The 44982-nt window shown below is 62.7% G+C and carries 41 protein-coding genes; 24 read left to right on the top strand and 17 right to left on the bottom strand.

Going from position 1 to position 44982, the window contains the following annotated elements:
• Positions 1-186: 186 nt before the first annotated feature.
• Complete coding sequence (locus ACTJJN_RS14485; RefSeq protein ID WP_221100859.1) at positions 187-1140, bottom strand: DMT family transporter; 954 nt, start codon at positions 1138-1140, stop codon at positions 187-189.
• Positions 1141-1331: 191 nt separating this feature from the next.
• Complete coding sequence (pap, locus tag ACTJJN_RS14480; protein ID WP_014754195.1) at positions 1332-2825, bottom strand: polyphosphate:AMP phosphotransferase; 1494 nt, start codon at positions 2823-2825, stop codon at positions 1332-1334.
• Positions 2826-2961: 136 nt separating this feature from the next.
• Between pap and mnmC the strand changes: the two genes are divergently transcribed.
• The 5 genes from mnmC to ACTJJN_RS14455 all read left to right on the top strand — a co-directional run bounded on the left by mnmC (position 2962) and on the right by ACTJJN_RS14455 (position 10263).
• Positions 2962-4926 carry a bifunctional tRNA (5-methylaminomethyl-2-thiouridine)(34)-methyltransferase MnmD/FAD-dependent 5-carboxymethylaminomethyl-2-thiouridine(34) oxidoreductase MnmC gene (gene mnmC / locus ACTJJN_RS14475; RefSeq protein ID WP_012053398.1) on the top strand — a complete coding sequence of 655 codons (1965 nt, stop codon included), beginning with the start codon at positions 2962-2964 and terminating at the stop codon, positions 4924-4926.
• A gap of 130 nt (positions 4927-5056) precedes the next feature.
• Entirely contained in the window at positions 5057-6844 is a 1788-nt protein-coding gene (locus ACTJJN_RS14470) for an N-acetylglutaminylglutamine amidotransferase (protein ID WP_108078304.1), read from the top strand.
• 3 nt (positions 6845-6847) lie between these two features.
• Complete coding sequence (ngg, locus tag ACTJJN_RS14465; RefSeq protein ID WP_440781352.1) at positions 6848-8593, top strand: N-acetylglutaminylglutamine synthetase; 1746 nt, start codon at positions 6848-6850, stop codon at positions 8591-8593.
• Positions 8594-8767: 174 nt separating this feature from the next.
• Positions 8768-9952: an osmoprotectant NAGGN system M42 family peptidase gene (locus tag ACTJJN_RS14460; protein ID WP_003252630.1), complete on the top strand. Its 1185-nt coding sequence runs from the start codon at positions 8768-8770 to the stop codon at positions 9950-9952.
• An 83-nt stretch (positions 9953-10035) separates the two neighbouring features.
• A complete protein-coding gene (locus tag ACTJJN_RS14455) occupies positions 10036-10263 on the top strand; it encodes a YheU family protein (RefSeq protein ID WP_004575803.1) in 228 nt (75 codons plus the stop codon).
• A 14-nt stretch (positions 10264-10277) separates the two neighbouring features.
• Here ACTJJN_RS14455 and csrA read toward each other — a convergent pair whose 3' ends face one another.
• Both csrA and ACTJJN_RS14445 read right to left on the bottom strand, forming a co-directional pair.
• Positions 10278-10457 (bottom strand): carbon storage regulator CsrA, encoded by a 180-nt coding sequence (gene csrA, locus ACTJJN_RS14450; protein WP_004575804.1) that lies wholly within the window; start codon positions 10455-10457, stop codon positions 10278-10280.
• A 120-nt stretch (positions 10458-10577) separates the two neighbouring features.
• Positions 10578-11387, bottom strand: a complete 810-nt coding sequence (locus tag ACTJJN_RS14445) for an SDR family oxidoreductase (RefSeq protein WP_004575805.1) — start codon at positions 11385-11387, stop codon at positions 10578-10580.
• Positions 11388-11593: 206 nt separating this feature from the next.
• Between ACTJJN_RS14445 and ACTJJN_RS14440 the strand changes: the two genes are divergently transcribed.
• Positions 11594-11746: a DUF3309 family protein gene (locus ACTJJN_RS14440; RefSeq protein ID WP_003252624.1), complete on the top strand. Its 153-nt coding sequence runs from the start codon at positions 11594-11596 to the stop codon at positions 11744-11746.
• A gap of 73 nt (positions 11747-11819) precedes the next feature.
• Here the strand turns inward: ACTJJN_RS14440 and ACTJJN_RS14435 are convergent, their stop codons facing one another.
• From ACTJJN_RS14435 to ACTJJN_RS14400, 8 genes are all read right to left on the bottom strand, one after another.
• Positions 11820-12983 (bottom strand): hypothetical protein, encoded by a 1164-nt coding sequence (locus ACTJJN_RS14435; RefSeq protein WP_440781351.1) that lies wholly within the window; start codon positions 12981-12983, stop codon positions 11820-11822.
• A gap of 11 nt (positions 12984-12994) precedes the next feature.
• Positions 12995-13768, bottom strand: a complete 774-nt coding sequence (locus tag ACTJJN_RS14430; RefSeq protein ID WP_221100855.1) for a molecular chaperone — start codon at positions 13766-13768, stop codon at positions 12995-12997.
• A gap of 54 nt (positions 13769-13822) precedes the next feature.
• Positions 13823-16291 carry a CS1-pili formation C-terminal domain-containing protein gene (locus ACTJJN_RS14425; protein ID WP_012053404.1) on the bottom strand — a complete coding sequence of 823 codons (2469 nt, stop codon included), beginning with the start codon at positions 16289-16291 and terminating at the stop codon, positions 13823-13825.
• A 74-nt stretch (positions 16292-16365) separates the two neighbouring features.
• On the bottom strand, positions 16366-16857 hold the full coding sequence (locus tag ACTJJN_RS14420; RefSeq protein ID WP_004575809.1) for a CS1 type fimbrial major subunit: 492 nt from the start codon (positions 16855-16857) through the stop codon (positions 16366-16368).
• 68 nt (positions 16858-16925) lie between these two features.
• Positions 16926-17411, bottom strand: coding sequence for a hypothetical protein (locus ACTJJN_RS14415; RefSeq protein WP_440781350.1), 486 nt, complete (start codon positions 17409-17411; stop codon positions 16926-16928).
• 153 nt (positions 17412-17564) lie between these two features.
• A complete protein-coding gene (locus ACTJJN_RS14410; protein WP_012053405.1) occupies positions 17565-19229 on the bottom strand; it encodes a cation acetate symporter in 1665 nt (554 codons plus the stop codon).
• Positions 19226-19537 (bottom strand): DUF485 domain-containing protein, encoded by a 312-nt coding sequence (locus tag ACTJJN_RS14405; RefSeq protein WP_003252591.1) that lies wholly within the window; start codon positions 19535-19537, stop codon positions 19226-19228. The genes ACTJJN_RS14410 and ACTJJN_RS14405 overlap by 4 nt, the downstream gene beginning before the upstream one ends.
• Positions 19538-19741: 204 nt before the next feature.
• Positions 19742-20602: a glycine betaine ABC transporter substrate-binding protein gene (locus ACTJJN_RS14400; protein ID WP_003252589.1), complete on the bottom strand. Its 861-nt coding sequence runs from the start codon at positions 20600-20602 to the stop codon at positions 19742-19744.
• Positions 20603-20799: 197 nt separating this feature from the next.
• On the opposite strand from ACTJJN_RS14400, the gene ACTJJN_RS14395 reads away from it, so the two are divergent.
• Positions 20800-22365, top strand: coding sequence for a glycoside hydrolase family 17 protein (locus ACTJJN_RS14395; protein WP_014754202.1), 1566 nt, complete (start codon positions 20800-20802; stop codon positions 22363-22365).
• A gap of 75 nt (positions 22366-22440) precedes the next feature.
• Here ACTJJN_RS14395 and ACTJJN_RS14390 read toward each other — a convergent pair whose 3' ends face one another.
• On the bottom strand, positions 22441-22806 hold the full coding sequence (locus tag ACTJJN_RS14390; protein ID WP_012053407.1) for a hypothetical protein: 366 nt from the start codon (positions 22804-22806) through the stop codon (positions 22441-22443).
• Positions 22807-22996: 190 nt separating this feature from the next.
• Here ACTJJN_RS14390 and ACTJJN_RS14385 point away from each other — a divergent pair, with 190 nt between their 5' ends.
• Positions 22997-24295 carry a serine protein kinase PrkA gene (locus ACTJJN_RS14385; protein ID WP_012053408.1) on the top strand — a complete coding sequence of 433 codons (1299 nt, stop codon included), beginning with the start codon at positions 22997-22999 and terminating at the stop codon, positions 24293-24295.
• A gap of 73 nt (positions 24296-24368) precedes the next feature.
• The gene (locus ACTJJN_RS14380) at positions 24369-25115 is read left to right on the top strand and encodes an MlaA family lipoprotein (RefSeq protein WP_042162639.1); all 747 of its coding nucleotides are present in this window, start codon (positions 24369-24371) and stop codon (positions 25113-25115) included.
• 87 nt (positions 25116-25202) lie between these two features.
• Here the strand turns inward: ACTJJN_RS14380 and ACTJJN_RS14375 are convergent, their stop codons facing one another.
• Both ACTJJN_RS14375 and ACTJJN_RS14370 read right to left on the bottom strand, forming a co-directional pair.
• The gene (locus tag ACTJJN_RS14375; protein ID WP_012053410.1) at positions 25203-26351 is read right to left on the bottom strand and encodes a patatin-like phospholipase family protein; all 1149 of its coding nucleotides are present in this window, start codon (positions 26349-26351) and stop codon (positions 25203-25205) included.
• Between the two features lie 145 nt (positions 26352-26496).
• Positions 26497-27432: a lipid A biosynthesis lauroyl acyltransferase gene (locus ACTJJN_RS14370; protein ID WP_012053411.1), complete on the bottom strand. Its 936-nt coding sequence runs from the start codon at positions 27430-27432 to the stop codon at positions 26497-26499.
• Between the two features lie 111 nt (positions 27433-27543).
• Here ACTJJN_RS14370 and minC point away from each other — a divergent pair, with 111 nt between their 5' ends.
• The 7 genes from minC (at position 27544) to ACTJJN_RS14335 (ending at position 34212) form a co-directional block, all read left to right on the top strand.
• Positions 27544-28311: a septum site-determining protein MinC gene (gene minC, locus ACTJJN_RS14365; protein WP_012053412.1), complete on the top strand. Its 768-nt coding sequence runs from the start codon at positions 27544-27546 to the stop codon at positions 28309-28311.
• Between the two features lie 109 nt (positions 28312-28420).
• Positions 28421-29233 (top strand): septum site-determining protein MinD, encoded by an 813-nt coding sequence (gene minD / locus ACTJJN_RS14360; protein ID WP_003252574.1) that lies wholly within the window; start codon positions 28421-28423, stop codon positions 29231-29233.
• A gap of 3 nt (positions 29234-29236) precedes the next feature.
• Positions 29237-29491 (top strand): cell division topological specificity factor MinE, encoded by a 255-nt coding sequence (gene minE / locus ACTJJN_RS14355; RefSeq protein ID WP_003252572.1) that lies wholly within the window; start codon positions 29237-29239, stop codon positions 29489-29491.
• 130 nt (positions 29492-29621) lie between these two features.
• A complete protein-coding gene (locus tag ACTJJN_RS14350) occupies positions 29622-30257 on the top strand; it encodes an RluA family pseudouridine synthase (protein WP_003252569.1) in 636 nt (211 codons plus the stop codon).
• Between the two features lie 168 nt (positions 30258-30425).
• Positions 30426-31715, top strand: a complete 1290-nt coding sequence (locus ACTJJN_RS14345; RefSeq protein ID WP_012053413.1) for a M18 family aminopeptidase — start codon at positions 30426-30428, stop codon at positions 31713-31715.
• A gap of 137 nt (positions 31716-31852) precedes the next feature.
• Positions 31853-32020 carry a hypothetical protein gene (locus ACTJJN_RS14340; protein ID WP_003252566.1) on the top strand — a complete coding sequence of 56 codons (168 nt, stop codon included), beginning with the start codon at positions 31853-31855 and terminating at the stop codon, positions 32018-32020.
• Between the two features lie 44 nt (positions 32021-32064).
• A complete protein-coding gene (locus ACTJJN_RS14335; protein ID WP_012053414.1) occupies positions 32065-34212 on the top strand; it encodes a mechanosensitive ion channel family protein in 2148 nt (715 codons plus the stop codon).
• Between the two features lie 31 nt (positions 34213-34243).
• Here ACTJJN_RS14335 and ACTJJN_RS14330 read toward each other — a convergent pair whose 3' ends face one another.
• Positions 34244-34957 carry a UTRA domain-containing protein gene (locus ACTJJN_RS14330; RefSeq protein WP_003252562.1) on the bottom strand — a complete coding sequence of 238 codons (714 nt, stop codon included), beginning with the start codon at positions 34955-34957 and terminating at the stop codon, positions 34244-34246.
• A 327-nt stretch (positions 34958-35284) separates the two neighbouring features.
• On the opposite strand from ACTJJN_RS14330, the gene ACTJJN_RS14325 reads away from it, so the two are divergent.
• The 6 genes from ACTJJN_RS14325 (at position 35285) to ACTJJN_RS14300 (ending at position 40520) form a co-directional block, all read left to right on the top strand.
• The gene (locus ACTJJN_RS14325) at positions 35285-36349 is read left to right on the top strand and encodes an ABC transporter substrate-binding protein (protein ID WP_012053415.1); all 1065 of its coding nucleotides are present in this window, start codon (positions 35285-35287) and stop codon (positions 36347-36349) included.
• Between the two features lie 85 nt (positions 36350-36434).
• Positions 36435-37241: an alkaline phosphatase family protein gene (locus ACTJJN_RS14320; protein WP_003252558.1), complete on the top strand. Its 807-nt coding sequence runs from the start codon at positions 36435-36437 to the stop codon at positions 37239-37241.
• A gap of 8 nt (positions 37242-37249) precedes the next feature.
• Positions 37250-38077: an ABC transporter permease gene (locus ACTJJN_RS14315; RefSeq protein ID WP_012053417.1), complete on the top strand. Its 828-nt coding sequence runs from the start codon at positions 37250-37252 to the stop codon at positions 38075-38077.
• Positions 38067-38861, top strand: a complete 795-nt coding sequence (locus ACTJJN_RS14310) for an ABC transporter permease (RefSeq protein WP_003252553.1) — start codon at positions 38067-38069, stop codon at positions 38859-38861. The genes ACTJJN_RS14315 and ACTJJN_RS14310 overlap by 11 nt, the downstream gene beginning before the upstream one ends.
• Position 38862: 1 nt before the next feature.
• Entirely contained in the window at positions 38863-39852 is a 990-nt protein-coding gene (locus tag ACTJJN_RS14305) for an ABC transporter ATP-binding protein (RefSeq protein ID WP_003252548.1), read from the top strand.
• Between the two features lie 14 nt (positions 39853-39866).
• On the top strand, positions 39867-40520 hold the full coding sequence (locus ACTJJN_RS14300) for an HAD family hydrolase (protein WP_003252546.1): 654 nt from the start codon (positions 39867-39869) through the stop codon (positions 40518-40520).
• 100 nt (positions 40521-40620) lie between these two features.
• On the opposite strand, the gene ACTJJN_RS14295 is transcribed toward ACTJJN_RS14300, so the two are convergent.
• On the bottom strand, positions 40621-41583 hold the full coding sequence (locus tag ACTJJN_RS14295) for an NAD(P)H-quinone oxidoreductase (protein WP_003252545.1): 963 nt from the start codon (positions 41581-41583) through the stop codon (positions 40621-40623).
• Positions 41584-41722: 139 nt separating this feature from the next.
• On the opposite strand from ACTJJN_RS14295, the gene ACTJJN_RS14290 reads away from it, so the two are divergent.
• A complete protein-coding gene (locus ACTJJN_RS14290; protein ID WP_014754213.1) occupies positions 41723-43804 on the top strand; it encodes a carboxy terminal-processing peptidase in 2082 nt (693 codons plus the stop codon).
• A gap of 117 nt (positions 43805-43921) precedes the next feature.
• Positions 43922-44982, top strand: a 1061-nt coding sequence (locus ACTJJN_RS14285; RefSeq protein WP_440781349.1) for an EAL domain-containing protein, incomplete at its 3' end; no start/stop codon positions are given.

Here is a 44982-nt window from a genome sequence, read left to right as displayed (position 1 = left end):
ATTTCACGCCGGACAGCCGCCTGTTCTAGTGTGGTGTTTTGCAAATACGGCCAATAACTCGCGAGCGATTTTTGCGCTCAAGCAAGGCGTCGCGACGAGTCGTAGCCCAGCTACGGCGAGGAGCGACAACGCCGCATGAGCGCAAAAAGCGCCGCGCGTTATGGTCGTTATTTGTGAAACACCACACTAGGCCAACCGCGCCCGGCGGGCCCGCCAACCCGCCACCAGCGACGGCCCAAGCGCCACCAGCGCCGAACCGAACACCACCGTGACCGCCCCCACATAGCCCAGGGCATTGATGTCCTCGGCATGCACATACTCAGGCCAAACCAACGCCGCCAGCGCCACCGCAACGAAGGTCACCAGCGGGGTCAGCGCCAGCGTGGCACTTACACGTGAGGCCTCCCAGTGCGCCAGTGCTTCGGCAAACGCGCCGTATGCCACCAGGGTATTCAGGCAACAGGCCAGCAGCAGCCAGCCTTGCACCGGGGTCAGTTGCAAGGCCTCCAGCGGGTGCACCCAAGGTGTCAGCAACGCAGCGCAGCTGAGGTAGATCACCATCATCACCTGCTGCGAGTGCCACACGGTCAGCAATTGCTTCTGGCTCAGGGCGTAGAACACCCAGATGCTGGTCGCCAGCAAAATGGTCAACACGCCGGTGGTGTAGGTACCCAGCGAAGTCAGCAGCTCTTCCAGGCGCTGGTTGAAGAACAGGCCAAACCCTGCCAGCAGCACCAACAGGCCCACGCCCTGCCCCACACTGAAGCGCTCGCGGAACACGAACACGCTGGCCACCAGCAACAGCACCGGGCCGATCTGTACCACCAGTTGTGCGGTGCCTGGGCTAAGCAGTTTGAGACCGATCAGGTAGAGCACGTAGTTGCCCATCAGGCCGAGCACGGCCACCAGCACCAGGCCCTTGCCCTTGGGCGCCAGTTTACGCATGGACGGCAAACGCCCCTGAGCCGCCAGCCAGGCGAACAGCAGGCTGCCGGAGACCAGCAGGCGGTACCAGGTGACAGTGATCGGGTCGACCACTTGCAATACCTGCTTGAGCTTGATCGGCAAGATGCCCCAGAGCAGCGCCGTCAGAAGTGCCAGGAACAGCCCATAGCCCCAGCGGCCAGAAGTGGTGTGCATAAAATCCTCGATCAAGCCCGTGGTGGGGGTTGTTGAATTCTACGGGGTTGGAGGACGGGGACGGTGGAGAGTGCCGAGAAAAGAATTCATCAGGTCATTCTTTTGGGGCATGGCTGGGGGGAGGTGTTGCCTGTTCTGGCCCTNAGCGGGTTTACCCGCGAAAGGGCCAGAACAGGCAACATCACCATCGGCTATTTCTTGTGCTTGGCAAACGCCGCCTCAAGCGCCTGGTTGATGGTGCGCACCACCTTCACCCGCGCCCAGCGCTTGTCATTGGCCTCTACCAGCGTCCAAGGGGCAATCTCGCTGCTGGTGCGGTCGACCATGTCGCCCACCGCCTGGGAGTATTCGTCCCACTTGTCGCGGTTGCGCCAGTCATCCTCGGTGATCTTGTAGCGTTTGAACGGAATTTGCTCACGCTCTTCGAAGCGCTCCAGTTGGGTCTGCTGGTCGATCGCCAGCCAGAACTTGACCACCACCACGCCGGCATCCACCAACTGCTCTTCAAAGTCGTTGATCTCGCTGTAGGCACGCATCCAGTCAGCGGGGCTGCAGAAGCCTTCCACCCGCTCCACCAGCACCCGGCCATACCAGGAACGGTCGAAGATGGTGAACTTGCCCCGTGCCGGGATGTGCCGCCAGAACCGCCACAGGTACGGCTGGGCGCGCTCTTCTTCGGTCGGCGCGGCAATCGGCACGATACGGTACTGCCGCGGGTCCAGCGCTGCCGCCACGCGGCGGATGGCGCCCCCCTTGCCGGCGGCGTCGTTACCTTCGAACACCGCCACCAGAGCGTGCCGGCGCATGCGCTTGTCACGCAGCAGGCCGGCCAGACGGGCCTGTTCGGTGATCAACTGTTCCTGATAGTCGGCCTTGTCCAGGCGCAAGGTCATGTCCAGGGCGCCCAGCAGGCTGCGGTCGTCGATGCTGTGGCCCAGCGGGGCCACGTTGCCCTGGTGCTTGCCCTTGGGATTATTGGCCAGCGCGGCTTGCAGGCTTTCCAGCAGAATGCGCCCCACCGCCAGGCTGCGGTAATTCGGGTCTACCCCTTCGATGATGTGCCATGGCGCGTAGTCGCGGCTGGTGCGACGCAGCACGCGCTCACCAAAGCGCACGAAGCGGTCGTAGGTTTGCGACTGCTGCCAATCCAGCGGGCTGATCTTCCAGCTGTGCAGCGGGTCGTCCTTGAGCGATTTCAGCCGTGCCTTCATCTGCTTCTTGGACAGGTGGAACCAGAACTTGATGATCAGCGCACCTTCATCGCACAGCATCTCCTCCAGGCGCTCGGCACCGGTAATGGCCTGATCGAGCACGGCATCCTTGAACACCCCGTGCACCCGTCCCTGCAGCATCTGGCTGTACCAGTTGCCAAAGAACACACCCATCCGCCCCTTGGGTGGCAAGGCCCGCCAATAGCGCCAGGCGGGTGGGCGGGCCAGCTCTTCGTCGGTCTGCTGGTCGAAGGTGAGCACATCGATCATGCGCGGGTCCATCCACTCGTTGAGCAGTTTTACCGTCTCACCCTTGCCGGCGCCTTCAATGCCGTTGATCAGCACGATCACCGGAAACCGCGCCTGCTGCTTGAGTTCGTACTGGGCTTCGAGCAGGGCCTCGCGTAAAGCGGGTACCTCGGCGTCGTAAGCCTCCTTGTCGATGCTGTGGCCGATTTCGGCAGATTCGAACATGCACTGGCTCCTTCAATGGATAAACAAGACTAGCGGATTTCATTTCGGGCTGTGCGGGCCTCTTCACCAGTGAACGCGCTCCCACAGCTCAGCCGGATGGCATAAAATCCCGCCATCCGCTGCAACCGAGCCCACCATGCCCACCCTCCTCCAGCACGCCCAGATCGACTGGGACGACCAGGGCCGCCCCCATTCGCGGCACTATGACGACGTCTATTTCGCAGTCAACGAAGGCATCGAAGAAACCAAGCACGTGTTCCTCGGCCAGACCCGCCTGGCCGAACGTTTTGCCCACCTGGCGCCGCATGCCTGCACGGTGATCGGCGAAACCGGTTTTGGCACAGGCATGAATTTTTTCTGCGCCTGGCAGCTGTTCGACCAGCACGCACACAGCGACGCGCGCCTGCACTTCGTCAGCGTCGAGAAGTACCCCCTCGACCACGCCGACATGGCCCGCGCAGTGCGCCTGTGGCCTGAACTGGCCGCCTATACCGAGCCGCTGCTGGAGCAATACGTGGCGGTGCACCCGGGCTTTCAGCAGTTCACCTTCGCCGGTGGCAGGGTCACCCTGACCCTGTTGATAGGCGATGTGCTGGAACAGCTGCCGCAACTTGATGCGCAGATCGATGTGTGGTTCCTCGACGGCTTCGCCCCCGCCAAGAACCCCGACATGTGGACCCCGGAGCTGTTTGCGCAACTGGCCCGGCTATCGCATCCGGGCACGGTGCTGGGTACCTTCACCACCACCGGCTGGGTACGTCGCAGCCTGGTCGAAGCCGGCTTCGCCATGAAGAAGGTGCCAGGCATCGGCAAGAAGTGGGAGGTGATGAGCGGCGCCTACGTCGGCCCCCTGCCCGGCCCATGCGCGCCTTGGTACGCGCGCCCCGCGGTGACACAGGGGCCGCGCGAGGCGCTGGTGATCGGTGCCGGACTTGCCGGCAGCAGCAGCGCCGCCAGCCTGGCCCGGCGCGGCTGGCAGGTAACCGTGCTGGAGCGCCACGAAGCCCCGGCCCAGGAAGCTTCAGGCAACCCGCAAGGGGTGCTGTACCTCAAGCTGTCTGCCCATGGCACCGCGCTGTCGCAGATGATCCTGTCCGGGTTCGGCTACACCCGGCGTCAGCTGCAGCGCTTGCAGCGTGGCCGTGACTGGGATGCCTGCGGGGTGCTGCAACTGGCCTTCGACAGCAAGGAGGCCGAACGCCAGGGCAAGCTGGCTGCCGCCTTCGACCCCGGCTTGCTGCACTGCCTGGCGCGCGCCGAGGCCGAAGCCATCGCCGGCGTGGCGTTGCCTGGCGGCGGGTTGTTCTACCCCGAAGGTGGCTGGGTGCACCCGCCAGCGCTGTGCCAACAGCAGTTGCAGCACCCTGGTATTCGCGTGGTGACCCACCAGGACGTGCTCGAACTGCGCAAAGTGGATGAGCATTGGCAAGCCTGGGCTGGCGACCAGCTGTTAGCCCGCGCTCCAGTGGTGGTCCTGGCCGGTGCGGCGGATGTGCTGCGCTTCGAACCTTGCGCGCAGTTACCACTCAAGCGCATCCGTGGGCAGATCACCCGCTTGCCGGCCACCGCCAGCAGCCAGGCACTGCGCACCGTGGTGTGCGCGGAAGGCTATGTGGCACCGCCGCGCGAGGGTGAACATACACTGGGCGCCAGTTTTGACTTCCATAGCGAAGACCTTGCACCGACGGTGGCCGAGCACCAGGGCAACCTGGCGCTGCTGGACGAAATTTCCGTCGATCTGGCGCAACGGCTGGCTGTGGCTGAACTGGACCCCGAGCAATTGCAGGGACGTGCTGCGTTCCGTTGCACCAGCCCGGATTACCTGCCGATCGTCGGGCCCATCGCCGACGCGCAGGCGTTTGCCGAAGCCTATGCAGTACTGGGCCGGGATGCGCGGCAAGTACCGGATGTGCCCTGCCCTTGGCTGGGCGGGTTGTATGTGAACAGCGGGCATGGCTCACGCGGGCTGATCACGGCGCCGTTGAGTGGCGAGCTGGTGGCGGCCTGGGTATGTGGCGAACCGCTGCCATTGCCGCGGGCAGTGGCGCAGGCGTGTCATCCGAACCGGTTTGGATTGCGCCGGTTGATCCGGGGGAAATGATTGCATCGGGTTGCCTGCCCGGCCACATATAACCAAACATTCTAAAACTCTCGAAAAGCACATAGGTCAGTTCCTTAAGGTGCCCTAATCCGGGGCATCACCTCCCCAACGGAAAAACCGGTAAGGACTTATGTGCGGATTAGCAGGAGAGTTACGTTTCACCCCCATCGACCAAGCCCCTCGCCCAGCCGACCTGGCTGCGGTAGAGCGCATTACCCATCACCTGGCCCCGCGTGGCCCGGATGCCTGGGGCTTCCATAGCCAAGGCCCGATCGCCCTGGGCCACCGGCGCCTGAAGATCATGGACCTGTCCGACGGCTCGGCGCAGCCGATGGTCGACAATACGCTGGGCCTGTCGCTGGCCTTCAACGGTGCCATCTACAACTTCCCCGAACTGCGCGAGGAATTGCAGGCGCTGGGCTACAGCTTCTGGTCCGACGGCGACACCGAGGTGCTGCTCAAGGGCTACCATGCCTGGGGCGCGGCGCTGCTGCCCAAGCTCAACGGCATGTTTGCCCTGGCCATCTGGGAGCGCGACAACCAGCGCCTGTTCCTGGCCCGCGACCGCCTGGGCGTCAAACCCCTGTACCTGTCGCGCAACGGCGAGCGCCTGCGCTTTGCCTCGACCCTGCCGGCACTGCTCAAGGGCGGCGACATCGACCCGATGCTCGACCCCGTGGCCCTCAACCACTACCTGAACTTCCACGCCGTGGTACCGGCACCGCGCACCCTGCTGGCCAATGTGCAGAAGCTGGAGCCCGGCACCTGGATGCGCATCGACCGCCATGGCGAAGTGGAACGCCAGACCTGGTGGCAGCTGAAGTACGGCCCCAACCCGGACGAGCGTGAACTTGATCTGGAAGGCTGGACCACCCGCGTACTCGACGCCACCCGCGACGCCGTAGCCATCCGCCAGCGGGCAGCCGTCGATGTGGGTGTGTTGCTGTCCGGCGGCGTCGATTCCAGCCTGCTGGTCGGCTTGCTGCGCGAAGTGGGCGTTGACGACCTGTCGACCTTCTCCATCGGCTTTGAAGATGCCGGCGGCGAGCGCGGCGACGAGTTCCAGTATTCGGACCTGATCGCCAAACACTACGGCACCCGTCACCACCAGTTGCGCATTGCCGAACACGAAATCATCGACCAACTGCCGGCCGCCTTCCGCGCCATGAGCGAGCCGATGGTCAGCCACGACTGCATCGCCTTCTACCTGCTGTCGCGGGAAGTGGCCAAACACTGCAAAGGCGTACAGAGCGGCCAGGGTGCCGATGAGCTGTTCGCCGGTTACCACTGGTACCCGCAGGTGGACGGCGCCGACGATGCCTATGCGGCCTACCGTGACGCCTTCTTCGACCGCAGCCACGCCGAATACCGCGACACCGTGCAGGCCCCCTGGCTGCTGGAAACCGACGCTGCCGGCGACTTCGTGCGCGAACACTTCGCGCGCCCCGGCGCACCGGCTGCCGTGGACAAGGCCCTGCGCCTGGACAGCACCGTGATGCTGGTCGACGACCCGGTCAAGCGGGTGGACAACATGACCATGGCCTGGGGCCTGGAGGCACGGACGCCGTTCCTCGATTACCGCCTGGTGGAACTGTCGGCACGCATTCCCGCACGCTTCAAGCTGCCCGACGGCGGCAAGCAGGTGCTCAAGCAGGCAGCGCGACGGGTGATCCCGCATGAGGTGATCGACCGCAAGAAGGGTTACTTCCCGGTACCGGGCCTGAAGCATCTGGAAGGTGCCACCTTGGGCTGGGTACGCGAACTGTTGACCGACCCCAGCCAGGACCGAGGGTTGTTCAACCCGGCCATGCTCGACCGCCTGCTGAGCAACCCACACGGCCAGCTGACGCCATTGCGCGGCTCCAAGCTGTGGCAACTGGCGGCGCTGAACCTGTGGCTGAGCGAACAAGGAATCTGACCGATGAAAGCCCATGAAATCGCTTATGGTCAGCGCCTGCTGCGCGGCCAGGCGCCGTCCTACGAGCGCCTGCAGGCGCGCCTGGCCGGCGACGGCAGCCAGCCCCACGACCAGCCGCGTGCCGTGCACTGCGGCTGGGGCCGGCTGTTGATAGGCCACACCTACCCCGACCCGGCTTCCCTGGCCGAGGATCTGCTCGACGAGCACCCGGGCGAACGCGACATCGCCCTGTACGTGGCCGCACCGCAGCAGGTGCTGGCCCAGGCCCCCCAGCAGCTGTTCCTCGACCCGTCCGACACCCTGCGCCTGTGGTTCACCGACTACCGCCCGGCGCAGCGGGTATTTCGCGGCTTCCGCGTGCGCCGGGCACAGAACCCCGCCGACTGGCAGGCGATCAACACGCTGTACCAGGCGCGCGGGATGCTCCCCGTCGACGCCGCGCTGCTTACCCCCCGGCACTTGGGTGGCCCGGTGTACTGGCTGGCAGAGGACGAAGACAGCGGCGCGATTATCGGCAGCGTCATGGGCCTGAACCACACCAAGGCCTTCGATGACCCCGAGCATGGCAGCAGCCTGTGGTGCCTGGCGGTGGACCCACACTGCACCCGCCCCGGCGTGGGTGAAGTGCTGGTGCGCCACCTGATCGAACACTTCATGAGCCGTGGCCTGGCCTACCTGGACCTGTCAGTGCTGCACGACAACCGCCAGGCCAAGCGCCTTTACCAGAAACTGGGTTTTCGCAACCTGCCCACCTTCGCAGTCAAGCGCAAGAACGGTATCAACGAGCAACTGTTCCTCGGGCCTGGCCCGCAAGCCGACCTCAACCCCTACGCTCGCATCATCGTCGACGAGGCGCTACGCCGGGGCATCGAAGTACAGGTCGATGACGCCGCTGGCGGCCTGTTCACCCTGAGCCTGGGCGGGCGGCGCATTCGCTGCCGGGAATCGCTCAGCGACCTGACCAGTGCCGTGACCATGACCCTGTGCCAGGACAAACGCCTGACCCAGCACGCCCTGCACAACGCCGGGCTGCAGGTGCCCGCGCAACAGCTGGCGGGCAATGCCGATGACAACCTGGCGTTTCTGGAAGAGCATGGCGCGGTGGTGGTCAAGCCGGTCGATGGCGAGCAAGGCCAGGGCGTGGCGGTGAACCTGACCTGCATCGACGACATCACCCGTGCCGTGGCGCATGCCCGCCAGTTCGACAGCCGCGTGCTGCTGGAAAGCTTCCATGCCGGGTTCGACCTGCGCATCGTGGTGATCGGCTACGAGGTGGTGGCCGCGGCCATCCGCCACCCAGCGCAGGTGCTGGGCGACGGTAAGCACAGTGTGCGCCAGTTGATCGAAGCCCAGAGCCGTCGCCGCCAGGCCGCCACCGGTGGCGAAAGCCGCATTCCGCTGGACGACGAAACCGAGCGCACCTTGCGCGCAGCGGGCGTTGGCTATGACGACGTGTTGCCGGCCGGCCAGCGCCTGGCCGTGCGGCGCACGGCCAACCTGCACACCGGCGGCACCCTGGAAGACGTCACCGAACGCCTGCACCCGGTGCTGGCCGATGCTGCCGTGCGGGCGGCACGGGCACTGGAAATTCCGGTGGTTGGGCTGGACTTCATGGTGCGCGATGCCGGGCAGCCGGAGTACGTGATCATCGAGGCCAACGAACGTGCTGGCCTGGCCAACCATGAACCGCAGCCCACGGCCGAGCGCTTTATCGACCTGCTGTTTCCCCATAGCCGGCCGTTGGCCTGACAACTGCTCGGCTTTTTGTGGGAGCGGCCTTGTGTCGCGAATGGGGTGCGAAGCGCCCCTAGGATCTCAGCTTCGCTGCCGACATTGCCGNCCGGGGCCGCTTTGCGGCCCTTTCGCGACACAAGGCCGCTCCCACAAGAACTGCGAAATTTTAACCCGACCGGAGGCCTGGACATGTCCGAACGACTCCCCGAACCCGATCTCGACTACCTCAAACGCGTGCTGCTGGAAATGCTCGCCATCCCCAGCCCCACCGGCTTCACCGACACCATCGTGCGCTACGTGGCCGAGCGCCTTGACGAACTGGGCATCCCCTTCGAGCTGACCCGCCGCGGCACCATCCGCGCCACGCTGAAGGGCCGGCAGACCTCGCCCGACCGCGCCGTCTCTGCCCACCTGGATACCATCGGCGCCAGCGTGCGCCAATTGCAGGACAATGGCCGCCTGGCCTTGGCGCCCGTCGGCTGCTGGTCCAGCCGTTTTGCCGAAGGCAGCCGGGTTAGCGTGTTCACCGATACCGGGGTATTCCGTGGCAGCGTGCTGCCGCTGATGGCCAGCGGGCATGCCTTCAATACCGCCATCGATCAGATGCCGGTGAGCTGGGAGCATGTGGAAGTGCGTCTGGATGCCTACTGCGCCACCCGCGCCGACTGTGAGGCACTGGGTATCAGCATTGGTGACTTCGTGGCCTTCGACCCATTGCCCGAGTTCACCGAAAGCGGCCACATCAGCGCCCGTCACCTGGACGACAAGGCTGGCGTAGCCGCATTGCTGGCGGCATTGAAGGCCGTGGTGGAAAGCGGTCGCCAGCCGCTGATCGACTGCCACCCGCTGTTCACCATCACCGAGGAAACCGGCTCGGGCGCAGCCGGCGCCCTGCCTTGGGATGTCAGCGAGTTCGTCGGCATCGACATTGCCCCGGTGGCGCCCGGCCAGGCGTCCAGCGAGCATGCGGTGAGCGTGGCCATGCAGGACTCGTCGGGGCCTTACGACTACCACCTGTCCCGGCACCTGCTGAAACTGGCCGGCGACCATGACTTGCCGGTACGGCGCGACCTGTTCCGCTACTACTTCAGCGATGCCCATTCGGCGGTGACTGCCGGGCACGATATTCGTACCGCGCTGGTGGCGTTCGGTTGCGATGCCACCCATGGTTACGAGCGCACCCATATCGACAGCCTGGCAGCGCTGAGCCGGTTGTTGTCAGCCTACCTGCTGAGCCCGCCCGTCTTTGCCAGTGACTCGCAGCCCGCCAATGCGTCACTCGAGCGCTTCAGCCACCAGTTGGAGCATGATGCGCAGATGGAGAGCGACACGCGGGTACCGGCCGTGGACAGCCTGGTCGGAAACAAAGGCTAAACGCCCTTGGGGCTGCAAAGCGGCCCCAACACCTCGAATGTTTCGCGTAGCATGCCCATACCTATTTCAGACACCGCCCGACCATGCTGATCCCCTACGACCAATTGCAAGCCGAAACCCTGACCCGCCTGATCGAGGACTTCGTCACCCGCGACGGCACTGACAACGGCGACGACACCCCGCTGGAAACCCGCGTGCTGCGGGTACGCCAGGCATTGGCCAAAGGCCAGGCTTTCATCCTGTTCGACCTGGAAAGCCAGCAATGCCAGTTGCTGGCCAAGCATGATGTGCCCCGCGAGCTGCTCGAATAGCAGGTCAGGCGTCTTCAGGCCTTGCTCTGCTTGGACGCCTTGATGCGCTTGTAAACTTCGGCTCGATGCACCGGCACCTCACGCGGAGCAGCCACACCAAAGCGCACCACGCCGTCCCGGGTCTCTACCACCATGATCCGGATGTCATCGCCAATCACGATGACCTCCCCTACTTCGCGCCCTATTACCAGCATGTTCCGATCCTCCTGCGAAAGGGAAAACCGGAGCCTGCCTCGTAGGTATTCAGCTACTCAATAGCGCCACTACGATTCAGAAGCCTCTTACACTTTTGAGTAACTTCTCCTACAGACCAATCATCGCGACGGGGCTTTTGCCCGCATTTTCACCGCCATTTCGGCCATCTCGTCATACAGCCGCTCAGGGGCCTGGCGTTTCAGTTGCCAGGCCTGGCGCCCTGCCTCATGTGGCAGGATGAGGAACTCGCCTGCAGCGACCTGCTGATGGATATAGTCGGCAATGTCCGCCGCACTGATCGGCGAGCCTTCGAGCAGCTTGCCCACCTGCGCCTTCATCGCCGGGTTCGGGCCGCGGAACGAGTCCAGCAGGTTGGTCTGGAAGAACGACGGGCACACCACGTGCACTGCCACCTCTACCTGACGCAACTCCACCAGCAGGCTTTCAGACAAAGCCAGCACACCTGCCTTGGCCACGTTGTAGTTGCTCATGCCCGGGCCCTGCATCAGTGCGGCCATCGAGGCGACGTTGATAATGCGCCCCTTGCTGCGCTCCAGCAGCGGCAGGAAGGCCTTGCAGCCCTTGACCACGCCCATCAGGTTGACCGCGATCTGCCAGTCCCAGTCTTCCAGTGACAGTTCGGCAAAGAAGCCGCCCGAAGCGACGCCTGCGTTGTTGACGATCACATCGACGCCACCGAACTTCTCTTCGCAGGCCTGGGCAAGGGCCGTCAGCTGGCTGTAGTCGCGCACGTCGCAGCGCTGGACGAAGCCGTCGCCACCGGCCTGGCGAGCCTGCTCCAGCGTTTCGCGCAGGCCGGTTTCGTTGACATCGGCCAATGCCAGGCGCCAGCCCTCACGCGCCCAGCGCAGGGCGATCTCGCGACCGAGGCCGGACCCGGCGCCGGTGATCATGATGCGTTTTTGCATGGTCGCAGGCCTTGTTCTGTCAGGTAGTCCGACGAGTGTAATCAAGGCGTCGCCGTCCGGGAGGATTCATCAGGGCAGTGAATGGGCGGGCATGATTGGGTAGACGGCTGCACGGGGATGGAATCTTTACCAACCCGCACCGGTCCGAATTATCGAGAGGCCAGCATTCTCAGGCTCTTGCCCCCTAATCACGCAAGGACTTTGACATGACCACGATCCTTATCATCATCCTGATTCTGCTGCTGATCGGTGGCTTACCGGTCTTCCCCCACTCGCGCAGCTGGGGCTATGGCCCTTCCGGCATAATCGGCGTGGTGTTGGTGATTCTGTTGGTATTACTGTTGCTTGGGATGATATGACGCGCTGCGGATAGCCACTTCAAACAGTCACGTGAGGTGAATGGCAAGCGGGTCACACCACCCGGTTGCCATTCTACAGGTTCGCATCAAACACCATTGTCACGACGGCCTGATACTCGATACCAGGCAACATGTCCTGTTTCTGGGTGTGGCCGCGAGGGTATACATGGAAATGCAACTGCCCTTCGCTGCCGGTCACACCCTCTGGCGGGACTTCCAGGCTCATGGCGTTCTCAGCTCCGCCAAAGGACATGGCCTGCCGATAGAGCGAACGGCCATTGTAGGAAACCCCTGGCAAGGTCATGGCCAGGTACAGCGGTATGCCATGGCCCTTGGCCGACCGTAGATTGCACGTGCTATCCAGCCCGGTGCTGCACAGCGCCCAGACGTTGAATGGCCCACTGGCAGTCAGGCTGAAGCCCACGTCTTTTTCCAGTTTCTCTGCCACACCCCGCCCTCGGCTCCCATGCCCGTGCGCCTGCTGCGGCACCAGGACCACCTGCTCGGAACCCGGCTCAAAACGCACCTCAAGGTCATGCACCACCTCCAGTTCGACGTTGATCGCCACTGAATCGGCCGTGAGCCCAGCGACTGTTCGGCTCGAGCCCAGGCCTATATCCCTGTCGGGGCCTATCGAATAGACCACGCGCCCTCGGTACACGCCCGACTTCAAGCTCGCCGGCACAGGCGTCTTCAGCTTGTAGCCCAGCGTAAGGTGACTCACATGGTAAGTGGTCGCATTCGCCGCATTGACGTTGGCCCAGCACCCGTTGCTGGCTGGCGACCACAGAAACAGGCGATGCGCCGCGCTCGCCAACGCAACCTGGCAACCACTCGAGTCCAGGCCCGTGCGCGCCGCAAGCGTCGGTGCCCCATCGTCCGAAGCTACCGCGCCGCCCAGGTGGGTAATGGCAAAGTCCATGCTGACTTGCTCGCCGGTCTTGTCACGGACCATCAGTAGCGCAGTTGGCTGGACAGGGGCCGAGAGGTAGAAGCCATCGGTGCCTTCGCCATCGACTGTTTTCGAGTATTCGACCCCCACATCCAGCAAATCCTGCAACGGATCGCCACAAAGCTGCGGCAACTGAGTACAGACAGGTGACGACCGGGGTGTCAGGTTTTCAAATTGCCGGGTCTCGCCGCGGTAACGCAGCTTGAGCGTAATGTCGGCCGCTTGCGCCCACGACGAACCCAACACGCCCGACAGCAGTACCAGCATTGCACACTTGCGAAACATGCCTCTACCTCTCACTCTGCCTTGAAGTTCATGGCTTTGCGCGCATCGCCTTCCACCAGTTCGAAGCGATATTCAAGCCCGGGCTTCTCGACGAATTCGCGCGTACGCCCGGGGCGAAGATGGTACTTGGCCGGAGGATCACACTCGTCCTGGACCAACACACAGGCCTCGACGTTGTCGAGCAGCACCGTTGCATTGCCCTCGTTGCGCACGGTCCATTTCCCACCGACGCGCTCGATCGAGGTCTGGTACCGCGTGGCAGCAGGCTTGGTAATCAAAATGGTGCCGTAGCCGGCCAGAAACTGCACACCGGCACTGAGTTCTTTGCGGTAAGCGTCAAGCTCCGTTTTATCCAGTGCGAAGCTGTCATCCTGTTCCGGCACCACCGGGACGAAGCGCAGCCGGTAGTAACGCTCCTGGTTCCGTTCACCGCGATACAGCAACCGCACGGCCTGCATGCCGCGTGCCGGGATGATCATCCGCGCCGGGCTGGCAACAACGCTGCGCTGGTCGAAGGGCAGCTCATCGATGTCCACCTCACGGGGTTCTGCCTGGCCGTCGTAGACCAACTCCACCACGCTGACTTTGACGAAGGCGGTACTGTCCCCCCGGTTGTAGACGCGTTTGGCATAGGTGCCCTTGCCAGGCTCGAGGTAGTCGTAGAGCGTGCCAACATCCAACTGTGGCCCGGCCTGGGCAAACCACGGCAACATCAGCGCAACGAACAACAAGGGTGACAAGTGAAATGTGAACCTGTGCATCTTCAACCTCTGTTTACTCAACATCCAATCCATCGACCCGGGAATCGGGCCCTCTACAGCGTCATGCCGAAAGCCGGCTCAGCCCACACTGGGCACACACCGCTGATCACCCACGATCAGCAGGTCATCCTCGCGATCAAAGTTGTCCGGCGTTAATGTCAGAAGGCAGTTGCCTGCCGTGCCATGGCGAATTTCCAGGGTGGGCCGTGACTCACTCATTTCCACGTTGAAATAGCCATCCGCCTCGACAACCGTGCGCCCGGCGTCATTGACCACATGCGCGCCGTGCAGTGGCTGGCCTTGCCCGTCGAGCAGCCGGCCAAACACAGTCACCGTTCGCATGACTTTCACTGCGTGGTACCCCACCCCACCGCGGTTGAGGTGATAGTCCACAGCGAGGGGTTGGATCTGTGCTGGCGGCACGTCCTTCGTGTCGAAGTCGAAACGCACATGGCCAGATTTGAACGCCGTCACCGGCACGATATTGCGCCCGGGGTGCAGCACTGCACTCATGCCCTGGCCATCGTTGGCGCGCAGCTTCACACCGTGCAGATCGCTTTCGACATCGATGATCAAGCCGGCTTCGAGCGGCAGGTTGCTGCCCCCCATGGCCAGCTTCCCGGCGCCCAGCGCCAGGGTGCTTTCCAGGTTGAGGCCACCGCTGAGGTTATTGTTGAAAGAGGAACTCTGGGCATAGGCATCGCCCTGCAGCGCCTGGCTATGGAACCGCCCATTGGCCGCCAGGCTGGTGCCATAGCCGTCGAGCGTCGCGCTGCCCCCCAGGCTGTGCACGGGGCCCAGGTCGACGTTCTGCCGATACCACAGCGAAGCGTAGGGGTCATTACCCCCCTCACGCGAGGCGCGGCTACCCACATCGACGCCAAGCTGCCTGCCATCGCGCTCAAGCTTCATGCTTACAGCAACGTTGACGCCGCGGCTGCGGACACCGGCGCTGCTGCGCGTTCCAGGCCTGTCGAAAAGTGACAGGCGAACACTGCTCTGATGCCCCCGCAGTTTCCCGTAGAACGCCCAGCTCAGGTCGGCACCCAGGCCGCTTGCCGAGCCCGCACTGTGTTCCAGGCGCAGCGTCGCTGAACTGCGCGAGGTTACCCGCTGGTTGATCGAAAAGGCGGTGCGGCTGCGCACTTGACGCTGTGAAGTATCGTCGCGACCGTTACTGCCAGGCTCCAGCCAGGTCTGGTTGTGGCTCAGCAACAACGAGCCCCAAGGGTGGGTATAGGTCAACTGCAGATCGCCGCCGTTGCCCAGGCCCTGGGTCTGATTGAGGCTGGCGTAAAGCTTGAACCGTTCATGCACGTCCCAGTCCAGCGAGGTACCCAACTGCAGGTCAGCATCGACCTGTTGCACTGACAACCCCAGCACCGCAGAAGGATGCATCAGGTAGTTGGAAAGGGCACCGAACACCGGGCTCTGTTCACGATTGCCATCCGAGTTGCTCAGCAGCTCGACCTGCTGGCCCAGGTACAGGTTGTAGCGCCAGCGGTTATCCATGTTCTGCCACCGGCTGGGCTTGTAGATGGACACTTCGCTGCGCGAGGTCTCCAGGCCGTCTTCGAGCAAACGCAGTTCCACATCGTAGATGCCGCCGGGCAATACCCGCGTGTCGATCGCCTGCAAACCCGGCTGTACCGGCTGACTGTTGATCAGCGAGCCATTGCGGTAGATCTCCACGATACCGGGGCGGTTCGGCGTGACATAGACGGGGACAGCGCTGGCCTGGCCATTGTCGACCAGCAGGCTGTCACTGCTGCCCAGCATCAAGCCAAGCGTGCTATCAGGGCGGCGCCCGAGTAGCGCAGGCTGGCGCACCAGGCCTTGTGAGTCAGTGGAGAAGTAACCCAGCCGAAAGAAATGCGCTTCATGCAGGCTCTGCGCGTAAAGCTGGTTCATGCGGTAACGCATATCGCCTTGCTCAGCTGGGGTGCGTTCCACGCGTGCATCGGCAAGCGTCGTCCAGTTATGCAGGTTGCCCTGACCGAGCAGGCCGATTCTGCCCGTGGTCTGATTGCCATCATTGACCAGGTTGAGCTGGTTACGCAGCAGCAACCCCGCGTCGCTCTGCTCCGGAAGGTGGTGGAAGAGCGCGTCCTGCTCCCGCTTCTCGGCATTGGATGTAAGCAGTGACAACTGGGAATTGGCTAGGCTGTAATGGATAGCCTGCAACCCGTCCGGGCAGTTTTGCAGGCAGTCGCCCAGCATGCGCCCGCCCTCCAGGCGCTGTTGCCATAACTGCCTGAGTGTGGCTGGCTCTGCGCTCTGCTCAGTGTCGGTAAACGCCAGCAACTGCACACGGTTATCACGGCTCAGCACCACCATGGCATCGCCGAGGTAGCGCTGATCCAGTTCCACTCGCACGGCAAGTGGCACATCGAAAAAGTGCGCCTCGAAGTCTTCAGGCAAACGCCCGAATGTATTCAGGTCAATGGCACTGGACGCGCGCTCGGCCAACACTTCGAGGGGCAAAAGGCAGGCAGCACCCAGCAGCCAGACAGCGAGTGCACGGCCGGGTGCAGCAAACTGGAACATGATTCAATCCACTTCAACACCTGCCCCTACACTGGTAAATATCCAGTAAGCTGAGGCAGGCGGCACTGCTTCAATCAAAGGCTGGTGGAGGAAGTCTCAAACAACACGCTCACTGTCCCGGCATACTCACCCTTTACATAACCTTTCTCAGGCTTTATGGCGTTAAACGTAATGGGAAGATCGTTGCCGACTTTAGCATCTTCCGCGCTCATGACCTCCGTGGGCGTCAACGCCAACTTTTTACCCCCAACAGAGATGACAAGATCAATCCTCTGGTCGGTTTGTGGGTCTTGCAGCGCCGCTGTGTTCAGCAGGTGGGCCTGAATAGCGCCGACATCACTCTGTGCCGTGAACTTTTCATTGACCGCCTTGAAGTCTTCGCGCTCCGGTTCATATTCAAGGGTCACGCCTTTCTCCAGCCAGTCCCCTACGGGGGCCACTGAAAAATCATTCCCGGGAATGATCGCCGTCACTGAAATATTCTGGCTGATCGGCTCAGGGGCGGACGCGACAGCGGCACCGGCAAACAATGCAAGGAACGGGACAGCCAATACATAGGGTTTCACATCAAACTTCCTTTAACGGTTGCACATAAAATAGCGGGCACCCGGGGGCACCCGAATGAAATTGCGGTTCAGGGCGCCCCTGTTTCAAACATCAAGGTGGCTTGCGTGACGTAGGTGCCGGGCATGCGAGTCGACGACGCTTCCGCCATCGGATAGAACCTGAATTGAATGTTTTTTCCCTGAGCGGCTTCAGCAGCACTGACGATTTCAACCGGTGCTGTGCCCATTTTTTTGCGATTCAACATGATGTGGTATCGACGGGGCGCTTCTGCACCGCCTACCCGGGTGAACCGATAATCCGAACGGTCTGTTTTCGCGTAAATTGGGCCGTAGGTACTTTTTACAAACACCTCTTTTTCAATTTGCTTGAAGACGCCCCGGTCCGGGTCATATTCAGCCTGAAGTACGCCCTCCCACCAACTGTCAACCGAGCTCACCTGAAACTCTGGTACCGACACGACAGCCTGGACACTGATATCCTGCGGTATTTCCTTCGCCCCGGCAGCGCCCGCCACGCCAAGGAGAGCGAAGGTGATCAAACAGCGTAAATTCATTGAACATTCCCCAAATGTGCCGGCATCTATAGAGCCCTTACGACATGAGGAAACTTTATGGGCAGAGCCTCACTCTGTATGTAGGTTGTTTCTGACGGCATAAAATAAAAACGCCCCGACAGGCGGGGCGTTTTTCAGTGCAGGGGATTGACGTTAGTGCGAGACCGCCCCGCTGGCACCCAGGCCAGTCTGCGAACGCACGAACTGCGGGAAGAACAGCGCGCGCTCATCCTCAGCCGCCTTGGACTTGTCGGTGACCGAGAAGAACCAGATGCTGACGAAGGCAATGGCCATCGAGAACAGCGCCGGGTACTCGTACGGGTAGATGGCCTTCTCGTGGCCGAGAATCTGTACCCAGATGGTCGGGCCAAGGATCATCAGCGTCACCGCACTCACCAGGCCCAGCCAGCCGCCGATCATGGCGCCGCGGGTGGTCAGCTTCTTCCAGTACATCGAAAGCAGCAGTACCGGGAAGTTGCAGCTGGCCGCAATGGAGAACGCCAGGCCGACCATGAAGGCGATGTTCTGCTTCTCGAACAGAATCCCCAGGCCGATCGCCAGCACACCCAGGGCAACAGTGGTGATCTTCGATACGCGGATCTCGTCCTTGTCGTTGGCTTTGCCCTTGCGCCAGACGCTGGCGTACAGGTCGTGGGACACCGCCGAGGCACCGGCCAGGGTCAGGCCAGCCACCACCGCCAGGATGGTGGCAAAGGCCACCGCCGAGATGAAGCCGAGGAACACACTGCCACCCACCGCATTGGCCAGGTGCACCGCAGCCATGTTGTTGCCACCCAGCAGAGCGCCTGCGGCGTCCTTGAATTCCGGGTTGGTGCTAACCAGCAGGATTGCGCCAAAGCCAATGATGAAGGTGAGGATGTAGAAGTAGCCGATGAAGCCGGTGGCATACAGCACGCTCTTGCGCGCTTCCTTGGCGTCACTGACGGTGAAGAAGCGCATCAGGATGTGCGGCAGGCCGGCAGTACCGAACATCAGTGCCAGGCCCAGGGAGAATGCCGAGATCGGGTCCTTGACCAGGCCGCCAGGGCTCATGATCGCCTCGCCCTTGGCGTGTACCTTGATGGCTTCGGAGAACAGCGTGTTGAAGTCAAAGCCCACGTGCTTCATGACCATCAGCGCCATGAAACTGGCACCGGACAGCAGCAGTACAGCCTTGATGATCTGTACCCAGGTGGTGGCCAGCATGCCGCCGAACAGCACGTACAGGCACATCAGGATACCCACCAGGATCACCGCCACATGGTAGTCCAGACCGAACAGCAGCTCGATCAGCTTGCCGGCGCCGACCATCTGCGCGATCAGGTAGAACGCCACCACCACCAGCGAACCGGAGGCCGACAGGGTGCGAATTTCCTTTTGCCCGAGGCGGTACGAGGCCACGTCGGCAAAAGTGTACTTGCCCAGGTTGCGCAGGCGTTCGGCGATCAGGAAAAGAATGATCGGCCAGCCAACCAGGAAGCCGATCGAGTAGATCAGGCCGTCATAACCCGAGGTGAACACCAGCGCGGAAATACCCAGGAACGAGGCGGCCGACATGTAGTCGCCAGCAATCGCCAGGCCGTTCTGGAAGCCGGTGATCTTGCCGCCGGCAGCGTAGTAGTCCGATGCCGACTTGTTGCGTTTGGAGGCCCAGTAGGTGATGCCGAGGGTGAAGGCGACGAAGGCCACGAACATGGCGATGGCGGAAACGTTCAGCGGTTGTTTCTGCACCTCGCCGGTCAGGGCATCGGCGGCCCACACGGCGGGTGCGAAGGCTCCGCAGGCCAATACGGCCAGGGCTTTGGTTTGGCGAATCATTGTTGCGCCTCCTTCAGGATTTCCTTGTTCAGCTCATCGAATTCGCCGTTGGCGCGGCGCACGTAGATGGCGGTCAGGACGAATGCCGAAACGATCAGGCCGACGCCCAGGGGAATGCCCCAGGTAATCGATGACTCAGGGCTGAGCTTGGCGCCCAGCAAATGAGGACCGTAGGCGATCAGGAGGATGAAGGCGCAGTACAGGCCGAGCATGATCGCCGAGAGAATCCAGGCGAACCGTTCGCGTTTGGTAACCAGCTCCTTGAAACGGGGGCTGTTTTGTATCGAGAGGTAAATGCTGTCGTTCATTGTTTTTGTCCTAGCAGCACAGATACGGGATGGAACCCACACCCTTACTTTATGCTGCCGATGGACGCCAACCAGACGACCTTAGTCTTAGATGCAACGGTGTTTTACCGATTGCGTAACAAAGTGATGAGCCGTTCGCGGGTTTACCCGCTCCTGTAGGAGCGGGCAAACCCGCGAAGAAACCCTATGGGCCCTGGAAGGTGATTACTTGCCAGTCCACTCCTTCACACGATCAGGGTGCTTGGCAACCCAGTCCTTGGCGGCCGCTTCAGGCTTGGCCCCTTCCTGAATCGCCAGCATCACCTCGCCAATCTCGTCCTTGGACTGCCAGTTGAACTTCTTCAGGAACTCCGCCACTTCCGGTGCCTTGGTGGCCAGTTCCTTGCTGCCGATGCTGTTCACGGTTTCTGCCGCGCCGTATACGCCTTTCGGGTCTTCGAGGAACTTCAGCTTCCACTTGGCGAACATCCAGTGCGGAACCCAACCGGTCACCGCAATCGACTGCTGCTTGGCATAGGCACGGCCCAGTTCCGCCGTCATCGCCGCACCCGAGCTGGCCTGCAACTTGTAACTGGTCAGGCCATAGTCCTTGATCGCCTGGTCGGTCTTGAGCATCACACCGGAGCCTGCGTCGATGCCGACAATCCTGTCCTTGAAGCTGTTATCGGTCTTGAGGTCGGCAATGCTCACTGCCTTGACGTACTCGGGGACGATCAGGCCGATCTTGGCATCCTTGAAGTTCGGGCCGTAGTCGACCACGTTGTCCTTGTTCTTGGCCCAGTACTCACCATGGGTCACCGGCAACCAGGCCGACAACATGGCATCGAGCTTGCCAGTTGCCACACCCTGCCACATGATCCCCGTGGCCACGGCCTGCAACTTCACGTCATAGCCGAGTTTTTGCTTGATTACTTCGGCGGCCACGTTGGTGGTCGCCACGCTGTCGGCCCAACCATCCACGTAACCAATGCTTACTTCTTTGGCCATAGCCTGTGCAGCGCTCATGGCCATTACCAGGGCGGTGCCCACGCCCAGGAAACGTCGCATTTTCTTCAAAGTTGCCATCAAAGCATCCCCTCGTCAGGTCTTGGAGATTGCATCATCTTCCTGCAACACAAGTCGACCTGATCCAGCTGCGACCTGCACCCGCCCCATATGCGACAGCACTATGCCATTAGCGCCATCGGCCTACCTCGGCCTGCGCGATCCTTGCATGCCAAAGGTTTGGCGCCGGGCTACTATCTAACCTTTTGTGCCAGACGATGGACCGCCACATGCCCAGTTGTAGCCGCTTGTCATTGCCGTTGTACCTGCTTGCCTGCCTGCTGGCCCTGCTCGGGCTGGGGGGGCTCTGGTACGGGCTGGGCAAGCCTGTGCACCTGCCCGATGCGGCCAGCCCTGCGCACAAGCTGCAATGCGCTTCGTACACGCCGTTCGACAAAGACCAGTCGCCTTACGACCAGCCGTTTCGCCTGCGCCCAGCGCGGATGGACGCCGACCTGGCGTTACTGGCCGAGCGGTTCCAGTGCATCCGTACCTACTCCATGAGCGGTCTTGAGGCAATCCCCGCGCTGGCGCGCAAGCATGGGCTGAAGGTAATGCTGGGCGCCTGGGTGAACGCTCACCCGGCCGACACCGAGAAGGAAATCAGCTTGCTGATCGCTGCTGCCAACGCCAACCCGGACGTGGTCAGCGCGGTGATCGTCGGCAATGAGACACTGTTGCGCAAGGAGGTGACCGGTGCCCACCTGGCCAAATTGATCGCGCGGGTGAAGCGCCAGGTCAAGGTGCCCGTAACCTACGCCGATGTCTGGGAGTTCTGGCTGCAGCACCCGCAGGTGGCCCCGGCCGTGGATTTCCTGACCATCCATCTGCTGCCCTACTGGGAGGACGACCCGCGTGGCATCGACGATGCCTTGGCCCACGTTGCCGATGTGCGCCGGGTGTTCGGCACACGCTTCGCGCCCAAGGACATACTGATTGGCGAAACCGGCTGGCCCAGCGAAGGCCGCCAACGCGAAACGGCGGTGCCCAGCCGGGTCAATGAGGCGCGCTTCATCCGTGGCTTCGTGGCCATGGCCGAGCGCAATGGCTGGCACTACAACCTGATCGAAGCCTTCGATCAGCCCTGGAAACGCGCCAATGAGGGCGCAGTGGGTGGTTACTGGGGGCTATACGACGCGGACCGGCAGGACAAGGGCGTGCTCGAAGGGCCCGTGAGCAACCTGCATGACTGGCCGCAGTGGTTGCTGGCCAGCACCGTGCTGATGGTGATCATGCTGGTGCTGGCCGGGCGCCCCGCTACCCCGATGGCCGCCTTGCTGCTGCCACTGCTGGCAGCGTTTGGCGCCGCTTGCCTGGGCCTGTGGGGCGAGTTGATGCGTACCCATGCGCGCTTTGCCGGGGAATGGTTGTGGGCACTGATGCTGGCCGGGCTGAACCTGCTGGTACTGGCCCACGCGCTGTTGGCGCTGGCGCGGCGGGCCGGCTGGCGTGAGCGCTTGTTCGCCTGGCTGCAGGTGCGAGCCGGCTGGCTGTTGCTGGCGGCGGGCTTTGCTGCGGCGGTAAGCATGCTGGCAATGGTGTTCGACCCGCGATACCGCAGCTTCCCCAGCGCGGCGCTGGCGTTGCCGGCGCTGGTGTATGTGCTGTGGCCGGTGCGGGCGCGGCGGGCGGAGGTAGCGTTGCTGGCGTTCATCGTCGGCGCCGGGGTGGCGCCGCAGTTGTTCGTGGAAGGTCTGGAGAACCAGCAAGCCTGGGGCTGGGCGGTGGTGAGTGTGCTGATGACGGCGGCGTTGTGGCGAAGCTTGCGGATGCGACAGGCTTGATACTGCATATCCCTCGAGCCCGGCGCGTACCTTGTGTGAGCAAGACAGTTGCTCCTACAAGGTACGCGCAGCTGCTTACAATGGGGGTTGCCTGACCAGGCGCAACCCCGCCAGTACCAGCGCAAACACCGCAATGCTGGCGGTGTACAGCACCAGCGCTGGCACCGCGAACACCAGTGCCAACACTGCCAGCCACCAGCCGGCACGCGCGGAAACGAACTGGGCCAGTAGCGCCAGGCCCAATCCGCCCCAGGCCATGACTTGATGGTGAATGCCCAACCCCAGCAGCGAACGCACCTCGCACTGCCAGTTCGCCGTCGGCACTGCGCACAGCCCTACCCACTGGCCATCCTCCATCAGGCCGTAACGCACACCATAGCTGGCCGCGAGCCAAAGCCCGAGAAACAGCACCAGCAGCACCGTCGGCAGCGAACGAGACATCCTGTTCTCCAATAGCGGTAATCGAAAGCATCCATGATCGCTTATGCCCGTTTCTAAGGCAAAATCACACCCCGGCAGCTATGTTGCAGATAGCAAGTACGCCAAAGGCCACCGCAGCGGGCAACTTTGCCCGCCTGGCTGTGGTCCTAGCCTGCACACTGCTCGACCTTGCGTTCTTTTGGGGGATTACATGCTTCGATCTTTGCGCCTCGCTGCCCTGCTCGGCAGCTTGCTCATGGCTGTGGCCGCTTCAGCGCGGGATATCGACGCTGCCAGCTATGGCTACCCTCTTACCAACCCGTTCGAGGCCACCATCGCCACCACGCCGCCGGACAAGCGCCCTGAGCTGCCCAGCGACGATGACATCAATCAGTCCGACTACAGCCTGAACTTGCGCCCGGAACGTGAGTTCACGTTGCCCGACAACTTCTGGGCAGTGAAGAAGCTCAAGTACCGCCTGGCCCGCCAGGATCGCGAAGCGCCGCTGATCTTCATCATCGCCGGCACCGGTGCGCCCTACAGCAGCAGCATCAATGAATACCTGAAAAAGCTGTTCTACCAGGCCGGCTTCCACGTGGTGCAACTGTCATCGCCCACCAGCTATGATTTCATGAGTGCAGCCTCGCGCTTTGCTACCCCCGGCATCAGCCAGGAAGACGCCGAAGACATGTACCGGGTCATGCAGGCCGTGCGCGCCCAGCATCCTCGCCTGCCGATCAGTGATTTCTACCTCACCGGTTACAGCCTGGGTGCGCTCGACGCCGCCTTCGTCAGCCACCTGGACGAAACCCGCCGCAGCTTCAACTTCAAGCGTGTGCTGCTGCTCAACCCACCGGTCAACCTCTACACCTCGATCAACAACCTCGACAAGCTGGTGCAAACCCAGGTCAAGGGCATCGACCGCAGCACCACGTTCTACGAGCTGATGCTGGAAAAACTCACCCGCTACTTCCAGGACAAGGGCTACATCGACCTGAACGACGCCCTGCTGTACGACTTCCAGCAGTCGCGCCAGCACCTGTCCAACGAGCAGATGGCCATGCTGATCGGCACTTCGTTCCGCTTCTCGGCAGCCGACATCGCCTTCACGTCCGACCTGATCAACCGCCGTGGCCTGATCATTCCGCCGAAGTTCCCGATCACCGAAGGCAGTAGCCTCACGCCGTTCTTCAAGCGCGCCCTGCAGTGCGACTTCGACTGCTACATGACCGAACAGGTGATTCCGATGTGGCGCGCCCGCACCGACGGCAACAGCATCCTGCAGTTGGTCAACCAGGTCAGCCTGTATGCCCTGGAAGACTACCTGCGCAGCAGTGACAAGATCGCTGTGATGCACAACGCCGACGACGTCATTCTCGGCCCGGGCGACATTGGCTTCCTGCGCAAGGTGTTCGGCGAACGGCTGACCCTCTACCCCCATGGCGGCCATTGCGGCAACCTCAACTACCGCGTCAACAGTGACGCCATGCTGGAGTTCTTCCGTGGTTAACAAACTCCTCTTCGCCACTGCCCTGCTTGCCGCTGGCCACACCCTGGCCGCCGAAACCGCACCCAGAGCCAGCGTGGTCGAGGCCGACCCGCAGGTGATCGGCACGGCGCCACTGGCGCCCGAAGCCGATGGCTTCCTCGACCCGCTGCGTGAGCTGAAATTCAACCCGGGGCTGGACCAGCGCGAGTTCGAGCGCTCAACCCTGCAGGCGCTCAACGTGTACGACCCGCTGGAGTCGATCAACCGGCGCATCTACCACTTCAACTACCGATTGGACCAATGGGTGCTGCTGCCGCTGGTGAATGGCTATCAGTATGTAACCCCAAAGTTCGTGCGCACGGGGGTGAGCAACTTCTTCAACAACCTTGGCGATGTGCCGAACCTGTTCAACAGCGTGTTGCAGCTCAAAGCCAAGCGCTCGGCAGAAATCACTGCGCGACTGATGTTCAACACGATTATCGGCGTGGGTGGGCTGTGGGACCCGGCGACCAGCATGGGCCTGCCGCGCCAGAGCGAGGACTTTGGCCAGACCCTGGGCTTCTATGGCGTGCCGGATGGGCCGTACCTGATGCTGCCGGTGCTAGGCCCATCGAACCTGCGCGATACCACCGGGCTGGTGGTGGACTATGCGGGAGAGCAGGCGGTCAACTACCTGAACGTGGCCGAAGCCAGCACCGATCACCCGGAAATCTTCGCCCTGCGTGTGGTGGACAAGCGCTACACCACCAACTTCCGTTACGGCCAGCTGAATTCGCCGTTCGAATATGAAAAGGTGCGGTATGTGTATACCCAGGCGCGCAAGTTGCAGATAGCCGAGTAAGGCTGCTGCGGCCCTTTCGCGGGTGAACCCGCGCCTACACAGGTATTGGCGCAACCCCTCGTCGCGAAAGGGCCCGCACAGGCAACATCAAATCCCCAGGAATTCGCAAAGCTCGCGCTTCTTGGCGAGGGCATCGCGCCGCCCCAGCTCGATCAGTTCACTGCAATAGCTGGCCTCGAACAGCAAATAGCTCAACACCCCCGCCCCGCTGGTGCGCGTCGCCCCCGGCCCCCGTAAGAACAGGCGTAACGCCGCCGGCAACTCGCGGCGGTGCCGAGCGGCAATCTCATCCAGCGGCTGGCTGGGCGCCACCACCAGCACGTCGATCGGTGCCAGCCCCAGGCGCCGGGCATCCAGGTGCGCCGGCAACAGCCCGCTCAAGTGGTTGAGGCGCTGCAGCAGTTCGATATCGCCTTCCAGGCTGTCAATGAACGTACTGTTGAGCAGGTGCCCGCCGATCTGCGCCAGGCTCGGCTGCTGCCCGCTGAACACGCGCTGGGGCGGCACCGGTGGCGCTGGCCGCTGCGGGTTTCCGCTGACCCCGACCACCAGCACCCGGCTGGCGCCCAGGTGCAAGGCCGGGCTGATCGGCGCCGACTGGCGCACTGCACCGTCGCCGTAATACTCGCCGCCCAGTTGCACCGGGGCGAACAACAGCGGGATCGCCGCACTGGCCAGTAGGTGGTCGATGGTCAACGGTGCGGGTACGCCGATACGCCGGTGGCGCAGCCAGGCCTCGATGGTGCCACGGCCCTGGTAGAAGGTCACCGCCTGGCCAGACTCGTAGCCAAAGGCGGTCACTGCCACGGCGCGCAATTGCTCGGCGGCCAAGGCGTGGCCGATGCCATCCAGGTTCAGGTGCGTTTGCAACAGGCTGCGCAAAGGGCTGCTGTCGAGCAACGCCACGGGGGCCTGGCCGCCCAGCCCCAGCAGGCTGTGGCCGACGAAGCGGCTGGCCTGGCGCACGACCCCGGGCCAGTCGCTGCGGATGACCAGATGGCTGCGGAAGTTCTGCCAGAAGGCAGTGAGCCGTTGCACGGCCTCATTGAAGTGCACGGCACCACTGGCCAGGGTGACGGCGTTGATGGCCCCGGCGGAGGTGCCGACAATGACCGGGAACGGGTTGTGCGCGCCGGCGGGCAGCAACTCGGCGATGCCCGCCAGCACGCCGACCTGGTAGGCAGCGCGGGCGCCGCCGCCAGAAAGGATGAGACCGGTTACCGGGGGTGGAGCCATGGAGTCCTTCCTGGGGTCAAGGTGCTTTCATGCCCGGCCTCTTCGCGGGTGGCCCCGCTCCCACAGGGCCCCGCAATATGCAGAACCTGTGGTAATCCTGCAGGAGCGGGTTTACCCGCGAAGAGGCCAGGCCTGCTTACAAGGTTCAGCGCTTTTTCTTGTCATACAGCCGCGGCGCCCCTTCGGGCCGCGACTTGAACCGCCGGTGCGCCCACAGGTATTGCTCGGGGCACTCGCGCAACACACGTTCAACCCACTGGTTGATGCGCAGGCAGTCGGCTTCCTCGCTCTCGCCGGGGAAGTCCGCCAGCGGCGGGTGGATGACCAGACGATAGCCGCTGCCATCCTCCAGGCGCTTCTGGGTGAACGGAATCACCTGCGCCTTGCCCAGCCGGGCAAACTTGGTGGTAGCGGTGACCGTCGCTGCGGGGATGCCAAACAACGGTACGAAGAGGCTCTGTTTGGCGCCGTAGTCCTGGTCCGGTGCGTACCAGATCGCCCGGCCCGAACGCAGCAGTTTGAGCATGCCACGCACGTCCTCGCGCTCCACCGCCAGCGAATCAAGGTTGTGACGCTCGCGGCCGCTGCGCTGGATGAAGTCGAACAGTGCATTGCCGTGTTCGCGGTACATGCCGTCGATCGTGTGCTGCTGGCCGAGCAGTGCGGCACCGATTTCCAGGGTAGTGAAGTGCACCGCCATGAGGATCGCGCCCTGCCCCGCCTGCTGGGCGGCCTGCAGGTGCTCAAGGCCCTCGATATGGGCCAGGCGCGCCAGCCTGGCCTTGGGCCACCACCAGCTCATGGCCATTTCGAAGAAGGCGATGCCGGTAGAGGCGAAGTTGGCCTTGAGCAAACGCTGCCGTTCGTCGACCGACAGCTCCGGGAAGCACAGCTCCAGGTTGCGCGCGGCGATGCGCCGACGTTCACCGGCAAAGCAATACATGACGGCGCCCAGCGCGGCACCGATTCTCAGCAGCACCCGGTACGGCAACTGAACCACCAGCCACAGCAGGCCCAGGCCCAGCCACAGGCCCCAGAACTTGGGGTGAAGGTAATAGGGACGAAAACGCGGGCGTTCCATTGAAGCATCCGGAAAGACAAAGGCCGCGCATTCTACAACGGATCAGCGCATGTTGCGGGCAACCGGTGTTCTCGTTATAAGTCAGGGCACTTTTTTCGCAACAAGCCGTCTATGCAGACCATGAGCCCAAACCACACACCCGACACCGCCTCCGTGTTCCAGCTCAAGGGCAGCATGCTCGCCATTACGGTACTGGAACTGGCGCGCAATGACCTTGAAGCCCTCGACCGCCAATTGGCGGCCAAAGTCGCCCAGGCCCCGAACTTCTTCAGCAATACACCGCTGGTGCTGGCGCTGGACAAGCTGCCGGCCGACGAAGGGGCAATCGACCTGCCCGGCTTGATGCGGATCTGCCGACACCACGGCCTGCGTACCCTGGCCATCCGCGCCAACCGCATCGAGGACATCGCCGCCGCCATCGCCATCGACCTGCCGGTGCTGCCGCCCTCGGGGGCCCGCGAACGGCCGTTGGAGCCCGAGCCCGAGGTAGTCAAAAAGCCCGAACCGGCCCCTGCCCCGGCGCCAGCGCCTGCCCCTGAACCCGAGGTGCGCCCGACCCGCATCATTACTTCGCCAGTACGCGGCGGCCAACAGATCTATGCTCAGGGCGGTGATCTGGTGGTGACGGGTTCGGTCAGCCCAGGTGCGGAACTTCTGGCCGATGGCAACATCCATGTGTACGGCGCCATGCGCGGCCGCGCCCTGGCCGGCATCAAAGGCAACACCAAGGCGCGTATCTTCTGCCAGCAGATGACCGCCGAAATGGTCTCGATCGCCGGCCAGTACAAAGTCTGCGAAGACCTGCGCCGGGATCCGCTGTGGGGGACCAGCGTGCAAGTCAGCCTGTCTGGTGACGTGTTGAACATCACCCGTCTTTAACGGATACTTGCCAGCATTTTTAGAGCAACTTTTTTACCGTTGCCTTTATTTAGCTATTTCAGTTTTTTGCAGGGACAAGTGTCCCGACTATTTTTAGGGGTGAAACACCTTGGCCAAGATTCTCGTGGTTACTTCCGGCAAGGGGGGTGTGGGCAAGACCACTACCAGCGCCGCCATTGGTACCGGCCTCGCACTGCGCGGCCACAAGACCGTCATTGTCGACTTCGACGTGGGCCTGCGTAACCTCGACCTGATCATGGGCTGCGAACGCCGCGTGGTGTACGACTTCGTCAACGTGGTCAACGGCGAAGCCAACCTGCAACAGGCCCTGATCAAGGACAAGCGCCTCGAGAACCTGTACGTGCTGGCCGCCAGCCAGACCCGTGACAAGGACGCGCTGACCCAGGAAGGCGTGGAAAAGGTACTGATGGACCTGAAGAAGGACTTCGAGTACGTCATCTGCGACTCGCCGGCCGGTATCGAAAAAGGTGCTCACCTGGCCATGTACTTCGCTGACGAAGCCATCGTGGTGACCAACCCGGAGGTTTCGTCGGTACGTGACTCCGACCGCATGCTGGGTATTCTGTCGAGCAAGTCGCGCCGCTCCGAAAACGGTGAAGAGCCGATCAAGGAGCATTTGCTGATCACCCGCTACCACCCGGAGCGCGTCGTCAAAGGCGAAATGCTGAGCGTGGCCGACGTGGAAGAAATCCTGTCGATCAAACTCAAGGGTGTGATCCCGGAATCGCAGGCCGTCCTCAAGGCGTCCAACCAAGGTATCCCGGTCATTCTCGATGACCAGAGCGATGCCGGCCAGGCCTACAGTGATGCGGTCGACCGCCTGCTGGGCAAAGAGAAGCCGATGCGCTTCATCGATGTACAGAAGAAGGGATTCTTCGAGCGCATTTTCGGGAGCAAATAAACCATGAACCTTTTTGACTTCTTTCGTGGCAGACAGAAACAGACCAGCGCGTCGGTAGCGAAAGAGCGTCTACAGATCATCGTGGCGCACGAGCGCGGCCAACGCAGCGAACCGGACTACCTGCCCGCGCTGCAGAAAGAACTGCTGGAAGTGATCCGCAAATATGTGAACATCGGCAACGATGATGTGCATATCGAGCTGGAAAACCAGGGCAGCTGCTCGATTCTGGAGCTGAACATCACCCTGCCGGATCGCTGATCCGCGTAGTCGACAATTTGGGGCTGCCTTGCAGCCCTTCGCGGGCAAGCCCGCTCCTACAGGGGAATGCATAGCNGCGAAGGGCCGCAAAGCGGCCCCAGCGTTTACTGCTATTTTCGTGAGACCTGTAATGCCGCTGTCGAATGTCCAGATCCTCTTCGAAGACGCCGCCATCCTGGTGATCAACAAACCGACCCTGCTGCTGTCGGTACCTGGCCGTGCCGAGGACAACAAGGACTGCCTGATCACCCGCCTGCAGGAAAACGGCTACCCCGATGCGCTGATCGTGCACCGTTTGGACTGGGAAACCTCCGGCATCATCCTGCTGGCCCGCGATGCCGATAGCCACCGCGAGCTGTCGCGCCAGTTTCACGACCGTGAAACCGAAAAAGCCTACACCGCGCTGTGCTGGGGCCAGCCGGCGCTGGACAGCGGCAGCATCGACCTGCCACTGCGCTACGACCCACCGACCAAACCACGGCATGTGGTGGACCACGAGCAGGGCAAACACGCCCTGACCTTCTGGCGTATCGTCGAACGCTGCGGCGATTACTGTCGGGTGGAGCTGACGCCGATTACCGGGCGTTCGCACCAGCTGCGCGTGCACATGCTGTCGATCGGGCACCCGCTGCTGGGTGATCGGCTGTACGCCAACCCGCAAGCCCTGGCGGCCCATGAGCGGCTGTGCCTGCATGCCTCGATGCTGAGCTTTACCCACCCGGTGTCCGGGCAGCGGTTGAAGTTCGAGTGCCCGGCACCGTTCTGATTTCGCAGGGCCTGTACCGGCCTCTTCGCGGCTGAAGCCGCCCCCACAGGGACCGCGCTGCGCTCAGGGGCTGTGTAATACCTATGGTAGCGGCGTTAGCCGCGAGATGCAGACACAAATTGTCGACATTCTGCGTTAAACTCGCGCCACTGCTGTCTGGAGTGAGCTATGCGCGACGCACTGAATACCGGCCTCATCGAATTTCTCAAGGCCTCCCCCACGCCCTTCCATGCCACCGCCAGCCTGGTCCAGCGCCTTGAGGCGGCCGGCTACAAGCGCCTGGACGAGCGCGACAGTTGGGACCCCGAGACTGGCGGCCGCTACTACGTCACCCGCAACGATTCTTCAATTATCGCCATCAAACTGGGCAAGCAGTCGCCGCTGCTCAATGGCATCCGTATGGTCGGCGCCCACACTGACAGCCCGTGCTTGCGGGTCAAGCCTCAGCCCGAGCTGCAGCGCCAGGGTTTCCTGCAACTGGGCGTGGAAGTGTATGGCGGCGCGTTGCTGGCACCCTGGTTCGACCGCGACCTGTCGCTGGCCGGCCGCGTCACCTACCGCCGTGACGGCAAGGTCGAAAGCCAGCTGATCGACTTCAAGCTGCCAATCGCGATCATCCCCAACCTGGCGATCCACCTGAACCGTACCGCCAACGAAGGCTGGGCGATCAACCCGCAGAACGAACTGCCCCCTATCCTCGCCCAAGTGGCCGGTGACGAACGCATCGACTTCCGCGCCCTGCTCACCGAGCAACTGGCCCGCGAGCACGAGCTGATCGCCGACGTGGTGCTGGACTACGAGCTGAGCTTCTATGACACGCAGGACGCCGCGCTGATCGGTCTGAATGGCGACTTCATCGCCGGCGCCCGCCTGGACAATCTGCTGTCGTGCTACGCCGGTTTGCAGGCCCTGCTGGCCGCCGACAGCGACGAGACCTGTGTGCTGGTGTGCAACGACCACGAAGAAGTCGGCAGTTGCTCGGCCTGTGGTGCCGATGGCCCGATGCTGGAGCAGACCCTGCAGCGCCTGCTACCCGATGGCGACACCTATGTGCGCACCCTCCAGCGCTCGCTGATGGTATCGGCCGACAACGCCCACGGCGTGCACCCCAACTACGCCGACAAGCATGACGGCAACCACGGGCCGAAGCTCAACGCCGGGCCCGTGATCAAAGTGAACAACAACCAGCGTTACGCCACCAACAGCGAGACTGCCGGGTTCTTCCGCCACTTGTGCATGGCCGAGGAAGTACCGGTGCAGAGCTTTGTGGTGCGCAGCGACATGGGCTGTGGCTCGACCATCGGGCCGATCACCGCCAGCCACCTGGGTGTGCGCACGGTAGATATCGGTTTGCCGACATTTGCCATGCACTCCATTCGCGAGCTGTGCGGCAGCCATGACCTGGCGCACCTGGTGAAGGTACTGACCGCGTTCTACCGTAGCCGCGAACTGCCCTGATGTAAGCAGGCCCGGCCTATTCGCGGCGGTTCGACGCGAACAGGCCGAGCCTGCTTACACATGCTCAAGGTCAATCACGCCTCGTTTGCCAAGCGCTATGCTTGTTACATGGCCCCACTGCAAAAGGATTGCTGTCCATGTCCCCGTTCCTGTCACTGTTCGTCCCGGTGTTCCTGTTCCTGATGCTGCTGACCATCGGCTTCAGCATGCGCGAACGCAACATCGGTGTACTGATGATGTGGGTCGGCACCTTGGGTATTTTCGGCCTCACCTGCTGGAAGATCCTCGAGAAACTGCCGACATAAACCTCTACACTCGGTCAATCGTTTGACCTGAGGTAGATTTGCCAGTGCCTGCCCTCCTGCGTTACCTGTTCCTGTTGCTCTTGCTGTTCATCGCCCCGGTACAAGCGGCGGGCTTGCCTGGCCTGCTGGGCGGCAGTGCGCCCGCGCAGCCTGAAGCCACCGAGCCGCTGGGCAAGTCGCTGGACGAGGTGATCAAGAACCTCGAAAACGACCAGCAACGGGCCAAGCTGCTGGCCGACCTGAAAAAACTGCGCGACGCCACCCGGCAATCGCAACCCAGCGTTGAACAGGGCGTGCTCGGCCTGATCGGCGGTGCCCTGCATGACTTTGAAAAACAGTTCAGCGGCGATGCCAGTCCATTCCACCGCTGGGCCGCAGAAATCGAACAAGCCCAGGCCGAACTGACCGAACTGGTGGTGCCCGTGCACCAGTGGCCGCCAATCCTGTTCGGTTTTGCTGCAGTGATTGTCGTGTGGAGTGTGCTGGCCTACGCCTTCAACTGGGTCGGCCATCGGGTCCGCCTGCGCTTTGGCCTGAGCGAAGAACTGCCACAGCACCCGCGTACCTGGGACCTGGTGCGCTTTGCCTTGCGCAAGCTCGGCCCCTGGCTGGTAGCGCTGGTGTTCACGGTGTACCTGAGTTTCGTGCTGCCGCCATCGCTGGGCAAATCCCTGGCCATGGTGCTGGCCTACGCACTGGTGGTCGGTACCTGCTTTTCGGCCATTTGCGTCATCGCCTTTTCCTTGCTGGACGGCCCACACCGCCACCGCGCCCTGCACATCCTGCGGCGCCAGGCGTTTCGCCCGTTGTGGCTGATCGGCAGCTTCGCCGCGTTTGGCGAGGCGATGAGCGATCCACGCATGCTGGTTGCCCTCGGTACCCACCTGGCCCACGCCCTGGCTACCCTGGCCAATGTGATTGCCGCACTGTGCACCGGGCTGTTCATCCTGCGCTTTCGCAGGCCGATCGCCCACCTGATCCGCAACCAGCCACTGTCGCGGCGCCTGACCCGACGCACCCTCAGCGATACCATCGAGATCCTCGGCAGCTTCTGGTTCATTCCGGCGCTGATCCTGGTGGCCATTTCGCTGTTCGCCACCTTCGTCTCCGCCGGCGACACCAGCACCGCCCTGCGCCAGTCGCTGATGTGCACGGTGCTTGTGGTGGTATGCATGGTGCTCAACGGCCTGGTGCGCCGCCATGCCGCCAACCCCAAGCGGGCCAGCAAGCGCCAGGCGGTGTACACCGAACGCCTGCGCAACTTCGGCTACCTGCTGGTGCACCTGTTCATCTGGCTGGTGTTCATCGAGTTGGGCCTGCGCGTGTGGGGCGTGTCGATGATCAGCTTCGCCGAGGGCGACGGCCATGACATCAGCCTGCGCCTGCTGGGCCTGGCCGGCACACTGATCGTGGCCTGGCTGGTGTGGATCCTTGCCGACACCGCCGTACACCATGCCCTGGTGCGCTCGCGCCGGGGGCTGGCCAACGCCCGTGCGCAAACCATGATGCCGTTGATCCGCAACGTGATGTTCGTGGTCATCTTCATCATCGCGGTCATCGTCGCCCTGGCCAACATGGGCATGAACGTCACCCCGCTGCTGGCCGGCGCCGGTGTGATCGGCCTGGCCATCGGTTTTGGCGCGCAGTCGCTGGTGGCCGACCTGATCACCGGCCTGTTCATCATCATCGAAGATTCGCTGGCCATCGACGACTACGTGGATGTCGGCGGCCACCTGGGCACGGTGGAAGGGTTGACCATTCGTACCGTGCGCCTGCGCGACATCGACGGCATTGTGCATACCATCCCGTTCAGCGAAATCAAGAGCATCAAGAACTACTCGCGGGAGTTCGGCTACGCGATCTTCCGCGTGGCAATCCCGCACAGCATGAACATCGACCAGGCGATCACGCTGGTTCGCGAAGTGGGGCAGAAGCTGCGCAATGACCCGCTGATGCGCCGCAATATCTGGTCGCCGCTGGAGCTACAGGGGGTGGAGAGCTTCGAGTCAGGGTCGGCGATCTTGCGGGCGCGGTTCAAGACCGCGCCGATCAAGCAGTGGGAGGTGTCGCGGGCGTTCAACCTGGCCTTGAAGCGGCAGCTGGATGAAGCCGGGCTGGACCTGGCGACGCCGCGGTTGTCGGTGCAGGTGGTGACAGCCGGTGGGGGTGGGATGACAGAGGCCCGCTCGTAGGAGCGGGTTTACCCGCCAAGAAGGCAACACCTCATCCCGCCTGGGCCCGAATGCGGATCGCATCATGCCGCCAATACTCGAGGTCACAGTCGATCAAGTGCCCATGCTGGTCGCTGTTGACCCGGGTAATGTGCAACCCCGGGCTGCCCGCCGACACTTTCAAAGCGCTTGCCGCCTCCACCGGCAACGCTGTCGGCAGGATCTCGAAGCACACCTGCCCGTACTCGATGCCATACACCCGCCCATAAATCTCGGTCAGTGACTGCGCCAGGTCGTGTTCGAGAATGCCTGGAAAGTACCGGGGGTTCAGGTAATGCTCGGCATACAGCACCGCCCGCCCGTCAATCCGCCGTAACCGGCAGACGCGCACCACGCTGGACAACGCCGGCAGCTGCAAGCGTGCGCAGATGGCCGCCGAAGCCGGCTGCAGCCTCGCCGACAGCAGTTCGGTACTGGCCACCCGCCCCTGATCGCGCACCATGGCATGGAAATGGCTGCGCTCGATGAGGTCGTAGGTCAAGCGTTGCGGCGCAACGAACCAGCCTCGGCGCTCTTCGCGGTAAATCAAGCCTTGGGCCTCCAGCTGCACCAACGCCTCACGCAGGGTAATGCGCGTGGTGTCGAACACCTCGCTGAGCCGCCGCTCGGCCGGCAGCTTGCCGCCCGGCGCCAGCAGGCCATGCTCGATCTGCTCCTGCAGGGCATGGCAGATGGCTGTTACCGCACGCGGGGGCGTCGACTGCATCGAAAGGTTACCTATCTGGACTAGTCCAGCCCCATCACAGGGCAGGTTGAGAATAGTGCAAGCCTAGGCAGGGCTGATGAACATCCTGTGACAAAGCTTGGGCCAGGCACTGCCAGAAACGCGCCAAGCCAGCAGAACCGGGGCGATTACCTGGTCTACGCTGTAGCTTCAGGGCCCTTGCCGGCCCCCTCCCTACATCAAACTGTCACGCAAGCGGCCTACCTTGGCTCAAGGTTTGCTGACCTAGACCAAAGGTGCCAGTCAAAGGCTTGCAACGGCTTTACCCAGAACAACGATCGCAAAGGCACCCACCCAAAGGAGCTTCGGATGAAAAAGTTCTTCATGGCGTCACTGCTTGGTTCGGCCATCGCGTTGTGCACCACGGCCATGGCCGCCGGCACTGACCTCAAGGCCCTGGAAGACGCCGCCCGCAAGGAAGGCACTGTCAACAGCGTGGGCATGCCCGACGCCTGGGCCAACTGGAAAGGCACCTGGGAAGACCTGGCCAGCAAGTACGGCCTCAAACACAGCGACACCGACATGAGCTCGGCCCAGGAACTGGCCAAGTTCGAAGCCGAGAAGGACAACGCCAGCGCCGACATCGGTGACGTGGGTGCCGCCTTCGGCCCGATCGCGGTGACCAAGGGCGTCAGCCAGCCTTACAAGCCAAGCACCTGGGACCAGGTGCCGGAATGGGCCAAGGACAAGGACGGCCACTGGGCGCTGGCCTATACCGGCACCATCGCTTTCATCATCAACAAGGACCTGGTCAAGGAAGAGGAACGGCCGAAAACCTGGCATGACCTGGAAAAAGGCAAGTACAAGGTCGCTATTGGCGACGTCGGCACAGCAGCCCAGGCCGCCAACGGTGTGCTGGCTGCGGCCATCGCCTACAAAGGTGACGAATCCAACGTGGCGCCAGGCCTGCAGCTGTTCACCAAGCTGGCGCAGCAGAAGCGCCTTTCGCTGGCCAACCCGACCATCCAGACGCTGGAGAAGGGCGAGGTGGAAGTTGGCGTGGTGTGGGACTTCAACGGCCTGAGCTACCGTGAACAGATCGACCCAAAACGTTTTGAAGTGCTGATCCCCTCGGATGGTTCGGTGATTTCCGGCTATACCACGGTCATCAACAAGTACGCCAAGCACCCCAACGCGGCCAAGCTGACCCGTGAATACATCTTCAGCGACGCCGGGCAGATCAACCTGGCCAAGGGCCATGCACGGCCGATCCGGGCCGAGCACCTGAAGCTGCCGGCGGATGTGCAGGCCAAGCTGCTGCCCAACGACCAGTACGGTGCCGCCCAGCCGATCAAGAATGCCGAAGCCTGGGAAGCCACCTCGAAGAAACTGCCGCAGATGTGGCAGGAGCAGGTGATCATCGAGATGGAGTAAGGGGCTGGGCTTTGTAGCGCCTGATCCGGCCCTTTCGCGGGTAANACCCGCGAAGGTGCCAACGCGGTTCATGACTGGAGAAAACATGCAACACAACGTCATCCTGGTCCTGCTTGACGGCCTCAACTACCAGGTCGCCCACCATGCGATGGGCCACCTGCACGCCTACGTCGAAGCAGATCGCGCCGCGCTGTACCGCGTGGAATGCGAGCTGCCCTCGCTGTCGCGGCCGCTGTACGAATGCATCCTCACCGGCGTGCCACCGATCGACAGCGGCATCGTGCACAACAACATCAACCGCTTGTCCAACCAACGCAGCGTGTTTCACTACGCCCGCGAGGCCAACCTGGGCACCGCAGCGGCGGCTTATCACTGGATGAGCGAGCTGTACAACCGCTCGCCCTTCGACCCGCAGCGTGACCGCCACACCCACGCGCCGAAGCTGCCGATCCAGCACGGGCTGTTCTACTGGGACGACCGCTACCCCGATTCGCACCTTCTGGCCGATGGCGAGTACCTGCGCCGCCGTCACGCCCCCAACTTCCTGCTGGTGCACCCGATGAGCGTTGACGACGTGGGTCACCGCCACGGCCTGGACAGCAGCCAGTATCGCAACGCTGCGCGCAGCGTTGACATTCTGCTGGCCGACTACCTGCCTGGCTGGCTCGAAGAGGGCTATCAGGTATTGGTCACCGCCGACCACGGCATGAACAACGACCGCTCGCACAACGGCCTGCTGGCTGAAGAACGTGAAGTGCCGCTGTTCGTCTTCGGCGACGCCTTCAGCCTGGACCCGGCCGCCAAGCCGCTGCAAACCGAACTGTGCGGCACCATCTGCGAGCTGCTGGGCGCCGCGCACGACAAGACGGTTTGCCGGGAGTTGCTGAAGTGAATGGCGGCATGCGTGGCCGCTACCTGGCCCTGCTCTGCCTGCTGCCGTTCGCCGTGTTCTTCGTCATTTTCCAGGTCGCCCCGCTGGCCTGGGTGGCGATCAACAGCCTGCAATCGGAGGCCGGCTGGGGCATCGACAACTTCAGCAAGGTGTTCGCCTCCAAGTTCTACCTGCAGGCGTTGCAACGCAGCCTTGAAATCAGCTTCTGGTCGAGCGTGTTCGGCATCGTCATCGCTACCCTCGGCGCCTACTCGCTGCGCCAGGTGGACTCGAAGCTGCGCGATTTCGTCAGCGCCTTCGCCAACATGACCAGCAACTTTGCCGGCGTACCGCTGGCCTTTGCCTTCATCATCCTGCTTGGCTTCAACGGCGCGCTGACGCTGCTGCTGAAGCAGGTCGGCCTGCTGGAAGACTTCAGTATCTATTCCAAAAGCGGCTTGATCCTGGTGTACACCTACTTCCAGATCCCGCTGGGCGTATTGCTGCTGTACCCCGCCTTCGACGCCCTGCGCGAAGACTGGCGCGAGTCAGCCGCGCTGCTGGGCGCCAACCACTGGCAGTACTGGCGACACATCGGCCTGCCGGTGCTGGCCCCGGCACTGCTGGGCACCTTCGTCATCCTGCTGGCCAACGCCCTCGGCGCCTACGCCACCGTGTACGCACTGACCACCGGCAACTTCAACGTACTGCCGATCCGCATCGCCGGCCTGGTGGCGGGCGACATCAGCCTCGATCCGAACCTGGCCAGCGCCCTGGCGATGGTGCTGGTGGGGCTGATGACGCTGGTCACGGTGGTGCATCAATGGCTGCTGAAAAGGAGCTACCATGCGCGCTGACATCCGCTCCGGCGGCTGGTACCACCGCCTCGTGGTCTACCTGCTGTTCCTGATCCTGCTGCTGCCCCTGGCCGGCACCCTGCTCTACTCGCTGGCCACCAGCTGGTCGGCAAGCCTGCTGCCCAGTGGCCTGACCCTGAAGTGGTATGCGGCGCTGTGGAGCGAGCCGCGTTTCCTTGCCGCGTTCGGCCAGTCGCTGCTGGTGTGCGTAGGCGCACTGCTGCTGTCGGTGGTGCTGATCTTGCCACTGCTGTTCGTGGTGCATTACCACTTCCCGCGGCTCGACGCGCTGATGAACATCCTCATCCTGCTGCCATTCGCGGTCCCGCCGGTGGTGTCGTCGGTGGGGCTGCTGCAGCTGTATGGCAGCGGGCCGATGGCCATGGTCGGCACACCGTGGATCCTGATCGGCTGCTACTTCACCATCGCCCTGCCGTTCATGTACCGGGCCATCACCAACAACCTGCAGGCCATCAACCTGCGCGACCTGATGGACGCTGCGCAGTTGCTCGGCGCCAGCACCTGGCAGGCCGCACTGCTGGTGGTGCTGCCGAACCTGCGCCAGGGCCTGATGGTGGCAGTGCTGCTGTCGTTCTCGTTCCTGTTCGGCGAATTCGTGTTTGCCAATCTGCTGGTCGGCACCCGCTACGAGACCCTGCAGGTGTACCTGAACAACATGCGCAACAGCAGCGGCCACTTCAACAGCGCGCTGGTCATCTCCTACTTCGCCTTCGTGCTGGTACTGACCTGGGTCGCCAACCGCCTGAACAAGGACAAGACCTGACATGAGCTTCGTCAGCGTACAGAAACTGCAGAAAAGCTACGCCGGCAGCCCGGTGTTCGAGCGCATCGACTGCCACATCGAACGCGGCGAATTCGTCACCCTGCTCGGCCCGTCCGGCTGCGGCAAGTCCACCCTGCTGCGCTGCATTGCCGGTCTGACCTCGGTGGACAGCGGGCAGATACTGCTCGACGGCCACGACATCGTGCCGCTAAGCCCGCAAAAGCGTGGCATCGGCATGGTGTTCCAGAGCTACGCGCTGTTCCCTAACATGACCGTGGAGCAGAATGTCGCCTTCGGCCTGCGCATGCAGAAGGTCAAGGCCGATGAAAGCCAGCTGCGGGTACGCGAGGTGCTGGAGCTGGTGGAGCTGGGCAAGTTCGCCGGGCGCTACCCGCACCAGCTTTCCGGTGGCCAGTGCCAGCGCGTGGCCCTGGCACGCTCACTGGTCACCCGCCCGCGCCTGCTGCTGCTCGACGAACCGTTGTCGGCGCTGGATGCGCGTATCCGCAAGCACCTGCGCGAGCAGATTCGCGCCATCCAGCGCGAACTGGGGCTGACCACCATATTCGTCACTCACGATCAGGAGGAAGCGCTGACCATGTCCGACCGCATCTTCCTGATGAACCAGGGGCGCATCGTCCAGAGCGGCGATGCCGAAACCCTCTACACCGCCCCCGTGGACCTGTTTGCCGCCGGCTTCATCGGCAACTACAACCTGCTCGACGCCGACAGCGCCAGCCGCCTGCTGCAGCGCCCGGTGGCCAGCCGCCTGGCGATCCGCCCAGAGTCGATCACCCTAGGCGTGCACGGCGAGCTGGACGCCGAGGTGCGCAGCCACAGCCTGCTGGGCAACGTGATCCGCTACCGGGTGCGGGTGCGCGACGTGGAGCTGGTGGTCGATGTGCTCAACCGCTCGCCGGCCGACTTGCATGCGGACGGAAAACGGGTAAGCGTGTCGATCGACCCCACTGCGCTGCGGGAAGTGGCTTAAGGAGACTCAACACAATGGCACTGGCAATTTTCGATCTGGATGAAACCCTGATCCACGGCGACTGCGCATCACTGTGGAGCGAGCAGATGGCCCGGCTGGGCTGGGTCGACGGCAAGGATTTCCTGCGCCGCGACCATGAACTGATGGAAGCCTATGGCAGGGGCCACCTGCAGATGGAGGACTACATGGCCTTCAGCCTGGAGCCGATTGCCGGGCGTACCCTGGAAGAAGTCGAGCACCTGGTGGCACCGTGGGTCGAAGAAGTGATCGAACCGATCATCTACGGTGACGCCTGCCGCTGCATTGCCGAGCACCGCAAGCGTGGGGATCGCATCCTGATCATTTCCGCTTCGGGTACGCACCTGGTCGGGCCGATTGCCGCGAGACTGGGCGTGGATGAATACCTGGCCATCGAGCTTGAGGCTGTGAACGGGGTGTACACCGGCAAGACCCACGGGGTGCTGACCTATCGTGAGGGCAAGATCACGCGGTTGCTGGAATGGCTGGATCAGGAGCAGGAGAACCTGGAGGGCGCGAGTTTCTATTCCGATTCGAGGAATGACTTGCCGTTGTTGTTGAGAGTGGATCACCCGCATGTGGTGAACCCGGATGCGGTGTTGCGCGAGCATGCCGAGATCAATGGGTGGCCGATTCTGAGCTGGAGCTGAAGGTTTTTATGGGCTGTGCCGGCCCCTTCGCGGGTAAACCCGCTCCTACNTGGCGATCCCGATGTAGGAGCGGGTTTACCCGCGAAGGGGCCAGGCCTGCTTACACCAGGCTGGGGTCGATCACCATCACCAGCTTGCCCGACACCTGGTTGGTCTCCAGCTCGGCATACGCCGCCTGGGCAAACTCCACCGGGTAGGTATCGACCAGCTGCGGCGACAACCGCCCCTCGGCGAACAGCGGCCATACTTGCTGCTGCAGTTCGCGCAGCAACTCGGCCTTGAAGCCGTCATCACGGTTGCGCAGGGTGGAACCGGTAATTTCCAGGCGCTTGCCCAGCACCTGGGCCAGGTCCAGCTCGAACTTGCGTCCGCCCATCAGGCCGATGATCACCCAGCGCCCGTCACGGGCCAGCAGCTTGAGGTTCAGCTCACCGTAGCCAGCGCCGACCGGGTCGAGAATCACATCGAATGGGCCGAAACCTTCCAGCGCGTCCAGGTTCTCGTTACGTACCACACCACCCGCTGCGCCCAGCGCCTGGCAGTAGGCCAGACGATCCTGCGAACCGACGCTGACCCATACCGGGCTGCCGAACGCCTTGCACAGCTGGATGGCGGCCGAGCCAACGCCACTGGCGCCGGCGTGCACCAGCACCTTCTCGCCAGCCTTCACTGCACCGAGCTGAAAGATGTTCAGCCAGGCGGTGGCATACACCTCCGGCAACGCTGCCGCTTCATGCAGGCCAAGGCCCTCGGGCACCGGCAGTACATGACGGGCGTCGACCACCACTTCCTCGGCCATGGCGCCGCTGGCCAGCAGGGCGCAAACGCGGTCACCCACGCGCCAGGCGGCACCAGCCCCCACCTCTTCAACCACCCCGGAACACTCCAGCCCCATGTATGGGCTGGCACCTGGTGGTGGCGGGTACAAACCTTTCATCTGCAGCAGGTCGGCGCGGTTCAGCCCCGCAGCGGCCACGCGAATGCGCACTTGGCCCGCGTCACAGGTCGGGCGTTCGGCCTCGACCCACTCCACATGTCCGTCAACGCCTTGCAATGCCTTCACAGTGCCTCCATAGTTGAATCATGACTGGGCCTGAGGTCGCTTACCTCAGGCCTTTTGCAGTATTTGCCCGGCTCCATGGAACCGGCAACGGAAAAGACGGCCTACTATGCGTGATCAATTGCCTCCACGTCGAATCAGCATGAAGCATTTCCTTCCAAGCACCGCACTGGCTGTGATGATCGGCCTGGGCAGCCTCACGCTCGGCGGCAATGCGGCGGCCGCCAACAAGTGGGACAGCCTGCAGCCCGACCGCGACGAGATCGTCGCCAGCCTCAACGTGGTGGAGTTGCTCAAGCGCCACCACTACAGCAAGCCACCCCTGGACGATGCCCGTTCGGCCATTATCTACGACAGCTACATCAAGCTGCTGGACCCGGCGCGCAGCTACTTCACCGCTGCCGACATTGCCGAATTCGATAAATGGAAAACGCAATTCGACGATTTCCTCAAGAGCGGCAACCTGGACCCGGGCTTCACCATCTACAAACGCTACCTCGACCGCGTCAAGCAACGCCTGGACTTCGCCCTGGCCGAGCTGAACAAGGGCGTGGACAAGATTGACTTCACCACCAAGGAAACCTTGCTGATCGATCGCAAGGACGCGCCGTGGATGAAGAACCAGGCCGAGCTCGACGACTTGTGGCGCAAACGCGTGAAAGACGAAGTGCTGCGCCAGAAGATCGCCGGCAAGGAACCCAAGCAGATCCAGGAAACCCTGATCAAGCGCTACAAGAACCAGCTCGCGCGCCTGGACCAGACCCGTGCCGAGGACATCTTCCAGGCCTACATCAACACCTTCGCCCAGTCCTACGACCCACACACCAACTACCTGTCGCCGGACAACGCCGAAAACTTCGACATCAACATGAGCCTGTCGCTCGAAGGCATTGGTGCAGTGCTGCAAAGCGACAACGACCAGGTCAAGATCGTGCGCCTGGTGCCAGCAGGCCCGGCAGCCAAGACCAAGCAGGTGGCCCCGGCTGACAAGATCATCGGCGTGGCCCAGGGCAACAAGGAAATGGTCGACGTGGTGGGCTGGCGCCTGGACGAAGTGGTCAAGCTGATCCGCGGCCCGAAAGGTTCGGTGGTGCGCCTGGAAATCATCCCAGCCAGCAATGCGCCTAGCGACCAGACCAGCAAAATTGTGTCGATCACCCGTGAAGCGGTGAAGCTTGAAGAGCAGGCGGCGAAGAAGTCGGTGCTCAAGCTCAAGCAGGACGGGCGTGACTACAAGCTGGGCATCATCGAGATCCCGGCCTTCTACCTGGACTTCAAGGCCTACCGCGCTGGCGACCCCGAGTACAAGAGCACCACGCGTGACGTGAAGAAGCTGCTCACCGAACTGCAGAAAGAGAAAGTCGACGGCGTGGTCATCGACCTGCGCAACAACGGCGGCGGCTCGCTGCAGGAAGCCACCGAGCTGACCAGCCTGTTCATCGAAAAAGGCCCGACCGTGCTGGTGCGCAACAGTGACGGCCGCGTCGACGTGCTGGAAGACGAAAACCCGGGGGCCTTCTACAAGGGCCCGCTGGCACTGCTGGTCAACCGCCTGTCGGCCTCGGCATCGGAGATCTTCGCCGGTGCCATGCAGGACTACCACCGCGCGCTGATCATCGGTGGCCAGACCTTCGGCAAAGGCACCGTGCAGACCATCCAGCCGCTCAACCATGGCGAGCTGAAGCTGACCCTGGCCAAGTTCTACCGGGTTTCCGGGCAGAGTACGCAACATCAGGGGGTGCTGCCGGACATCGACTACCCCTCGATCATCGACACCAAGGAAATCGGCGAGAGCGCCCTGCCAGAGGCCATGCCGTGGGACACCATCCGCCCGGTGGTCAAGCCTGCGGCCGATCCGTTCAGGCCGTTCCTGGCCCAGCTCAAGGCGCAACATGAGGCGCGCAGCGACAAGGATGCCGAGTTCACCTACATCCGCGACCGCCTGGCCCTGACCCAGAAGCTGATGAACGAGAAAACCGTCAGCCTCAACGAGCAGGAACGCCGCGCACGCCACGACAGCGTCGAGGCCAAGCAACTGGCGCTGGAAAACACCCGCCGCAAGGCCAAGGGTGAAGAACCGCTGAAGGAACTGAAGAAAGAGGACGAAGACGCTCTGCCGGTCGAGGATGAAAATACCAAGCCGGAAGACGACGCTTACCTCGCGGAAACCGGTCGCATCCTGATCGACTACCTCAGTGCCAGCACCAAGGTGGCCAAGAAGTAAGGCACCTCAGCAATGATGGCAGAATAATGTGACCTGTCATCAAACAGTCATCGTGCTGTCGTGAAATATGAGGGCCGGGCATGCAGATGCCCGGCCCTTATTTTTCAGGAATCCATCATGACCGTTGCCGAACAGCTCAGTGCCTTGAGTGCCATCCTGGCTCAGCGCAGTATTCAAAGTCTGTTCCAGCCCATCATGTGCCTGAGCGAACATAGGGTGTTCGGCCATGAGGCGCTGAGCCGTGGCCCGTCCAACAGCCCGCTGCATGCGCCACTCAACCTGTTCACCATCGCCCGCCAGGCCGGCCGCCTGACCGAGCTGGAAGCCGCTTGCCGAGAAAGCGCCTGCCGACGCTTCAGCGAGCAGCAACTGCAGGGCAAACTGTTTCTCAACATCTCACCCGAATCGCTGCTGGAGCCGCACTACCCTTCCGGCCTGACCCTGAAACTGCTCGAACAGGTTGGCCTGCCGCCCAGCCGGGTGGTGATCGAGTTGACCGAGCACACGCCCACCGACGACTTCCAGCTGCTGTCCAATGCCGTGCACCACTATCGCGACATGGGCTTCTCGATTGCCATCGACGACCTGGGCGCGGGCTATTCCAGCCTGCGCCTGTGGTCGGAGCTGCGCCCCGAATACGTGAAGATCGACCGGCACTTCATCGACGGCATCCATCGTGACCCGCTCAAGCGCGAGTTTGTAGGCTCTATCTTGCAGATTGCCCGGGCATCGAAGGCACAGGTGATTGCCGAGGGCATCGAGCTGGCGGAAGAGCTGGCGGTGCTGGTGGAGATGGGCGTGGACCTGGTGCAGGGCTATTTGCTAGGGCGGCCACAGGAGCGAGGGGTACGCGACAGCGGGCTGCTACCGGCACTGACGCAGGTGCCACTGGCTGAACAACCGACAGTGCGCTTGAATGCCACGATCGGGCAGCTGCTGGAGCTGTTTGGCCGATACCAGCACCTGGAGGCATTGGAAGTGGTGGATGCCGATGGCAGAGGGTGCGGATTGATTCACAGGGATGCGCTGCCTGTGCCGGCCTCTTCGCGGGTGAACCCGCTCCTACAACACCGACAGGTGTCCACCCTCGATCAGGCGTGTAGGAGCGGGTTTACCCGCGAATACGGTAGCGGCGGCAACGGTGAACGGCGGGTGGAGATTGGCCAGCAGGCCCGGCC

It is taken from the genome of Pseudomonas sp. 22515, assembly GCF_052044625.1.
GTDB classification, from domain to species: Bacteria; Pseudomonadota; Gammaproteobacteria; order Pseudomonadales; family Pseudomonadaceae; genus Aquipseudomonas; species Aquipseudomonas alloputida.
This window is presented reverse-complemented; position numbering and strand designations above follow the sequence as displayed.

Excerpts from the sequence above, each read along its gene's own strand:
- ACTJJN_RS14430 (WP_221100855.1), bottom strand. The coding sequence starts at position 13,768 with ATGTTGAGTAAACAGAGGTTGAAGATGCACAGGTTCACATTTCACTTG.
- ACTJJN_RS14425 (WP_012053404.1), bottom strand. The coding sequence starts at position 16,291 with ATGTTCCAGTTTGCTGCACCCGGCCGTGCACTCGCTGTCTGGCTGCTG.
- ACTJJN_RS14445 (WP_004575805.1), bottom strand. The coding sequence starts at position 11,387 with ATGCAAAAACGCATCATGATCACCGGCGCCGGGTCCGGCCTCGGTCGC.
- ACTJJN_RS14485 (WP_221100859.1), bottom strand. The coding sequence starts at position 1,140 with ATGCACACCACTTCTGGCCGCTGGGGCTATGGGCTGTTCCTGGCACTT.
- ACTJJN_RS14345 (WP_012053413.1), top strand. The coding sequence starts at position 30,426 with ATGCGCGACGCACTGAATACCGGCCTCATCGAATTTCTCAAGGCCTCC.
- ACTJJN_RS14375 (WP_012053410.1), bottom strand. The coding sequence starts at position 26,351 with ATGGCTCCACCCCCGGTAACCGGTCTCATCCTTTCTGGCGGCGGCGCC.
- ACTJJN_RS14290 (WP_014754213.1), top strand. The coding sequence starts at position 41,723 with ATGAAGCATTTCCTTCCAAGCACCGCACTGGCTGTGATGATCGGCCTG.
- ACTJJN_RS14300 (WP_003252546.1), top strand. The coding sequence starts at position 39,867 with ATGGCACTGGCAATTTTCGATCTGGATGAAACCCTGATCCACGGCGAC.
- ACTJJN_RS14455 (WP_004575803.1), top strand. The coding sequence starts at position 10,036 with ATGCTGATCCCCTACGACCAATTGCAAGCCGAAACCCTGACCCGCCTG.
- ACTJJN_RS14435 (WP_440781351.1), bottom strand. The coding sequence starts at position 12,983 with ATGTTTCGCAAGTGTGCAATGCTGGTACTGCTGTCGGGCGTGTTGGGT.
- csrA (WP_004575804.1), bottom strand. The coding sequence starts at position 10,457 with ATGCTGGTAATAGGGCGCGAAGTAGGGGAGGTCATCGTGATTGGCGAT.
- mnmC (WP_012053398.1), top strand. The coding sequence starts at position 2,962 with ATGCCCACCCTCCTCCAGCACGCCCAGATCGACTGGGACGACCAGGGC.
- ACTJJN_RS14320 (WP_003252558.1), top strand. The coding sequence starts at position 36,435 with ATGCAACACAACGTCATCCTGGTCCTGCTTGACGGCCTCAACTACCAG.
- ACTJJN_RS14310 (WP_003252553.1), top strand. The coding sequence starts at position 38,067 with ATGCGCGCTGACATCCGCTCCGGCGGCTGGTACCACCGCCTCGTGGTC.
- ACTJJN_RS14405 (WP_003252591.1), bottom strand. The coding sequence starts at position 19,537 with ATGAACGACAGCATTTACCTCTCGATACAAAACAGCCCCCGTTTCAAG.
- ACTJJN_RS14315 (WP_012053417.1), top strand. The coding sequence starts at position 37,250 with ATGCGTGGCCGCTACCTGGCCCTGCTCTGCCTGCTGCCGTTCGCCGTG.
- ACTJJN_RS14440 (WP_003252624.1), top strand. The coding sequence starts at position 11,594 with ATGACCACGATCCTTATCATCATCCTGATTCTGCTGCTGATCGGTGGC.
- ACTJJN_RS14390 (WP_012053407.1), bottom strand. The coding sequence starts at position 22,806 with ATGTCTCGTTCGCTGCCGACGGTGCTGCTGGTGCTGTTTCTCGGGCTT.
- ACTJJN_RS14385 (WP_012053408.1), top strand. The coding sequence starts at position 22,997 with ATGCTTCGATCTTTGCGCCTCGCTGCCCTGCTCGGCAGCTTGCTCATG.
- ACTJJN_RS14460 (WP_003252630.1), top strand. The coding sequence starts at position 8,768 with ATGTCCGAACGACTCCCCGAACCCGATCTCGACTACCTCAAACGCGTG.
- minC (WP_012053412.1), top strand. The coding sequence starts at position 27,544 with ATGCAGACCATGAGCCCAAACCACACACCCGACACCGCCTCCGTGTTC.
- ACTJJN_RS14340 (WP_003252566.1), top strand. The coding sequence starts at position 31,853 with ATGTCCCCGTTCCTGTCACTGTTCGTCCCGGTGTTCCTGTTCCTGATG.
- ACTJJN_RS14395 (WP_014754202.1), top strand. The coding sequence starts at position 20,800 with ATGGACCGCCACATGCCCAGTTGTAGCCGCTTGTCATTGCCGTTGTAC.
- ACTJJN_RS14350 (WP_003252569.1), top strand. The coding sequence starts at position 29,622 with ATGCCGCTGTCGAATGTCCAGATCCTCTTCGAAGACGCCGCCATCCTG.
- ACTJJN_RS14325 (WP_012053415.1), top strand. The coding sequence starts at position 35,285 with ATGAAAAAGTTCTTCATGGCGTCACTGCTTGGTTCGGCCATCGCGTTG.
- ngg (WP_440781352.1), top strand. The coding sequence starts at position 6,848 with ATGAAAGCCCATGAAATCGCTTATGGTCAGCGCCTGCTGCGCGGCCAG.
- ACTJJN_RS14400 (WP_003252589.1), bottom strand. The coding sequence starts at position 20,602 with ATGGCAACTTTGAAGAAAATGCGACGTTTCCTGGGCGTGGGCACCGCC.
- pap (WP_014754195.1), bottom strand. The coding sequence starts at position 2,825 with ATGTTCGAATCTGCCGAAATCGGCCACAGCATCGACAAGGAGGCTTAC.
- ACTJJN_RS14330 (WP_003252562.1), bottom strand. The coding sequence starts at position 34,957 with ATGCAGTCGACGCCCCCGCGTGCGGTAACAGCCATCTGCCATGCCCTG.
- minE (WP_003252572.1), top strand. The coding sequence starts at position 29,237 with ATGAACCTTTTTGACTTCTTTCGTGGCAGACAGAAACAGACCAGCGCG.
- ACTJJN_RS14305 (WP_003252548.1), top strand. The coding sequence starts at position 38,863 with ATGAGCTTCGTCAGCGTACAGAAACTGCAGAAAAGCTACGCCGGCAGC.
- ACTJJN_RS14370 (WP_012053411.1), bottom strand. The coding sequence starts at position 27,432 with ATGGAACGCCCGCGTTTTCGTCCCTATTACCTTCACCCCAAGTTCTGG.
- ACTJJN_RS14470 (WP_108078304.1), top strand. The coding sequence starts at position 5,057 with ATGTGCGGATTAGCAGGAGAGTTACGTTTCACCCCCATCGACCAAGCC.
- ACTJJN_RS14415 (WP_440781350.1), bottom strand. The coding sequence starts at position 17,411 with ATGAATTTACGCTGTTTGATCACCTTCGCTCTCCTTGGCGTGGCGGGC.
- ACTJJN_RS14410 (WP_012053405.1), bottom strand. The coding sequence starts at position 19,229 with ATGATTCGCCAAACCAAAGCCCTGGCCGTATTGGCCTGCGGAGCCTTC.